This is a genomic window from Paraburkholderia haematera (assembly GCF_905220975.1).
GTDB lineage: Bacteria > Pseudomonadota > Gammaproteobacteria > Burkholderiales > Burkholderiaceae > Paraburkholderia > Paraburkholderia haematera.
The window spans coordinates 57672-115342 of the sequence record NZ_CAJNBK010000018.1; the positions used below are offsets into that span (position 1 = coordinate 57672).

Annotated in this window: 44 protein-coding genes and 1 pseudogene (2 of these 45 cut by a window edge); 25 read left to right on the forward strand and 20 right to left on the reverse strand. The window is 62.6% G+C overall.

Annotated elements, in window-relative coordinates; genetic code table 11:
• The 3 genes from KHO23_RS25135 to KHO23_RS25145 all read left to right on the forward strand — a co-directional run.
• A protein-coding gene (locus tag KHO23_RS25135) for an MFS transporter (RefSeq protein WP_211614139.1) crosses the window boundary here: on the forward strand, positions 1-106 show its 3' end. 1199 nt of this gene lie to the left of the window's left edge; only the last 106 of its 1305 coding nucleotides appear in the window; the start codon falls outside the window, past its left edge; its stop codon occupies positions 104-106.
• A 48-nt stretch (positions 107-154) separates the two neighbouring features.
• Positions 155-1150 (forward strand): AAA family ATPase, encoded by a 996-nt coding sequence (locus KHO23_RS25140; protein ID WP_211614141.1) that lies wholly within the window; start codon positions 155-157, stop codon positions 1148-1150.
• Between the two features lie 113 nt (positions 1151-1263).
• Entirely contained in the window at positions 1264-3042 is a 1779-nt protein-coding gene (locus KHO23_RS25145) for a cobaltochelatase CobT-related protein (RefSeq protein WP_211614236.1), read from the forward strand.
• A 249-nt stretch (positions 3043-3291) separates the two neighbouring features.
• Here KHO23_RS25145 and pta read toward each other — a convergent pair whose 3' ends face one another.
• From pta to tauA, 6 genes are all read right to left on the reverse strand, one after another.
• The gene (pta, locus tag KHO23_RS25150; protein ID WP_211614144.1) at positions 3292-4332 is read right to left on the reverse strand and encodes a phosphate acetyltransferase; all 1041 of its coding nucleotides are present in this window, start codon (positions 4330-4332) and stop codon (positions 3292-3294) included.
• A 243-nt stretch (positions 4333-4575) separates the two neighbouring features.
• Entirely contained in the window at positions 4576-6378 is a 1803-nt protein-coding gene (gene xsc, locus KHO23_RS25155; RefSeq protein WP_211614145.1) for a sulfoacetaldehyde acetyltransferase, read from the reverse strand.
• Positions 6379-6547: 169 nt separating this feature from the next.
• Positions 6548-8002, reverse strand: coding sequence for a phosphonoacetaldehyde dehydrogenase (gene phnY, locus KHO23_RS25160; RefSeq protein WP_211614146.1), 1455 nt, complete (start codon positions 8000-8002; stop codon positions 6548-6550).
• A gap of 232 nt (positions 8003-8234) precedes the next feature.
• Positions 8235-9155 carry an ABC transporter permease subunit gene (locus KHO23_RS25165; RefSeq protein WP_211614147.1) on the reverse strand — a complete coding sequence of 307 codons (921 nt, stop codon included), beginning with the start codon at positions 9153-9155 and terminating at the stop codon, positions 8235-8237.
• A complete protein-coding gene (locus KHO23_RS25170; protein WP_211614148.1) occupies positions 9148-9963 on the reverse strand; it encodes a taurine ABC transporter ATP-binding protein in 816 nt (271 codons plus the stop codon). The genes KHO23_RS25165 and KHO23_RS25170 overlap by 8 nt, the downstream gene beginning before the upstream one ends.
• 39 nt (positions 9964-10002) lie before the next feature.
• Positions 10003-11061, reverse strand: a complete 1059-nt coding sequence (gene tauA / locus KHO23_RS25175; RefSeq protein WP_211614149.1) for a taurine ABC transporter substrate-binding protein — start codon at positions 11059-11061, stop codon at positions 10003-10005.
• A 300-nt stretch (positions 11062-11361) separates the two neighbouring features.
• On the opposite strand from tauA, the gene pdxR reads away from it, so the two are divergent.
• Complete coding sequence (gene pdxR, locus KHO23_RS25180; RefSeq protein WP_211614150.1) at positions 11362-12888, forward strand: MocR-like pyridoxine biosynthesis transcription factor PdxR; 1527 nt, start codon at positions 11362-11364, stop codon at positions 12886-12888.
• Between the two features lie 89 nt (positions 12889-12977).
• Here pdxR and KHO23_RS25185 read toward each other — a convergent pair whose 3' ends face one another.
• Positions 12978-13730 carry an IclR family transcriptional regulator gene (locus tag KHO23_RS25185; protein WP_074288001.1) on the reverse strand — a complete coding sequence of 251 codons (753 nt, stop codon included), beginning with the start codon at positions 13728-13730 and terminating at the stop codon, positions 12978-12980.
• A gap of 238 nt (positions 13731-13968) precedes the next feature.
• Positions 13969-14730, reverse strand: coding sequence for an IclR family transcriptional regulator (locus tag KHO23_RS25190; protein WP_211614151.1), 762 nt, complete (start codon positions 14728-14730; stop codon positions 13969-13971).
• 200 nt (positions 14731-14930) lie between these two features.
• Here KHO23_RS25190 and sauS point away from each other — a divergent pair, with 200 nt between their 5' ends.
• The 3 genes from sauS (at position 14931) to KHO23_RS25205 (ending at position 19576) form a co-directional block, all read left to right on the forward strand.
• A complete protein-coding gene (sauS, locus tag KHO23_RS25195; protein WP_211614153.1) occupies positions 14931-16376 on the forward strand; it encodes an acylating sulfoacetaldehyde dehydrogenase in 1446 nt (481 codons plus the stop codon).
• On the forward strand, positions 16373-18049 hold the full coding sequence (locus KHO23_RS25200; RefSeq protein WP_211614154.1) for an AMP-binding protein: 1677 nt from the start codon (positions 16373-16375) through the stop codon (positions 18047-18049). The genes sauS and KHO23_RS25200 overlap by 4 nt, the downstream gene beginning before the upstream one ends.
• Before the next feature lie 144 nt (positions 18050-18193).
• Complete coding sequence (locus tag KHO23_RS25205; protein ID WP_211614156.1) at positions 18194-19576, forward strand: MFS transporter; 1383 nt, start codon at positions 18194-18196, stop codon at positions 19574-19576.
• Between the two features lie 74 nt (positions 19577-19650).
• Here the strand turns inward: KHO23_RS25205 and KHO23_RS25210 are convergent, their stop codons facing one another.
• Positions 19651-20568 carry an NAD(P)-dependent oxidoreductase gene (locus KHO23_RS25210; protein WP_211614158.1) on the reverse strand — a complete coding sequence of 306 codons (918 nt, stop codon included), beginning with the start codon at positions 20566-20568 and terminating at the stop codon, positions 19651-19653.
• Positions 20569-20643: 75 nt separating this feature from the next.
• Complete coding sequence (locus KHO23_RS25215; protein ID WP_211614160.1) at positions 20644-21591, reverse strand: LysR substrate-binding domain-containing protein; 948 nt, start codon at positions 21589-21591, stop codon at positions 20644-20646.
• Between the two features lie 187 nt (positions 21592-21778).
• On the opposite strand from KHO23_RS25215, the gene KHO23_RS25220 reads away from it, so the two are divergent.
• The 11 genes and pseudogenes from KHO23_RS25220 (at position 21779) to KHO23_RS25270 (ending at position 34969) form a co-directional block, all read left to right on the forward strand.
• Positions 21779-23272: an aldehyde dehydrogenase gene (locus KHO23_RS25220; protein WP_211614162.1), complete on the forward strand. Its 1494-nt coding sequence runs from the start codon at positions 21779-21781 to the stop codon at positions 23270-23272.
• A 635-nt stretch (positions 23273-23907) separates the two neighbouring features.
• The gene (locus tag KHO23_RS25225; protein ID WP_211614164.1) at positions 23908-25029 is read left to right on the forward strand and encodes a polyamine ABC transporter substrate-binding protein; all 1122 of its coding nucleotides are present in this window, start codon (positions 23908-23910) and stop codon (positions 25027-25029) included.
• A 262-nt stretch (positions 25030-25291) separates the two neighbouring features.
• Positions 25292-26383, forward strand: a pseudogene (locus KHO23_RS25230) (ABC transporter ATP-binding protein); the annotation flags it as partial.
• Positions 26380-27360, forward strand: a complete 981-nt coding sequence (locus KHO23_RS25235; RefSeq protein ID WP_211614168.1) for an ABC transporter permease subunit — start codon at positions 26380-26382, stop codon at positions 27358-27360. The pseudogene KHO23_RS25230 and the gene KHO23_RS25235, both read left to right, overlap by 4 nt.
• A complete protein-coding gene (locus KHO23_RS25240; RefSeq protein ID WP_211614170.1) occupies positions 27360-28274 on the forward strand; it encodes an ABC transporter permease subunit in 915 nt (304 codons plus the stop codon). The genes KHO23_RS25235 and KHO23_RS25240 overlap by 1 nt, the downstream gene beginning before the upstream one ends.
• A 53-nt stretch (positions 28275-28327) precedes the next feature.
• The gene (locus KHO23_RS25245; RefSeq protein ID WP_211614172.1) at positions 28328-29890 is read left to right on the forward strand and encodes a DUF3138 family protein; all 1563 of its coding nucleotides are present in this window, start codon (positions 28328-28330) and stop codon (positions 29888-29890) included.
• Positions 29891-29954: 64 nt separating this feature from the next.
• Positions 29955-31247, forward strand: coding sequence for an NAD(P)/FAD-dependent oxidoreductase (locus KHO23_RS25250; RefSeq protein WP_211614174.1), 1293 nt, complete (start codon positions 29955-29957; stop codon positions 31245-31247).
• Positions 31248-31326: 79 nt separating this feature from the next.
• Positions 31327-31734, forward strand: coding sequence for a cupin domain-containing protein (locus KHO23_RS25255; RefSeq protein ID WP_211614176.1), 408 nt, complete (start codon positions 31327-31329; stop codon positions 31732-31734).
• Positions 31735-31914: 180 nt separating this feature from the next.
• Entirely contained in the window at positions 31915-33345 is a 1431-nt protein-coding gene (locus tag KHO23_RS25260) for an amidase family protein (RefSeq protein WP_211614178.1), read from the forward strand.
• Positions 33346-33349: 4 nt separating this feature from the next.
• Complete coding sequence (locus KHO23_RS25265) at positions 33350-33559, forward strand: DUF3311 domain-containing protein (protein ID WP_211614180.1); 210 nt, start codon at positions 33350-33352, stop codon at positions 33557-33559.
• 18 nt (positions 33560-33577) lie between these two features.
• Entirely contained in the window at positions 33578-34969 is a 1392-nt protein-coding gene (locus tag KHO23_RS25270) for a sodium:solute symporter family protein (protein ID WP_211614182.1), read from the forward strand.
• A 45-nt stretch (positions 34970-35014) separates the two neighbouring features.
• Here the strand turns inward: KHO23_RS25270 and KHO23_RS25275 are convergent, their stop codons facing one another.
• Positions 35015-35854, reverse strand: coding sequence for a helix-turn-helix transcriptional regulator (locus KHO23_RS25275; RefSeq protein WP_211614184.1), 840 nt, complete (start codon positions 35852-35854; stop codon positions 35015-35017).
• Positions 35855-36041: 187 nt separating this feature from the next.
• On the opposite strand from KHO23_RS25275, the gene KHO23_RS25280 reads away from it, so the two are divergent.
• A complete protein-coding gene (locus tag KHO23_RS25280; protein ID WP_211614186.1) occupies positions 36042-37697 on the forward strand; it encodes an amidohydrolase in 1656 nt (551 codons plus the stop codon).
• Between the two features lie 103 nt (positions 37698-37800).
• Here the strand turns inward: KHO23_RS25280 and KHO23_RS25285 are convergent, their stop codons facing one another.
• Together KHO23_RS25285 and KHO23_RS25290 are read right to left on the reverse strand one after the other, a co-directional pair.
• Positions 37801-39096, reverse strand: a complete 1296-nt coding sequence (locus KHO23_RS25285) for an MFS transporter (RefSeq protein WP_211614187.1) — start codon at positions 39094-39096, stop codon at positions 37801-37803.
• 88 nt (positions 39097-39184) lie between these two features.
• A complete protein-coding gene (locus KHO23_RS25290) occupies positions 39185-40387 on the reverse strand; it encodes a M20 aminoacylase family protein (protein WP_211614190.1) in 1203 nt (400 codons plus the stop codon).
• Between the two features lie 24 nt (positions 40388-40411).
• Here KHO23_RS25290 and KHO23_RS25295 point away from each other — a divergent pair, with 24 nt between their 5' ends.
• Positions 40412-41440 (forward strand): LysR family transcriptional regulator, encoded by a 1029-nt coding sequence (locus KHO23_RS25295; RefSeq protein ID WP_236066990.1) that lies wholly within the window; start codon positions 40412-40414, stop codon positions 41438-41440.
• A gap of 87 nt (positions 41441-41527) precedes the next feature.
• Here the strand turns inward: KHO23_RS25295 and KHO23_RS25300 are convergent, their stop codons facing one another.
• Entirely contained in the window at positions 41528-42271 is a 744-nt protein-coding gene (locus tag KHO23_RS25300) for a FadR/GntR family transcriptional regulator (protein ID WP_211614192.1), read from the reverse strand.
• A 387-nt stretch (positions 42272-42658) separates the two neighbouring features.
• Here KHO23_RS25300 and lhpI point away from each other — a divergent pair, with 387 nt between their 5' ends.
• The 3 genes from lhpI to lhpH all read left to right on the forward strand — a co-directional run bounded on the left by lhpI (position 42659) and on the right by lhpH (position 45918).
• Positions 42659-43588 (forward strand): bifunctional Delta(1)-pyrroline-2-carboxylate/Delta(1)-piperideine-2-carboxylate reductase, encoded by a 930-nt coding sequence (lhpI, locus tag KHO23_RS25305; protein ID WP_211614240.1) that lies wholly within the window; start codon positions 42659-42661, stop codon positions 43586-43588.
• A 168-nt stretch (positions 43589-43756) separates the two neighbouring features.
• Positions 43757-44878 carry a branched-chain amino acid ABC transporter substrate-binding protein gene (locus tag KHO23_RS25310; protein ID WP_211614193.1) on the forward strand — a complete coding sequence of 374 codons (1122 nt, stop codon included), beginning with the start codon at positions 43757-43759 and terminating at the stop codon, positions 44876-44878.
• Positions 44879-44910: 32 nt separating this feature from the next.
• The gene (lhpH, locus tag KHO23_RS25315; protein WP_211614194.1) at positions 44911-45918 is read left to right on the forward strand and encodes a trans-3-hydroxy-L-proline dehydratase; all 1008 of its coding nucleotides are present in this window, start codon (positions 44911-44913) and stop codon (positions 45916-45918) included.
• Positions 45919-46032: 114 nt separating this feature from the next.
• On the opposite strand, the gene bktB is transcribed toward lhpH, so the two are convergent.
• The 6 genes from bktB to KHO23_RS25345 all read right to left on the reverse strand — a co-directional run bounded on the left by bktB (position 46033) and on the right by KHO23_RS25345 (position 53465).
• Positions 46033-47220 carry a beta-ketothiolase BktB gene (gene bktB / locus KHO23_RS25320; protein ID WP_211614195.1) on the reverse strand — a complete coding sequence of 396 codons (1188 nt, stop codon included), beginning with the start codon at positions 47218-47220 and terminating at the stop codon, positions 46033-46035.
• A 61-nt stretch (positions 47221-47281) separates the two neighbouring features.
• Complete coding sequence (locus tag KHO23_RS25325) at positions 47282-48955, reverse strand: electron transfer flavoprotein-ubiquinone oxidoreductase (RefSeq protein ID WP_211614196.1); 1674 nt, start codon at positions 48953-48955, stop codon at positions 47282-47284.
• A 17-nt stretch (positions 48956-48972) separates the two neighbouring features.
• Entirely contained in the window at positions 48973-50775 is a 1803-nt protein-coding gene (locus KHO23_RS25330; RefSeq protein ID WP_211614197.1) for an acyl-CoA dehydrogenase, read from the reverse strand.
• 249 nt (positions 50776-51024) lie between these two features.
• A complete protein-coding gene (locus KHO23_RS25335) occupies positions 51025-52026 on the reverse strand; it encodes an AraC family transcriptional regulator (protein ID WP_211614198.1) in 1002 nt (333 codons plus the stop codon).
• 64 nt (positions 52027-52090) lie between these two features.
• Positions 52091-52465, reverse strand: a complete 375-nt coding sequence (locus KHO23_RS25340) for a BON domain-containing protein (protein WP_211614199.1) — start codon at positions 52463-52465, stop codon at positions 52091-52093.
• Positions 52466-52502: 37 nt separating this feature from the next.
• Positions 52503-53465, reverse strand: coding sequence for a hemerythrin domain-containing protein (locus KHO23_RS25345; RefSeq protein ID WP_211614200.1), 963 nt, complete (start codon positions 53463-53465; stop codon positions 52503-52505).
• 244 nt (positions 53466-53709) lie between these two features.
• Here KHO23_RS25345 and KHO23_RS25350 point away from each other — a divergent pair, with 244 nt between their 5' ends.
• Positions 53710-56409, forward strand: a complete 2700-nt coding sequence (locus tag KHO23_RS25350; protein WP_211614201.1) for a LuxR C-terminal-related transcriptional regulator — start codon at positions 53710-53712, stop codon at positions 56407-56409.
• Positions 56410-56559: 150 nt separating this feature from the next.
• Positions 56560-57671, forward strand: partial view of a porin gene (locus KHO23_RS25355; protein ID WP_211614202.1) — the 5' portion only. Its footprint extends 13 nt past the window's final position; only the first 1112 of its 1125 coding nucleotides appear in the window; it begins with the start codon at positions 56560-56562; its stop codon lies beyond the right edge, outside the window.

A 57671-nucleotide genomic window follows, 5' to 3' on the forward strand; every position in this document is an offset into this window, starting at 1 on the left:
GTACGTGTGCGGTTACGTGATTCTGTCAGCGCTGCTCTCGGCATGGTCGGCGCGAGCGATGGAACGTCGTACAAAACCCTTCGACGAGATGGCGACCGTACGTTGACCGCGGGCGGCGCCGAACAACTATTCCCGTAGCGGGGAGGAGAATGAAGTGACTGATATCGTGACGGGCAAACCCGACAGAATGGTAGCGGTGCGAACCGTTTTCGGCATCGATTCCAGCCTGATGATGCCCGCTTTTAGCGAGCGCGACGACCACGTGCCGGAAATCGACGAGGTCTACCGCTTCAATCCGGAAGTGACGCTGGCGATACTGGCCGGCTTCAGCCGCGATCGCCGGGTGATGGTGCAGGGCTTGCACGGCACCGGGAAGTCGACGCACATCGAACAGGTTGCGGCCCGCCTCAACTGGCCGTGCGTGCGCGTCAATCTCGACGGCCATATCAGCCGCCTCGATCTGGTCGGCAAAGACGCGATCGTGGTGCGCGACGACCTGCAGGTCACGGAGTTTCAGGAGGGGATCGTGCCATGGGCATTGCAGCGCCCGGTTGCCCTGATCTTCGACGAATACGATGCGGGGCGTCCGGATGTGATGTTCGTGATCCAGCGCATTCTCGAACGCGACGGCAAATTCACGCTGCTCGACCAGAATCGCGTGATTCATCCGCATCCGTATTTCCGCATGTTCGCTACCACCAACACGGTGGGGCTCGGCAATCTGAACGGTTTGTATCACGGTACGCAGGTGCTGAATCATGCGCAGATGGACCGTTGGAACGTGGTGGCCACGCTCAACTATCTGCCGCGCGCGGAAGAGGCCGGCATCGTGCTTGCGCGCGTGCCGGAACTCGCCGACGCGGCGGGACGCGCGCTGATCGAGTCGATGGTGAGCGTGGCGGAACTCACGCGCAAGGGCTTCGCCAGCGGCGACCTGTCGACGCTGATGTCGCCGCGCACGGTGATCAACTGGGCGGAGAACTGCCAGATCTTCCGCGATCCCGCGATGGCGTTTCGTCTGACCTTCCTGAACAAGTGCGACGAAGCCGAGCGGCCGATCGTGGCTGAGTATTTTCAGCGTTGTTTTGGTGTTGAGCTTGAGGTTGGGGCGAACGCCAATGCTGAAGGCTACGCGGCGGGAATTCGCTGATGATGTCGGAGAGAGAGGCTATGCCGACTCCAGCGGCCTTGGAGCAAGCGGTCGAGGACCAGGCGGTCCAGCGGCAAGAAGCCTTGAGTCAGGCGACATTGCGGCAAGGGACGATGGGCGCAGCGACCTCGCAGCAAGCAACGCCAAGCCAGCCGACCTCACGGCAAGCAACCCTCCGCGCGGAACAGCGCGAGGCGCTGTGCGCGGCGGCCGTGCGTGCCCTCACCGGCGACGCCGCTTTGCATTACCGCGAAGGCCGGTTATGCCGCGATCTGCGGCCTGTAGCACTGCACGCGCCGCATCTGCGCACCGACCCGCAGCAGGACGACTTCGCGTCCCTGCGCGGTGCCGCCGATGGCGCGGCCCTTCGACTCATGCACTCCGATGCGGCGCTGCATGGCCGCCTATGCCCTACCGATCCCATCGAGCGCCTGGTGTTCGAACTGCTCGAACAGTTGCGCTGCGAAACGCAGACGCCACCAGGCATGCCGGGTCTGGTGCAGAACCTGCGCGATCGTTTCGAAGCCTGGTCGCGGGCCTTCTATCACGCCGGCCTTGCCGAAGACCACCTCGGCATTCTTCTGTACACGGTCGCGCAGATTGCGTGGTCACGTCTGACAGGCTGGCCCGTGCTCGAACAGACCGAAGACCTGATCGAAGCCACGCGCGCGGCGATCGTGCCGGTGCTGGGCGTGCCGCTGGCGGGCTTGCGCCGGCATCGCGCCGAGCAGGACGCGTTCGCTGTGCACGCGCGGGAACTTGCGCGACTGGTCGCCGCGATGATCCGTGCTGCCCGTGCGGATGCGTTGGACGATACGCAAGACGACCCGCAGGAGCGCGACGAAAAAACGCCGCGCACGGCGTTCTCGCTCTGGTTCGACGTCGAGGACGACGAGTACAAGGACATGGCCGTTGCGCTGACCGGCCAAAGCCGCGTGCTCGAAACGTCGGAGCAGGGCTATCGCGCCTTTACGACGCGCTATGACCGTCAGCTATCCGCGGGCACGTTGGTCCGCAAGTCGTTGCTCAGCGAGTTTCGCGAACGGCTCGACGAACGCGTCGCCGCCCAGGGCATCAACGTGGCGCGGCTTGCGCATGCGCTGAAGGCGGCGCTGGCGATACCGCAACGCGACGGATGGTCGTTCGGTGAAGAGCATGGCCGCATCGACGGGCGGCGCCTCGCGCAACTGGTCAGTTCTCCCGCTGAACGGCGCCTGTTCCGGCTTGAGCGGAACACGTTCATGGCGGACTGCGTGGTCGGCTTTCTGATCGATTGTTCGGGCTCGATGAAAGCGCATATCGAGCCGGTTGCGATCATGGTGGATATCCTCACGCGCGCGCTCGACCAGGCCGGCGTAACCACCGAGGTCCTGGGTTTCACCACCGGCGCCTGGAATGGCGGCCGAGCCCGGCTCGACTGGCTGGCGCAGGGGCGCCCTCGTCATCCGGGACGGCTCAATGAACTGTCTCATCTGGTGTTCAAGGACGCCGAGCGGAACTGGCGACGCGCTCGCGCCGACATAGCCGCGCTTTTTAAGGCGGACCTGTTTCGCGAGGGGGTGGATGGCGAGGCGGTCGACTGGGCCTGTGCGCGTCTTGTTGCGCGTCCTGAGGCGCGGCGCATCCTGATCGTGATTTCGGACGGCAGCCCCATGGACAGCGCGACAGGCCAGGCCAACGACGCCTTCTATCTCGACAACCATCTCAAGGCCGTTGTGGCGCGTCACGAGGCTGCGCGCGATGTGGAGGTGCTGGGTCTGGGCGTCGGACTGGATCTCAGCCCGTATTACCGCCGCTGCCTGGCGGTGGACCTTTCTGCGCCGCCCGACATGAAGTTGTTCGCGGAGATAGTGGGTTGGATCGGCGCTCGCGGGCAGGGCGGCAGGCGGTAGTCGTTCCCGCGGCCTGACAGGCATAACTGGCGCAGAGAACACAGGTCAACTGCGCAACCGATCACAACCCGCACGCCGAACGCGCCGCGTAGTCACAATTGGGGCTGGAAGATGCCTCGCACCGCTATTGTGGTCAGAACGACCGCCGGTACAGCGAGCATGACCTGAATCCATACGTCGGCGCCAAGTCGTGCGTTGTACGTGCTGAATAGGGAACGCGTGGTCGAGACCGCAGTGAATACGAGTCGGTCACGACGTGAGTGGAGTGGTGCTTGCGTCCTGCGTTGTCGTCGCGCTGCTTTGCGCCTGCACGGCGGTCACCGCGATCACGAAGTAGATATCGTCGGCGCAGCAACCACGCGACAGATCGTTGGCGGGCTTTTTCAGGCCTTGCAGCAAGGGGCCAATAGCCTTCGCGTCGCCGATCCGCTCGGCGAGCTTGTAGCCGATATTGCCGGCCTCCAGGCTGGGGAAAATCAGCACATTGGCGTGTCCTTGCACCTGCGAGTGCTCGATCTTGCGCATGGCGATCTCGGAGACGAGCGCCGCGTCCAGTTGCACGTCGCCGTCGATCGCCAGATGCGGGCGCTGCGCTCTCACCTGGCGCGTTGCTTCCACAACCTTGTCGACAGCCGCGTGCCGGGCGCTACCGCTGGTCGAGAACGACAGCATGGCGACGCGCGGCTCCTCCATCAGCAGGCTTTGCGCGCTGTCGGCCGCCGCCATCGCAATCTGGGCCAATTCACCGGCGTCCGGGTCCACCACCAGCCCGCAGTCGGAGAAGATCAGCCCGCCTTTGAGCGTGTGGAAGGGCTCGCACAGCATCATCAGAAAGAAACTCGACACCAGCTTGAATGACGGATGAATACCGATGATCTGGATCGCCGTGCGGACCACGTCGGCGGTTGTGTGGACCGCGCCGGCCACTGAGCCTTCGGCGTGACCGAGCCGAACCATCAGATTGGCGAAGCAGAGGGGCTTGAGGATTTCCTGTTTCGCTTCATCGAGCGTCATGCCTTTTTTGCTGCGCAGTGCGAAGAGTTCATCGCTGAATGACCCGGCGAGTGGCGAGGTCGCAGGATCCACCAACTCCATGCCGGACAGTTCAATGCCCTGGCTGGCGGCTGCCGCGCGGATGCTCGCACTCGGACCCACCAGCACGATGCGGGCGATGCCCTCACGCGTCGCGCGTTGCGCGGCCTCCAGCATGCGGGGATCTTCCGCTTCGCAAAGTACGATCCGTCTCGGCGAAGTGCGGGCACGCTCGATGATGCGATTGATGGCTTTCATGGCACTGGGCGGCGATCATGGTTAAGAATGGGAGCCGCAAACGAAGGCGGCCAGAGACGAAACAGGCAGCCAAAGAACGCGGCGCGAAAATAAAGCAGCCGAAAACAAAGCGGCCGAAAACCAGGCAGCCGAAAACCAGGCCGGAAACAAAAAGACCGGAAACGGCAGGGGAAATCCCGTTTCCGGCCTGCCGGGCGCGAGGAAATGTGCCTCCAGCGCCCGGACCGTCAGACAACGGCTGAATCAAACATAGTCCTTGTACTTGTCGAGCAGACGTACCGGCTTGGCCAGCGCATCGCGGCGGAACGGATCGCCGAGTTCGCGGGTGCACATGATCTCGATGATGGTGGTCTTGCCGTGGTTCATCTGTGCATCGATCGCACGCTTGAGCGCCGGGCCGACGTCCTCGAGCCGGTCCACCGTGACCCCCTCGGCGCCCATCGCGCGAGCGATACCGGCAAAGCTCTGGTTGTCGAGTTCACCGGCGACGAAGCGGCGGTTGTAGAAGTCCACCTGGTTCTTCTTCTCGGCGCCCCATTGCCGGTTGTGAAAAACCACCGCGGTGACCGGAATGTTGTGACGCACGCAGGTCATGGTTTCCATCAGGCTCATGCCCCACGCACCGTCGCCGGCGTAGGAGACAGCGGGGCGATGGGGCGCCGCCACCTTGGCGCCGACGATGGTGGGGAACGCGTAGCCGCAATTGCCCCAGCTCATCGCGGCGAAGAAGCTGCGCGGCTTGTTGAAACGCAGGTAGCTGTTGGCCACGGAGTTGATGTTGCCGATGTCGGTGGAGACCATCACGTCTTCCGGCATGGCCTTTTCGAGCTCGCGCAATACCTGGCGCGGGTGCAGATAGGTGCCGCCGCCAGGCGTGCGCTCGTTCTTCTGCTCCTCGATCATGTCCAGGCTGTAGGGGTCGCGCTCATGCGTCCATTCATCCAGTTCCTTCTCCCATGCAGCCTTCTCAGCGGCGATCTGGCCCGCGCGTTCTTCACGCGTGGCGTCGCAGGCGAGGGTGCGGCCTTCGAGGCGCTGCGTGAGCGCAACCGCGGCGGCCTTGGCGTCGCCGCAGATGCCTACGGAGATCTTCTTCACGAGGCCGAGCATCTTGTGGTCGGCATCGATCTGGATGATTTTGGCGTTCTGCGGCCAGTAGTCCATGCCGTGCTGGGGCAGCGTGCCGAACGGTCCAAGACGCGAACCAAGCGCGATCACCACGTCGGCGCGCTGCATCAGCTTCATCGCTGCCTTGGAGCCCTGATAGCCGAGCGGGCCGCACCACAGCGGGTGGCTGGCGGGGAAGGAGTCGTTATGCAGGTAGCTGTTGACGACCGGCGCGCCCAGGCGCTCGGCCAGCGCCTTGCATTCCTCGATCGCATCCGCCATGACCACGCCGCCGCCGGAGATGATGACGGGGAATTTCGCCTCGGCGAGTAGTTCGGCCGCTTCGTTCAGGCGTTGGTCGCCGCCGGGGCCGCGATCGAGACGCTGCGGCTGCGGAATCTCGGCCTTGATCTGGCCATAGAAGTAGTCGCGCGGAATGTTGAGCTGGGTCGGGCCCATCTCGGCCAGCGCGCGGTCGAAGCAGCGGCCGGTGAATTCAGCCATGCGCGCGGGATGGGTCACGTGGCCCTGATACTTGGTGAACTCCTGGAACATCGGGAGTTGCTTCGCTTCCTGGAAGCCGCCCAGACCGATGCCCATAGTGCCGGCCTCGGGCGTGATCATGACCACGGGGCTGTGAGCCCAATACGCCGCGGCGATGGCGGTCACGCAATTGCTGATGCCCGGGCCGTTCTGGCCGATCACCACGCCATGTCGGCCCGACACGCGGGCATAGCCGTCGGCCATGTGGCCGGCGCCCTGCTCGTGCACCACGGGAATGAGACGGATGCCGGCGGGCGCGAAGATGTCCATGGCGTCCATGAAGGCCGAGCCCATGATGCCGAACATGTCGGTCACGCCGTTCGCGGCCAGGGTTTCGACGAATGCTTCCGACGGGGTCATGGCCTGCGGGCCGCTGATGGGGGTGTGATCGCTCATGAGGCTTGTCTCCGCTGTTTAATGAAACCGGAACATTTTGTTCCGAAAAATGGTTATCTAAAATGTAGAGCATGCACCCACGATGGTCAATAGGTGATGCTAGATAAACGGTACAAATTGTCTCGAAAATTAATGAATGCGATGCTGCGAAGGATGCGCGGGACGCGGCTCAATCCCACGGCAGCGAATAGGTCTTCACGTTGGTGAAGCTTTTCATCGCTTCCTGCACGCCTTCCTTGTAGCCAAGACCCGAATCCTTGATGCCGCCGAACGGCGTCAACTCGAGCCGGTAACCCGGTACTTCACGCACGTTCACGCTGCCCACCTGCAGTTCGGCGATAAAGCGCGTGATGTAATCGAGGCGGTTCGTGCAGACCGATGACGAGAGCCCGTAGTCAGTCGAATTGGAGAGGCGGATCGCGTCGTCGATATCGTGAAAGCGGATCACCGGCGACACGGGCCCGAAGGTTTCGTATTTGACGAACGGCATGTCGGGGGTCACATGATCGAGCACCGTTGGCGAATACAGCGCGCCGTCGCGGAGATTGCCGAGCAGCAGGGTCGCGCCGCGGCTGATCGCATCGTTCACCTGAGCTTCGAAGAAGGTCGCCGCGGCTTCGTCGATAACCGTGCCCATGTCGGTCGCCGGATCGGTGGGGTCGCCATAGCGTATGGCCCGGGTCTTCTCCACGAGCAACTCGACGAACCTGTCGGCCACGGCTTCGTGCACGAGAATCCGCTTGACCGCGGTACACCGCTGGCCCGAGTTTTTGTAGGAGCCCGCGACGGCGAGCGTGCTCGCTTCTTCCAGGTCGGCGTCTTCCATCACGATGATCGGATCGTTACCGCCGAGTTCGAGCACCGCGCGCCGATATCCCATCTTGCTGGCGATGGATTTGCCGATCTGCACGCCGCCCGTGAAGGTGATCAGATCGACGTGTTCGTTCGTGATCAGTTCGTCGGCGATCTCTTTCGGGTCGCCGGTGACGACCTGAAGCATTTCTTGCGGCAGGCCGGCTTCGTAAAGGATGTCCGCGAGCAGGTAGGTGGACAGCGGCACCTTCTCGGAGGGTTTGACGACGATGCGATTGTTGGTCGCGATGGAGGGCACGATTTTGTGCGCAACCTGATTCATCGGATGATTGAACGGGGTGATCGCGGAGATCACGCCGAGCAACGGATCACGCTGGGTGTAGACGCGGCGCTTCTTGCCGTGCGGCGTGAGATCGCAGGAGAACACCTGGCCGTCGTCCTTCAGCGCTTCATTGGCGCCGAACGTCATGACGTCGGCAACGCGGCCAGCTTCGTATAGCGAGTCTTTCATGCACAGGCCGGACTCGGCGGTGATCAGAGCGGCAATTTCTTCAGTACGCCGACGGACCATGTCCGCTGCGCGGAGCAGGATCTGCGAGCGCTCGTAGCGTGTGAGCCGCGCCCGATATGGGTGTGCCCAGGCAAAGGCGCGTTGCACGTCGGCCAGCGTCGCCTTGGGCACCGTGCCAACCAGTTCACCGTTATAGGGGTTGAAGACTTCGATGATCTCCGCGCGCCGGATCTTTTCTCCGCCGATGCGCAGCGCTTCATGACGGACCTGCCACTGCCGTACTTCCGCGATCGAATTCATACTGCCTCCAGCGATAACCGATAGCTGAAGTATTGCGGAGGGCGCGGCAAGCCGAGTAGTGCCAGCCGCCGCCAATCGCTGAGTCCAAGCCGGCGTGGGACGCTGTACGGCGCCGACGCTAATTCCCCCTCGCCGCGGTGTGCGCCTCGAACGCAATCAGCTGGGAGACGCCCCGCGCCATAAGACAAACGCGGCCGCTATCGGGCCGCGCTAAATCAATCAAACTTGCCGGTCAAACCCGGCCTTTCCACGGCACCAGCACACGCTCCAGGTGGCGCATCAGCAAATCGAAGCACAAAGCAAAGAAGCCGATGACGACAATGCCCATGATCACCACGTCGCTCGCGAGAAACTCCGCGGCGTTGAGCACCATGAAGCCGAGGCCGCTGGTCGACGCCACCATTTCCGCGGCAACCAGTGTCGTCCAGCCCACGCCGATGCCGATCCGCATCCCCGTGAAAATCTCCGGCAGCGCGGATTTCAGGATCACATACAGCACCACCTGCGTGCGCGAGGCGCCCATCGAATAGGCCGCATGAATTTGCTCGATCGACACAGAACGCACACCGGATCGTGCTGCGATGGCGAGCGGCGCGAAGATGGCCAGATAGATGAGAAAGACCTTGGAGAATTCACCAATGCCGAACCAGATGATGATGAGCGGCAAATAGGCGAGCGGCGGAAGCGGCCGGTAGAACTCGATGGGCGGATCGAACATTCCGCGTGCAAAGCGCGAGACCCCCATCATGACGCCGATTGGAATGGCGGTCACGCAGGCGAGCGCGAAGGCGCCGAACACGCGCAGCAAGCTGATGGCCGTGTGCTGGGCGAGCGTGGAACCGGCGAAACCCTCGGTGGCGACATAGACGAACTTCGCGTACACCGCTTGCGGCGACGGAAGAAAGAGCGGCTTGATCCAGTGCAGGTTCGTTGCGACAAACCACAGCCCGACGAATAGGGCGACCGTCACGAGGCTCGTCAGGATGCTGCTGCCCTGGCCGGGTACGCCGAACGTGTCGCCTGGCTTCGCGGGTTTCTTGGCGAGAAGCCGTGGACGTCGACCGGGTGTGCGCGGCGGCTCCATCGGCGTGTCGGCGCCGAGCGAGGCCTGCTGGCCGTGCGCCAATGCATGAGCCCGTTTTGAACTAAACATGTGTCACCTCGGCTTCGGCAGCGTGCATTTTCTCGTCGCCGTAAATGATGCTGAGCACGCGCTCGCGCATGTCGATGAAATCGGGGCTCGACTTGATGGCGCGCGCGTCGCGTGTTTCGAGAAAGCGCCGGTTGAAATCCAGCTCGTAGGTGTGCGTGATGCGCCCGGGACGCGGCGACATCACGATCAGGTGGCTGGCCAGAAAGAGCGCTTCCTCAACACTGTGCGTGATGAAGAAGAACATCTTGCTGGTCTTCGTCCAGACGTCGAGCAGCAGTTCCTGAATGGTTTCGCGGGTCAGCGCGTCGAGCGCGGCCATCGGCTCGTCCATCAGCAGCATGGCGGGGTCGCAGGTTAGCGCGCGGGCGATGCCGACGCGCTGCTGCATCCCGCCCGAGAGCTGATAGATCATGTGCTTGTGAAAATCCTGCAAGCCGACCAGCGCCAGATTGCGCGCGGCGATCTCGCGCCGCTGCGCTTTCGGCACGCCCTGAAGCTTCAGGCCGAACTCGGCGTTATCGATCACGTTGAGCCAGGGCAACAGGGCGTGCTTCTGGAACACGACGCCGCGGTCGGCGCCCGGACCTGCGATCGGCGAACCGCCGAGCAGCAACTCGCCGCTGGTCGGCGCGATGAAACCCGCCATGAGCGAGAGCAGGGTGGTCTTGCCACAACCCGATGCACCGAGCGCGACCACGAAGTCGCCCGAGTTGATGGTCAGATTGATGTTGTCGAGCGCATGCACCGTCTGACCCGCCTTGCGCCCCGGAAAGACCACGCTCACATCCTTGACTCTCATGCTTTCCATGTTGCCTCCTGATTCAACGGAAACCGCCTACCTCTTACATCATTTGAGTTTCATGGCCGCTTCGGCATAAGCGGGGGTCACGAACTTCGAGTAATCGGGCAACACCGCGCTGATCTGCTTCTGATCCTTCAGGAAGTTGGCCGTGTCTTTCAGCGCGAATGTCGCGCGGCCCGCACTGCCGCCACCCAGCCATTGCGAGGAGGCCTGCTCCTGGAGCGTCGGGAAGGCATAGAGCGAGAGCGACTCCGGCACGTCGGCCGGCGAACCGCCGATCATCTTCGCGATGGCGGCGGCCTGCGGCGAGGTGGCATTCCATTGTGCGGCGTTTTTGCGGTATTGATCGTCAGCATTGGCGATGGCTCTCACGAGTTTTGCCATGAAGTCCTTATGCGCCTCACCCCATTGACGATCGACCGCAATGCCGTCGAAGGTCGGTTTGCCGAGCTTGGACAGGTCGCCGGACGTAATCAGGACCTTGCCGCTCTTCTTCAATTGGGCGAGCGCCGGGTCCCATACGTAGGCGGCGTCGATATCGCCGCGCTCCCACGCCGCGACCAGCTGGTTCGGCTGCATGTTGAGGATCTTCACCTCGGACGGATTGATGCCCCAATGCTGCAGCGCGAACATGGTGTGATAGTGCGTCGTCGAGACGAACGGCACGCCGATTGTTTTGCCCTTCAGGTCAGACGGTTTCGTGATGCCCGAGCCGTTGCGGACGACCATCGCTTCGGCCTGGTTGATGTTGTCCAGAATCCAGAAGAGCTGCAGATCGAGTCCCTGGCTCACCGCCGCCGCGAGCGGGCTCGAGCCGATCACGCCGACCTTCACGTCGCCCGAGGCCATGGCGGTCGCGACCTTCGCGCCGGATTCGAACTGTCGCCAGTTGATCTTGTAGCCCGTCTCTTTTTCGATGGAGCCGCTCGCGATCGCGACGACCCATGGGTCGACGATCTGCTGATAGGCTATCGTGACCTCCTTGTCCTGCGCGTAGCTGGCTGGCGCCACCGCACAGGCCAGCGCGGCCAAGGCCGCCACAGTCACGCGGCGCGTCAGATCGCCAAACCAGCGGGACAACTTCGGGTGTGTGTCGCTTTTCATCGTAGGTCTCCAGAATGGCCGTGTAGGTACGCGAATACACGTGAATTCAACGCACGCCGACGGGGGCTTGTCCCAATCGTCGACAATGGGTTGATGCGAGTATCGTCAGTAAAAAATGTTGCAGGTTAGGGCCAGACGTGGCTGATCGTTGAGTCCACAGCGCTGCACCAGGATGGGCCGTAGCGCTGGGCGGGCCGGCAGCCGCCCGGGGGCGGCTGGCAGGCGTTTTTTTGCGCGTCCACAATGCCGGTGTCCGCCTTCGTGCGGGTGGGCCCCGCCTACAAAAAAACAGGAGAAAGCATGGCAAGTCGCACCTCGGTGGCCCTATGGACCCAGCGGTTCCAGCGCTCACCCGAGTCTAATATGAGCCTCCAGGGCCAAATTCGCCAGATGCTGGTGGCCGCGATTCTGGACGGGCAACTGCTGCCGGATCACGCGTTGCCGTCCAGCCGGGAGCTGGCCGACCAGCTGAGCGTCGCTCGCAATACGGTTGTGCTCGCGTATCAGCAACTGGTTGAGGAGGGCTATCTGATTTCGCGCGAGCGCAGCGGGCATTTCGTCAACCCGGCGATCCTCGAAGGGCGGCACGAATTTGCGCCGCTGCAAACCGTCCCGGGGCAGGCGGCCAATGAGTCGCTAGCAAGGCCGGACTGGAACCAGCGCGTCAAAAAACGGCCCTCATCGCAACGCAACATCGTCAAGCCGGGGAACTGGCTGACTTACGAATATCCCTTTATTTACGGGCAGTTTGACCAGTCGCTGTTTCCGACCAACGACTGGCGCGAATGCTGCATGAAGGCGCTGTCGGTCATGGAGATCCGCAACTGGGCGCCGGACCTGATTGAGCGCGACGACGATACGCTAATCCAGCAGATCCGCACGCGCGTGTTGCCGCGGCGCGGCGTGTTTGCCATGCCGGACGAAATCGTCGTAACGATCGGCTGCCAGCAGGCGCTCTATCTGATCGCGGATCTGCTGGCGAGCGAGCGGACCACGATCGGCTTTGAAAACCCGGGCTATCCGGATGCGCGCAATATCTTCGAGAACCGCAATGCGCGGCTGCAGCCGTTGCCTGTCGATAGCGGCGGCGTGCGCCCGGTCGAGGATGCCGATCTGCTCGCAAAATGCGACTACGTCTATGTCACGCCAAGCCACCAGTGCCCGACCACGGCCACCATGCCGATCGAGCGGCGCCATGCGCTGCTGGAACAGGCGCAGGCCCATGATTTCGTGCTGATCGAAGACGACTACGAGAGCGAAAACAACTTCTCCGGCATGCCGCACCCGGCGTTGAAGAGCCTGGATACGGCGGACCGGGTGATCTATATCGGCAGTCTGTCGAAGACTTTTGCGCCAGGGCTGCGGCTGGGTTACATCGTCGGACCGCGTGAGCTGGTCCGCGAACTTCGTGCGTTGCGGCGCCTGATGGTGCGGCACCCGGCGGCCTATATTCAGCGCGCCTTTGCCACCTTTCTGGCGCTCGGCCACCACGATGCGCTGCTGCGGCGGCTCGCTCACGCCTATCGGGAGCGCGCCCAGGCGCTGATGACGGCGCTCGACACGCACCTTCCCGAAGCGCGCTATCTGCCGGTGGGGGGCGGCGCGTCGTGCTGGGTCGAGGGGCCGCCATGGCTCGATGCGACACGCCTCGCCGCGGATGCGCAGGAACACGGCATTCTGATCGAACTGGGGCGCGTCTTTTTCATGACCGGACTGGAGCAGAATCACTGCTTCCGGATGGGCTTTTCGGCCATCAAGCTCGAAAAGATCGACGAGGGCGTGCGCCTGCTCGCGGAGCTCGTGCGTGCGCAGGAGCCCGAAGCTTAAGCGGTGGAATAAGCGGTGGAATAAGCGGTGGAATAAGCCGCGGAATAAGCCGTGGATCGAGCGGCTGGATAAGCCGCTCGATAGGCGGGCTAGAACGTTTTAGCGAGTTGTTGAGCCGCTTCCTGCAGACGCGGCACGAACTCCAGGGCGCGCGAGAGCGGCGCCCGCGAGACCGGCGCATGAACGGCGATCGCCGCGATGCAGGTGTTGTTCTCATCCATTACCGGCGCGGCCACGCACGCGATACCGGCGACAAATTCCTCATTGTCGATGGCGATGCGCTTGTGCGCGGTGCGGTCGAGTTCTGCTTCAAGCAGTTCGGGATCGGTGATGGTATTTGGCGTAAAGCGTTCGAGCTTCAGCGTGCGGACGAGGGCGCTGCGTTGTTCGCGCGGCAGCATGGCCAGCAGCAGCTTGCCGCTCGCGCTGCAATGCGCCGGCACGTGCGAGCCAGGCTTGAGATCGAGCCGCAACGGCCAGGGTGCTTCGAGCCTGTCGAGATAAAGCACCTCGGTTTCGTGCAGCATCGTGAGGTTGCAGGTCTCGCCGAGATCGGCGACCAGGTTCGACAGGATTGCATGCCGCAGCCGGCGGGCGCCCGAATGCATCATGACGCCCAGACCGAGTTGCGCGAGACGCGGCCCGATCACGTAGGCATTTTTCTGACCCGGTTCGCGGATCACGAGCCCGCCGGCCTCGAGCGAAGCCAGCATGCGATGCAGTGAAGCCTTCGGCAGGTCGACGTCCTGGGCAATATCGGCCAGCGACACCGGGCCTTCGGCGCGCACGAGATGCTCAAGCAGCGCGAAGGCGCGCAGGGTGGGGGTATCCGCTTTAGTCATGTCGGCCGTTCCGGAAAATGGATCGGCGTCATTGTACCGCGTGGCCTTGTCGGCAGTGGTTTTCGAGAGGAAGAGGCGATTGGCGGAGGGCTATTTCAGCGACAGTCATCCCGTTTTCCGGAATGCGTGGCGGCGCGACTGCGCGGGGCATGATTGCACGGTTGACGCGGTGGCAGGCTCGTTTTTGGCCCGGCGTGCCGGGCCCGCTGCGTCTATTTCGCCCGCAAGATCGCTCGTGCTACTGCCGGAACGTCTTGGCGGTTTCCTCTGCGGCAAGCCGCAGATCGGGCAGAAAGGCCAGCAGATCGTCGAGCACGACCCGCCCGACCGGCGCCTGGACGGCGATTGCCGCGCACGCGCGATTGCGGTCCAGCATGACCGGCACCGCGATCGCGATGAGCCCTTGCAAGTGCTCCTGGTTGTTGATCGCGAGCTGGCGCCGCCGTGTCACGGTCAATTCCTTGCGCAATTCGCCGCGATCCGTAATCGTCCGCTCCGAATAGGCGCGTAGCGGCAAGGTTTCGATGACCCGTTCGCGCCGGTCCTTGGGCAGAAAACTGAGCAGCAGCTTGCCGCTCGCCGAGCAGTGCAGCGGCACATGCGAGCCCGGTTGAAGATGCATACGCAGCGGCCACTCCGTTTCCACCCGGTCGACATAGACCACATCGTTGCCGGCCAGCATCGTCAGATTGCAGGTCTCGCCGATTTTGGCCACCAGTTGCTCGAGCAGCACATGGCGGGCAGCGGCCGGCCCCGCATGCATCAGCACATTGACCGCCAGCATCCGCACGCGCGGCGAACACTCATACAGCCGGTCGGCGCTGCGCGTGACAAGCCACGCATCCATCAACTGCACCAGAATGCGATGCACGGTCTGCTTGGGCAGTTCGAGAGCATTCACGAGATCGGTCATGGAAAGCGGGCTGCTTGCCTCAGCCAACGTCTCGAGTACGCGAAATGCACGCACGGCCGCTGCATTCGATTGATTCGAAGTCGACACACCGTCTCCTCAACGTCGTATTTATAAGTTGGATTGTGCATCGGTCTGTTTAGTTTTCGGGACTACGGAAAGTCCCGAAAATTGCACTTTCCGATTCTCGCCGGCACGGCGCAAGGGATAGTTCAAAAAACGGGACTCCGAAGCAGATACGGCTCACTAGATTGGTAACAACACCATCGTTTCCGTCTGGAGTGAACCGTATGAACGTTAGGGCCACAGAAGCCGAAGCTGCGCACGAGAGCGCACAGCGTGAAGTCGAGCGCGTCGTCGCCGCACTGGTCGCGCGTGCGCGCGCCGCGCAGCGAGAATTCGAGTCCACGGGACAGGCGATGCTCGATGCCGCCGCCGACGCCGCCGCGTGGGCGATCATGGAGCCCGCCCGCAACCGGCAACTGGCCGAGCTGGCGGTGCGCGACACCGGTCTCGGCAACGCGGACGACAAGTTCCGCAAAAACTTTCGCAAGACGCTCGGACTATTGCGCGATCTGCGCGGGCAGAAAACCACGGGGGTGATCGAGCGCGATGATGCCACCGGTATCGTCGAGATTGCACGGGCGGTCGGCGTGGTGGCGGCGATCACGCCGTCCACCAATCCGGCAGCCACGCCGATCAACAAGATCGTCAACGCGCTCAAATGCGGCAATGCCGTGATCGTGGCGCCTTCGCCCAAGGGCTATTCGTCGTGCGTGCTGCTGATCGAATTCATTCACGCGCAATTCGCCAAAGTAGGGCTCGCGCCCGAGCTCGTCCAGATGCTGCCCGCGCCGATCAGCAAGGCGGCCACCGCCGAATTGATGCGGCAGTGCGATCTGGTCGTGGCGACCGGGTCGCAGGCGAACGTGCGGATGGCTTACGCAAGCGGAACGCCCGCGTTCGGGGTGGGCGCGGGCAACGTTGCTTCGATCGTCACCGCGTCGGCCGATTTGCACGATGCAGCGCACAAGATTGCACGCTCGAAAACGTTCGACAACGCGACCAGTTGTTCGTCGGAAAACAGCGTGGTTATCGACTCCGCGGTGTACGCGACCATGCTGGCCGAACTGACCGCCTGCGGCGGCGTCATGCTCGACGCCGCGCAAAAGGCGCAACTGCAGGGCGCCCTGTGGTCGAACGGCAAGCTGTCGGCACACTGCACCGCGCATTCGGCCACATTTATTGCGCGGGCGGCAGGCCTCGACGACATTGCGGCACGCGAGCCCGCATTCCTGATGGTGGAGGAAACCGGCTTCGGCGCTGATTACCCCTTCTCGGGCGAGAAGCTCGCGCCGGTACTGACCGTTTATCGCGCGGAGAGCTTCGCCGCCGCCGCCGGGATCGTGCGTGGCATATACGCGTACATGGGGGCAGGGCACTCGGTCGGCCTGCATTCCGTTGACCCCGGGCAGGCGGTGCAGCTCGGCTCGACGCTGCCGGTGGCACGCGTGATCGTGAATCAGGCGCATTGCCTCGCGACCGGCGGCAACTTCGATAACGGCTTGCCGTTTTCCCTTTCAATGGGATGCGGCACGTGGGGCCGCAACAATTTTTCCAGCAATCTCAACTTTCATCATTACCTGAATATCACGCGCGTGGCCTATCCGATCGAGGAGCGTGTCCCGGAACTGGACGACGTACTCGGCGATTTCTTCGTGAGGTATGGCAAATGAAGACGCCTCACACCATCCGCGCACTGATCGACGCGCGCGCCGCGCAGTTTCCCGACAAGCCGTTCCTGCTGGCGGCCCCTGAATCTCCCGACGAGGGCGGCGCAGCCGCGCATGCCGACGTGTTGAGCTTCGCGCAACTGCGCGACGACTGCCGCGCGCTCGAGACGGTTTTTCACGAAGCGGGCTTGCAGGCCGGCGATGTCGTTTCGGTCTTCATGGGCAACGGTATCCATACGGCAAGGCTGCTGCTCGCGGCGATGTATAGCGGCCTCGTTGCCAATCCGCTCAATCTGCTGTGCCAGCCGTCGCAGTTGCGCTACATCGTGGAGCATTCGGACACGCGTATGGTGTTTGTTTCCAGCGATACGCACGCGGCGATGTCGAGCGCGATCGACGGCTTGCGCGAGCAGGGCATCACCCGCACCGTTGCGCTGATTCGCACCGAGCCCGATGGTGCCGTGGCTCTAGTGCCTGTGCCGGCTTGCGTCGAAGCCGGGCTGGAGGAAACGTCAAGTGTTGCCGTCACGCAAAGGGTATCGGCAGCGCATGCGCGTTCGGCGCCGGCTATAAGCGCCCTGGATTCCGAAGCGTCGCCAGGCGGTGAGCCAAACGGTGAGCCAGGTGCGAGCGATGTGGCGCTGCTGATGTACACGTCCGGCACCACGGGCGCACCGAAGGGCGTCCTGCTGGACCATCGGAACCTGCTGGCCAACGCCCGCAATATCTCGCGCGAGCACCGGCTCGGCGCCGGCGACCGGGTCTTCGCCGCCTTGCCGCTTTATCACGTCAATGGGCTCGTCGTGACGCTGCTTGCACCGCTCTTTCATGGCGGCTCGGTGGTCATGGCGCCGCGGTTTTCCGCGCGCACCTACTGGCGCGATGTCGCGCGCTACGGCTGCACATGGATCAACGTGGTACCGACGATCGTCGCCTATCTGCTCAATAACGACGAATCCTGCCTGTTCGACCTGTCGGCGCTGAGGTTCTGCCGCAGTGCGTCGGCGGCGCTGCCCGTGGATCATCACCGTGCGTTCGAGGCGCGCTTCGGGATCGGCATCATCGAAACGATGGGCATGACCGAAACGGCTGCGCCTGTGTTCAGTAATCCATACGATCAAGAAAGCCGAAAAATCGGCAGTATCGGACTGCCTTCGGGCGGCGAAGCGAAGGTGATCGATCGTCATGGCCGCGAATGCGCGCCCAACGAGTGCGGCGAACTCGTGCTGCGTGGCGAACAGGTCATGCGTGGCTATTACAAGCGCCCTCTGGAAACGCGTGAAGCCTTTACCGCGGACGGCTGGCTGCGCACCGGCGATCTCGGCTATCGCGACAGCGACGGTTACTTCTACATCAACGGCCGGGCGAAGGAATTGATCATCAAGGGCGGCGAAAACATCGCCCCGCGCGAGATCGATGAAGCCTTGCTCAAACACCCCGGCGTGCTGGATGCGGCGGTGGTGGGTGTGCCGGATACCGCTTACGGGCAGGAGATCGTCGCCTTCATCGTGCCGCGCGTCGCCAACGGTCACGGCGCGCTCGATATCGCGGATCTGCACGAACACTGTCTGCGCGAACTCGGCCGCTACAAAACGCCAAAGGAGTTTCGCTTCGTGACGGAACTGCCTCGGGGCCCCTCGGGCAAAGTGCAGCGCCTGAAGCTGGTGCCCACCTGAAGGCGCACGCATCGGCACGCACGGATCGCGCCGGCCAGCCCAGCAAGAGGACGCACCGAGACGCACGAGACGCACCGCAGCACGACGTACGGATCGAACGACCACAGACGCCACCGGCGTCACACAAGAAACACAGGAGACAGCATGCAAACGCACAAGCGGCGTGTGAAGACGCGCCACATCATCCTGGCCGTCATGTGCCTGATGTATTTCATCTCGTACATCGACCGCGTGAACATTGCCGTGGCCGGCCCTATCATCCGGCACGAAATGGGGCTCTCGACCGTTCAACTCGGCCTCGTGTTTTCCGCTTTCGCTTATCCGTATGCGTTCATGCAGGTCATTGGCGGCTGGCTGTCCGACAAGTACGGGCCGAAGCTGGTGCTGACGGTGTTATCGCTGATCTGGGGGGCGGCGACGCTCGCCACCGGCTTCGCCGGCAGCGTCGCGATGCTCGTTGCGTTGCGCTTCGCGCTGGGAATCGGCGAGGGCGGCGCGTTCCCGACGGCGACGCGTGCCTTTACCTACTGGATGCCGGTGGCGGAGCGCGGTTTCGCTCAGGGGATCACCCATAGCTTCGCCCGCCTCGGCGGCGCAGTCACGCCGCCGCTCGTGCTCGCGGTAGTAGTGGCGGGCGGCTGGCGCGACGCATTCATCCTGCTCGGGGTGGCGAGTCTCGCGTGGACGGTGCTCTATCTGTGCGTCTTTACGAACTCGCCGGAGCAGAACCGGCGCGTGACGCCCGAGGAAACGGCTGAGATCGGCTATCGCGCCGGCGACTGCGAGCGCGCCAAGCGGGCGGCCACGCCGTGGCGCAAACTGATCCGCCGCATGTGGCTCGTCACGTTCGTCGACTTCTGCTACGGCTGGCTGCTGTGGGTCTATCTGACCTGGCTGCCTTCGTACCTGAAGGAAGCCCGCGGCTTCGATCTCAAGCAACTGGCGCTGTTCACGGCGCTGCCGCTGCTGGCGGGCGTGATCGGCGATACCCTCGGCGGTGTTGTCTCGGACCGGCTCTACAAGCGCACCGGCCGGCTGCGCTTTGCACGCTGCGCCGTGCTCGTGACAGGCATGGGCGGTTCGCTCGTCTTCCTGTTGCCAATGGTGTCCGCGACCAATCCGCTGATGGCGGTGCTGTTCCTGTCGGCGTCGTTCTTCTTTCTCGAGATCACGAATCCTGTGTTGTGGACCTTGCCGCTCGACATCGGCGGCAGATACGCGGGTACGGCGGGCGGCATGATGAACACGGGCTTCGGCGTGGCCGGCATGATATCGCCTGTCGTGTTCGGCTATCTGATCGAGACAACCGGCAGTTATAACGTGCCGTTCACGATCTCCGCCTGTTTGCTGGGGGTGGGGATTGTGGCCGCGCTGTTCATCGATCCCACGAGGACGGTCGAGGCCGACGAGGAGCGCGAGCGGCTCGACGGCAGAGCGCTAGACGGCATGCCCGCGTTTCTACCGGCGAGCGCCGTGGCGCGGCTGGAGCGGCACCATCTGCGCCGTCCGCTGCGCTGGCGCAGATAAGGCGTCCTTAGGCGAGCGGGCCGATGGAGACAACGTCAGGTGTCCACTCGCTGGCTCGCCGGCGCCGTTCGCTTCTAGCTGGCTGGCGTGAGCTTGCGCAAACGCCAGATGAGACTCGAAGTGTCATAGCGGTAGCCGCCCAGCGCCTGAACGTCGCCGTAGAACTGATCGACCAGCGCGGTGACCGGCAGCGACACGCCAATGCGCTTCGCTTCGTCGAGACAGAAACCGAGGTCCTTGCGCATCCAGTCGACGGCGAAGCCGTAATCGAACTTACCCTCGATCATGGTCTTGCCGCGGTTTTCCATCTGCCAGCTAGCCGCCGCTCCCTTGCCGATCACCTCCAGGACGCGGGTCATGTCGAGGCCTGCGTTCTCGCCGAAATGAATCGCTTCGGACAGGCCCTGCACGATGCCGGCGACGCAGATCTGATTGACCATTTTGGCTAGCTGCCCGGCGCCGGTCGGGCCGATCAGCGTGACGGCGGCTGCGTAGTGATGCAGCGTCGCCGCGCAACGCTCGAACGCAGCCGCGTCGCCGCCGCACATGATCGTCAGCTTGCCGTTTTGCGCCCCCGACTGGCCGCCGGAGACGGGTGCGTCGATGAAGTGCAAACCCTGCGTGTGCGCCATGCCCGCAAGGTCGCGGGCGACGTTAGCCGAGGTGGTGGTGTGATCGACGAAGGGCGTGCCACGCGCCATGCCCGCAAACGCACCCTGGTCGCCGAGGGTGATATCGCGCAGATCGTCGTCGTTACCCACGCACGCCAGCACCAGCTCGGCGCCGTCCACGGCTTCGCGCGGCGTGCGCGCGGCGCGGCCGCCGTACTCGGAGACCCATTGCTCCGCTTTTTGCGCGGTCCGGTTGTAGACCGTCACGTCGAGGCCGGCCTTCGCCAGATGTCCGGCCATCGGAAAGCCCATGACGCCGAGGCCGAGAAAAGCGACGCGGCGCACGGCATCGCTCGAAGAGGGGGTGGATGGAGCGTTCATTGGCGTTCCTCAGGGGAGGGGAGAGAGTGGGGAATCAATTATCTCAGCAAGGCAGTTGAGCGACGCGGCGCGCGATCAGCGGCCCGGTGCGGGCTTGGTACGTTTGCCGCCGGCTGGGGCGAGCCCATATTTGTTCGACGGGATTTCCTGCCTGAAGAGTTCAGCGAGCTTTTCCGCCGCTAGCGAAAGTGGCGCATCACGTAGTTTAAGGATGCCGAGCTTGAGCGGCGGCAATGCCATCTGTAAGGGCACGCGGCTCGCTTGTTGCCCATAGGGCTCCGTGCTGAGCATCCCGGCCGGGCACGCGAGCAGCGCGTCGGTGCGCGCCATCAGACTCCAGCTGACGCCGAACGTGTTGGTCTGGATGATGCGCGTGGGCAGCACCTGCCGCGATCGGCGCAAATAGTCGAGCAGATTACTGTGCTGGCTGCCGGGCGAGAGGTTCATGATCCATTTGCAATCGAGCAATTGCCGCCATTCGGTTGCCTTTTCCAGTGGGTGCCCCCGCCGGCATGCCACGATCGTTTCGAGCGTTTGCAGCGGTTCGAAGTCGAACTCGCCGCTGACCTCCTCTTCGGCGGGCGCGGCGACCGCGAAATCGATCGAGCCGTCGCGAAGTGCGTGGAGCACGTGGGGCATCAGGCCTTCCTCGAAGGTGAGCTCCGCAAGAGGCATGCTTTTGCGAAAGCGTTCGATCACGTCGGGCAGCACCCCCAGGAACACCATGGGCGTGACGGCGGTCGATACGCGGCTGCGCTTGCCGCCCAGAATCTGCTGGATGTCCTGGCGTGCCAGCGCCAGTTGAGATTGTGCGAGGCGCGCGCGCACGGTGAGTTGATGACCGCACTCGGTCAGCGTCACGCCGCGCGAACTGCGCATGATCAGCGGTGCATCGAGGTCCTGTTCGAGTTCCCGCACGGCCTTGGTGACCGCAGCCTGACTCAGATGCAGATGGCGTGCCGCGCCGCGGATACTGCCCGTTTCCACGAGCGCAAGCCAGGCTTTCAGGTAATGGTCTTTCATGTCTCGTTCGCCTTATTTCAACGCCTTGCGCGTGACAACGCAGGGTTGTCTCCGTCAATAATTTATCGTCTTCTGGTTCGAATTTTATCTGAGTACGCTGTCACGGCTTCCGCACCGGCCGTGCCGCTGCGTCACGCGCATGCGTGGCGCGCTGCCACGGCTCACGTCATTCTATAGAGGTATCCTAATGAACAAGAAGACCTTCGCTGACTGGCAGGACAGAGCCGCTACCCTCAAAATCGAGGGGCGCGCATTCATTAACGGCGCGCTGAGCCATTCGCGCGACGGCAAGACTTTCCTATGCGCGAGCCCGATCGACGGCCGTGAACTTGCGCGGGTAGCCGACTGCGGCGAAGCCGATGTCGACGCGGCCGTGGCCGCCGCTCGCCGTGCGTTCGACGAAGGGGTGTGGGCGGGCTTGAATCCGCGCGAGCGCAAAGCGGTGCTGCTTCGCTGGGCAGCGTTGATGCACGAGCACCTCGACGAGCTCGCATTGCTGGAGACGCTCGACTCAGGCAAGCCGATCGGCGACACGACCGCGATCGACGTGCCGGCCGCGGCACATTGTGTGGCGTGGTATGCGGAGGCGATCGACAAGGCTGGCGGCGAGGTCGTGCCCGCCGACCAGCACCTCGTCGGTCTCGTGACGCGCGAACCGATGGGCGTCGTGGCGGCTGTCGTGCCGTGGAATTTCCCGCTGTTGATGGCGGCATGGAAGTTCGGCCCCGCGCTCGCCGCGGGTAACAGCGTGGTGCTCAAGCCCTCGGAGAAATCGCCGCTCACCGCGATCCGCGTCGCGCAGCTCGCGCATGAGGCGGGGGTGCCGGCGGGGGTATTCAACGTCGTGCCGGGGGGCGCCGAACCGGGCAGGCTGCTGGCGGCGCATGGCGATGTCGACTGTATTGCGTTCACCGGCTCGACACGGACCGGCAAGCTGATCATGCAGTGCGCCGCGCAATCCAACCTGAAGCGCGTCTGGCTCGAACTGGGCGGCAAGTCGCCCAATATCGTGCTGCCCGATTGCCCCGATCTCGATCGCGCGGCCAAAGCGGCTGCCGATGCCATCTTCTTCAACATGGGCGAGATGTGCACAGCCGGTTCACGGCTGCTCGTGCATCGGGACATCAAGGACGCGTTCATGGAGAAGCTGCTCGCGGCGGCACGCTCTTATGCGCCGGGACACCCGCTCGACCCTACCGTGACGATGGGTGCGATTGTCGACCGGATCCAGCTGGACCGGGTCATGGAGTACATCGAAACAGGCCGGAAAGAGGGCAAGCTCATCACGGGCGGGTCGCGGGTCAAGGAGGAGACGGGCGGCTTCTACATCGAGCCGACCGTGTTCGAAGTGAGTCCGGACGCGAAAATCGCACGTGAGGAAATATTTGGGCCGGTGCTCTCGGTGATTGTGTTCGACACGGTCGACGAGGCCGTGCGCATCGCCAACGATACCGAGTACGGGCTCGCCGCCGCCGTCTGGTCGGCTGACCTGACGACCGCGCATGAGGTGGCAAGGCGTCTGCGCGCGGGCACCGTCTGGGTGAACTGCTACAACGAAGGTGGCGGCGATATGAACTTCCCCTTTGGCGGTTATGGGCAGTCCGGCAATGGTCGCGACAAGTCGCTGCACGCGCTGGAGAAATACACGGAACTGAAGTCGACGCTTATCCGTCTGCGCTAGCCACGGATGATGTGCGCGAATGCGGGCGTTCGCCCGTATTCGCGTTTGCCTCTGCGCGTTGGTTCGAGTGGCCACGGGTGGCACGCGCGGGCGCGATCATGAAAACGGGCGGCGACTTCGGCCGCCCCGTGCCGCAACCTTACCTGGCGAACCCACGCTTCGCGCAGGTTTCCTCTTTCCAAGTTTTCAGGCTCACCGGTATCGGTGCGCATGCCGTTTGCGCGCTTCGCTTGCGTGCTAGCGCGCGCTCCACCTATCACGACAAATTATTCACGCCTACAGAGAACTCACGAGAGAGTTTGCCGGGCACGAATGCGGCTGTCCCGTCTTCCAGGGACAGACATCGTATTTTGCGGGGGCTAGAGTGCGTCATGCAGTGGGAGCGGCGCAAGCGCCTGTCGATGACGGCGAATGCGCAACCGGCACGAAACGCGAGCAGCCATCCGCACGGCGTGCGCGGGTCCTTGCGTGCGGTTTGACCAACCGGGTTCGCCGAACCGTCCTCGACGGATATCGGGTTTGCCGCCTTAACTGGCCCAACCGCGGACCCGTAGCGAGATTTCACACCAGCTTTGCCTGTCGGCGGCGACCGCGCGATAGGGCAGCGCTGAAACACACCATCAGGAGACTTCGTTATGCGTACCAGTTTTCGTCGTCGTGCCATCGCCATTGCCGCGCTTAGTGTTGCCGCCGGTCTCACGCCCATCGCGAACCCGTCGGCGTATGCCGCGGATACCGAGTTGAACATCTATAACTGGTCGGAGTACATCGCGAAGGACACCGTGCCGAACTTCGAGAAGCTGACCGGCATCAAGGTTCACTACGACAGCTACGACAGCGACGACACCCTGCAGACCAAGTTGCTCGCCGGCAGTTCGGGCTATGACATCGTCGTGCCGACGTCGAATTTCATGGCGAGGCAGATCCAGGCAGGCGTGTATCAGAAGCTCGACAAGTCGAAGATTCCGAACCTCGTGAACCTTGATCCCGCGCTCATGAGCAAGGTCGCCGACGGCGATCCGGGCAACCAGTATGGTGTGCCATGGGCCTGGGGTACGGATGGTCTGGGCTACAACGTCCAGGCGGTCAAAAAGCGTCTTGGCGAGAATGCGCCGCTCGACAGTTGGGCGTTGTTGTTCGATCCGGCGAACGTGTCGAAACTGAAGGGATGCGGCGTGTCGATGCTCGACGCCCCGGACGACGCGTTTGGCGCCGCGATGCAGTACCTGGGCCGCGACCAGAACAGCAAGAATCCGGCCGACTATCAGGCCGCCTACGAGGTGCTGAAGAAAATCCGCCCGTACATCACGCAATTCAACTCGACCGCTTACGCAGACGACCTCGCGAACAACGACATATGCCTCGCGCTCGGCTGGTCGGGCGATGTGGGCCTGGCGCGCCGGCGCACACTGGATGCGAAGCGCTCGTATGAAATCCGGTTCTCGAACCCGAAGGAAGGCGGCGCGGTGTGGTTCGACGTCATGGTTGTGCCGAAGGACGCGCCGCATCCGGAGGCTGCGATGAAGTGGATCAACTACATCCAGGATCCGAAGGTGAACGCCGCGATCACGAACGAGATTTACTATCCGACCGCGAACAAGCCCGCGCGCGCGCTCGTGAACCCGGCGATCGAGCAGGACCCCAACGTCTATCTCCCCGACGACGTGTTGCGCAAGATGACGTTGGCGAAGGCCCATACGCCCGAAATCTCGCGCCTTTTGAACCGCTTGTGGCTGCAACTCAAGTCGGGCGGCTAAAGCGAGGCAACTCGCGACATCTGATGCAGGCGCGCCTCGCATGGCGGCACCTGCCTGACATCCGGCTCTGGTTGCGTTGACACGAGGTCGTTCATGAGGTGAGCAGGCGCTGTAGTTGAAACGCCTGCCTGAGCCCGAAAAGAACGGCAAGCGTAAATGCAATAAAGATAGGGTAACTAAATAAGTTGCATATTTTACGAACATGGAAAAACCAGTCATTGGCACCCGCGAGATGGGCGGCGCTTCGCGAAGTGGTTACGGCAATCCGGATGAGTTCGTCCGTATTGAGAACGTCGTCAAGAAGTTCGGCGACAGCGTCGCTGTCGATGGCGTCAGCCTGACCATCGCTAAAAACGAGCTGTTCGCGCTGCTCGGCAGTTCCGGATGCGGCAAGTCCACCTTGCTGCGCATGCTGGCCGGCCTCGAGACGGTCACGTCCGGGCGCATCTTCGTGGACGGCGAAGACCTTGCGACGCTGCCGCCCTACCGCCGCCCTGTCAACATGATGTTTCAGTCGTATGCGCTTTTTCCGCATATGACTGTCGAGGCGAACATTGCCTTCGGGCTGAAGCAGGAGGGAACGCCTGGCAATGAAATTCGCGAGCGCGTGACCGACGCACTCGAACTCGTGCAAATGCGCGGGTACGCGCAGCGCAAACCACATCAGCTTTCCGGCGGGCAGCAGCAGCGCGTGGCGCTGGCCCGCTCGCTTGTCAAGCGTCCGAAGCTGCTGTTGCTCGATGAGCCGATGTCCGCGCTCGACAAGAAAATCCGCCGGCAGACCCAGTTGGAGCTTGCCAACATCATCGACAGAGTCGGCGTGACCTGCGTAATGGTGACGCATGACCAGGAAGAAGCGATGACGATGGCAGGCCGACTTGCCGTGATGAGCGAAGGCCGCATCGTGCAGATCGGTTCGCCCAGCGAAGTCTACGAGTACCCCAACAGCCGCTTCAGTGCCGGGTTCATCGGGTCGACCAATCTTTTCGAAGGGACCGTGGTCGAGGACGAACCGGATCACATCGTGGTGGAAAGCGAGGAGCTCGAAAATCGCCTTTACATCAGTCACGGCGTGACAGGGCCGATCGGCATGGCGGTTGGCATCTCCGTGCGGCCGGAGCGGGTGAGCGTCTCGCACGCAAGGCCGGAAGTGCCGTATAACTGGGCGCGCGGCGTGGTGACCGACATCGCCTACATGGGCAGCTATTCGCTCTATCACGTGCGCCTTCCGGGCGGAAAGACCGTGGTGTCGAATCTCGACAGCGCCAGCCTGATGAAAGAGGACGCCCCGGCCTGGAACGACGACGTGTTCGTTTCGTGGTCGCCCGCAAGCAGCGTGGTGGTGACGCAATGAACACGCCCGCCAACCGCGCCATTGCCGCTAACGAAACTTCGCGCCGCGTGGGCCGCGCCGGCCTCGCTGCCACGTTAAGACGCTTCGCCGCCCGGATGCTGCCTTCGGGCCGCCATGCGGTCATCGGCATCCCGTTCCTGTGGCTCATCGTGTTCTTCGCGCTGCCGTTCGTACTGGTGCTGAAGATCAGCTTTGCCGATCTGCGCCTGGGCATTCCGCCGTACACCGATCTCGTGACGCTCAGGGACGGCATGGTGCACTTCGCCATGCAACTAAGCCATTACGCGTTCCTGCTGCAGGACGACCTGTACATCGCCACGTACATCAGCTCGCTCAAGATGGCGGTCATTTCAACGCTCCTGTGCCTGGTGATCGGCTATCCGATTAGCTATTACATTGCGCGCTCGGCGCCCGCCACACGCAACCTGCTGATGATGGCCGTGATGCTGCCGTTCTGGACGTCGTTCCTGATTCGCGTCTACGCGTGGATCGGCATTCTCAAGGACGACGGCCTGCTCAACCACGCGCTCATGCTCATCGGCCTGATTCATACGCCACTGCGGCTTTATCACAGCAATGCGGGCGTGTATATCGGCATGGTCTATTCGTATCTCCCGTTCATGGTGATGCCGCTCTACGCGCATCTCGTCAAGATGGATCTCACGCTGCTCGAAGCCGCGTACGACCTCGGCGCAAAACCGTGGGTGGCGTTCAGGCGTATCACGCTGCCGCTTTCGAAGAACGGAATCATCGCGGGCAGCCTGCTGGTGTTCATCCCCGCGGTGGGCGAGTACGTGATTCCCGAACTGTTAGGCGGCTCCGACACGTTGATGCTCGGGCGCGTGATGTGGGATGAATTCTTCAACAACATGGATTGGCCGATGGCTTCGGCCGTCACCGTGGCGATGGTAGTGCTGCTTCTTCTGCCGATGGCCGTATTCCAGTATTACCAGGTCAAGGAAATGGAGGAAGCGTAATGATCAAGCCAAATCGAATTCTCTCAACCAGCGTCCTGACGGCCGGTTTTCTGTTTCTCTATATTCCGATCGTCAGCCTCGTTGTCTATTCGTTCAACGAGTCGAAGCTCGTCACGGTGTGGACGGGATTCTCGCTGAAATGGTACGGCGTCCTGATGCACGACGACGAGATGATCACGGCGGCCTGGCTGTCGCTGAAGATCGCGTTGATGACCGCAAGCGCATCGGTCGTGCTCGGCACGTGGGCGGGGTTCGTGCTCGCGCGCATGGGCCGGTTTCGCGGTTTCACGTTCTTCACCGCCATGATCAATGCGCCGCTCGTGATTCCCGAGGTCATTCAGGGTATCTCGCTGCTGCTGCTCTTTGTGACCATGCAGCAGATGTTCGGATGGCCCGCCGGGCGCGGCCTGCTGACGATCTGGATTGGTCACGTGATGTTGTGCGTGTCCTTCGTCGCCATCATCGTGCAATCGCGTGTGAAGGAGATGGATCGCTCCATTGAGGAGGCGGCGCTCGATCTCGGGGCGACACCCGTCAAGGTGTTCTTCGCGATCACGCTGCCGCTGATCGCGCAGGCGCTGGTATCCGGCTGGTTGCTTTCGTTCACTGTTTCGATCGACGACGTGATTCTCTCCGCGTTCCTCTCGGGGCCTGGCTGGACCACTCTGCCGCTCGTCGTGTTCTCGCGCGTGCGAATGGGACTGAATCCAGAAATGAATGCGATCGCCACGACGTTCATCACCGTCGTGACGATCGGCGTGGTCGCCGCCAATCGCATGATGCTGGCGCGCGAACGCCGGCTTGCGCGCGACGTGAACATGGCCGGGAAGCAAGCCGATCCTGCGAGGCAGGACGTCAGCCGGTCTACGTCAGCACCCCAGGGCGGTGAGGCTGCCCGTCGCGGCACGATCTGATTTTTACCGTCTCGCCGACATACCCGCAATAACAAATGACACGGAGAACTTTGATGACGAAGAAGCTGATTTGCCTGCTGGTGGCGGGGACTCTGCCAGCGTTTGCCGCGGCGAACTCGACCAGCGACCAGATCAAGGCGATGCAGGCCCAACTGGATGCGATGCAGAAGGAAGTGAAGGCACTCAAGTCCGAACTTGCGGCGAAACCGGCCGGCAAGAGCCAACCTGTCGCCAAGGCGGCCGCCGCAGCGCCGGTGGTCGACGTTTCGTCGCCCGACTATGGCAGCGCGCAGGCGCAACTGACGAACGACGATGTGACGCAGATGAAGCAGCAGATGGCGAATCAGCAACTGAAGGTGGACTCGCTCACCGACGCGGCCAACACCGGACCGATAGCGGGCCTGTCGATCACGGGCTACATCGATCCGACCTACATCTACAACCGCGCGGCAGGCACGTCGTCGTTCCTCTTCGCGAACCACGATAACGCCTACAACTATTTCAACAGCACGTTCGGCGACGTGTATCTCGACATCAAGAAGACGTTTGGCGTGGGGCCGATGGCGCCGTCCGCGGAAATCACGCTCATGCCCAATCGCGGCGCTGGCATGTACTTGATGAACGAGCATAGCAACAGCGGGTTCAATATTCTGAACACGGCGATCGCGACCGTGCCGCTGACCAACACAACCTCGGTCGTTGCAGGTCTCATGCCGGCGCTTGGCGGCTATGAGGGCCAGCCTTCGAACCTGATGTTGACCCTCACGCACAACATGCTCTACGACTTCTCGGATCCGGGCAGCTATATCGGCGCGGGCGTCAACTACCTGGGTGATCACTGGGCGTGGAAGTTCCTGCTTGGCAATGAGCAGCTCCGCTCGAACGGCGCCGTGACGCAGACCGGCGTGAATGCGCTGGGCGATCCGATCACGACGAGCAACAGGATGCCAACCTTCAGTGCGCGGGTCGACTACCTGCATGGAAGCCAGCTCGATATTGGCGGCTCGTTCAACATCGGGCGGCAAACGTTGCCTAGCGGTCTGAATCCCGCGACGGGCACCGTGGCCTACGGCTCCGGCGGTCAGGCGCCGAGCGCCTACGGCACCTTCTTCTTCACGGAGATGGATGCCACCTATCAGGTGGCCGACGTGCAGTACAACGCCGAACTGGACTACGGCCAGCAGCAGCACGCGGCGTTCAACGGCGGCCTTGCGCAGTGGTATGGGTTGTCGCTGCTCGCGCACCACAAGTTCAATATGCCGGTGGTCGGGCATATGGGCGTGACGGCCCGCTATGACCTGCTCGTCGACAGCAAGAATGGCGGGGGCGGGGGCGGCATCGGCCTGAACGGCAACGGCATGGATCCGTATAACGGCTTTGGCATCGATTCGAACTGTCTCACCAACTCGAAGGCTAATGGTGGATCCGGCTTCGAGTGTAAGGGCGCGACGCGCCAGGACCTCGCGCTCGACCTGCTGTTCTTTCCGACCCAGCAAATCACTGTGAAACTCGAATACCGGCACGACTGGGCCAACAACAGGGTATTCCTGCGCGACGACGGATCGTACTCGAAGTCGAACGACCTGCTCGCCGCGCAATTCATCTACTCGTTCTAACGAATGGCCGGCGGCGCCCGCTCAAACGGCGCCGCCGCCGTTGTTCAATTCACGTATTCCGCACATGCTCAAATTCGCGTATCAGCCGCACGTTCCTTCGTATTACGCAGCTACGGCCAACGATTCCATAGGTCATCCGTCGCTTCAAGGGGCGATCTCCGCCGACGTCTGCGTCATCGGCGGCGGGCTCACCGGCATCTCAACGGCGCTGAACCTCGCCGAACGCGGCTATTCGGTCGTCGTGCTCGAAGCGTCGAAGATCGGCTGGGGCGCCAGCGGACGCAATGGCGGCCAGCTGATCGGCGGTTATTCGTGCGGGATCGACACGTTCGCGCAATACATGCCGCGCGAGGATGTCCAGCGGATCTGGAAGATGGGCCTCGAATCGGCCGGGATCGTCCGGGAGCGGGTCGAGAAGCATGACATCGATTGCGACCTGACTCGCGGTTTCCTGACCGTCGCGAACAAGCCGCGCCACGCCGACCAGTTGCGTGCGTGGCGAGACGAAGCGGCATCGCGCTTCGACTATCACGGGTACGGCTATATCGAGCCCGCCGAGCTGTCCGGCTTCGTCGATTCAGACCGGTATGTCGGCGGCCTCCATGACGCTGACAGCGGCCACCTGCATCCGCTCAACTACACGCTGGGGCTCGCCCGCGCGGCGCACGAAGCGGGCGCTTCCCTCTACGAGGCCACCTGCGCGTCGTCCGTGGAAAAAACGGCCAACGGTCACCGGGTGACGTGCGAGCGCGGGCATGTCGATGCACGCTATGTCGTGCTCGCGTGCAACGCCTATCTTGGCAGTCTCGCGCCCGCGCTCGCCCGCAAGATCATGCCGGCGGGGACCTTTGTGATCGCCACCGAGCCGCTCGCCGAGGCGAGGGCGCAGGCGCTTCTGCCGACGAACGCGGCCGTCTGCGACACCAAGTTTCCGCTCGACTATTTTCGTTTCTCGAAAGACCGCCGCCTGCTCTGGGGCGGCAAGGCGAGCGCTTCAACGCGCATGCCGGCCACGCTCGTCGCGGCCATGCGCGCTGACATGCTGAAGACGTTTCCGCAGCTCGCCGACACGAAGATCGACTACGCGTGGGGCGGCTTTGTCGATATCACCATGAACCGCGCACCGCATTTCGGCCGGCTCGAACCGACTGTGTATTTCGCGCAGGGTTTTTCAGGGCACGGGGTGAACGTCACGGGGCTCGCGGGCCTGTTGATCGCGGAGGCAATCGATGCCCAGGCCGCGCGCTTCGACCTGTTCACCAGGATCCGGCATCGCGACTTCCCGGGCGGAAACCTGTTGCGCGCGCCGCTGCTCGCGTTGGCGATGGCCTGGAACACGATGCGCGACGCACATTGAGCGCACAAGACACGTAACCGTAGGCGCGCACGCAGGCGCGCCGGAACATTCTCGAACACACCTTTGACGGAGGCCGATCGTGGCAGACATCTCGAACATCGTTGAATTCAGCAAGGAAGAAGGCGAACTGATCCAGTATCGCGTGCCGCGCGGGAAGTTGTTGTCGGGCAATCCCATGCAGACATTGACGCATCGCTTCATCAGCCCGTGCGGACGATTTAGCTGCGGTACGTGGGAAAGCACCGCAGGACATTGGGAAGTGGAATACGACGAAGAGGAATACTGCGAAATATTGAGCGGCACGTCCGTGGTGCGCGACCGGGCAGGGCGGGAAAAGGTGTTTCGTGCGGGCGACCGTTTTGTCATTCCGTGCGGTTTCTCCGGCACATGGGAAGTGGTGGAGTCGTGCCGCAAGATCTACGTATCGCATGCGCCGCGCGCGGACGTTTCACTCGAGTCGATTGCGAGCGACGACAACGCCCAGTAACGAGGTACGCCTCGACCCATGAGTGAGTGGCGGTGCCGGCCGGGGTGACAACCTCTGGTGGGCTCCGTGAAAAAAAGATCGTCTTCTGTCATCACGCTGGTCCGGTTAGCCTCTTTCCAGCGGGGAGGCGATCAAGCATCCCATAGATTCAAATGACATAGAAAGCATGGAGGAGCACAAGTGAACCAGGAATTGTGGCGCCTGAGCGCAACTGAAATGGCGGCCCTCGTCGCCCGTCGCGACGTATCGTCGAAAGAGCTTGTTCAGAGCAACCTGAAACGCATGGAGGAGGTCAATCCGCGCATCAACGCGATTGTCGACGTGCTCGCCGACAGCGCCCTCGAGGCCGCCGCAGCGGCCGACGCCGCCATGGGTCGCGGCGAATCGCCGGGCCCGCTGCACGGCGTTCCCGTCACGGTCAAGGTGAACGTCGACATGGCGGGCTTTGCGACGACCAATGGTGTCACCGCATTCAAGGATCTCGTCGCGCAAGACGACAGCCCGGTTGTGGCGAACCTGCGCAAGGCCGGTGCCATCATCATCGGGCGCAGCAATGCGCCGGCGTTTTCGTACCGGTGGTTTACCGACAACGATCTCTATGGCAGAACGCTCAACCCCTGGGACGCCGGCCTGACCCCGGGCGGGTCGAGCGGCGGCGCCGCCGCGGCGGTGGCAGCGGGCATCGGCGCGATCGCGCACGGCAACGACCTCGGCGGATCGATTCGCTATCCGGCTTATGCGTGCGGCGTGGCGGGCCTGCGCCCCACTACGGGCCGTGTCCCTGCGTACAACGCGACCCAAAGCCGAGACCGGACGCTCGCGGTCCAGCTCGCCTCGGTTCAGGGTCCGCTGGCGCGCACGGTCGGCGACCTGCGGCTGGCGCTGACGGCCATGGAGGCGCCGGATCGGCGCGATGTCTGGTGGATGCCGGTGGCGCCGACAGGCAAGGAGGCGTCGTTTCCCACGCGCGTTGCGGTCTGCGCGCGGCTGCCGGGCATCCCCACGGACGACGTCGTCGTGAAAGCCGTCCTTCAGGCTGCGCGCTGGCTGGAAGACGCCGGCTGCGTGGTCGAGGAGGTGGTGCCGCCGCGTTTCGACGAAGCGTGCGACTTGTGGCTGAAGCTCGTCACCAATGAATCGATGAGCGGGCTCGAGGAGACGATCCAGGCCTACGGCGACAATGCGCTGCGCACCGCGTTCGGCAGCCAGCGCCGCCTCGCGCCGCCGCTCGATCTGACCGGCTACATGAACGGCCTCTCGCAACGCACCGGCTTGCTGCGCGAATGGCAGGCTTTCTTCGAGCGATATCCGCTTCTGTTGATGCCGGTCTCGTGTCAGCGCCCGTTCGCGATCGATGCGGATCAGAACGGCGACGACGCGGTGCGCCGCATCCTCGACGTGCAGGGTCCGCTGCTGGCAACGGCCGTCCTTGGGTTGCCGGGGCTCTCCGTGCCGATGCCGGTGCGCGACGGGGTGCCGGCGGGCGTGCAAATCGTGGCCGGCCGCTTTGAAGAGGCACTCTGCCTCGCGGCAGGCGAGGCTATCGAGGCGCGAGCCGGCGTATTTACGCCTATCGATCCGGCAAACGATACGGCACATCGCGCGGGGTGACCCGATGATCAAGGTTCTGATCGGCCTTGGCTTGCCCTATATCGGCGTTCTGGGGCTGTTGCCCTGGATCGCCTCCACGGATGTCGACGTGTTGGGCGTGCCCCTCATCTATGCCTGGATGTTCCTCTGGTTCGTACTGACATCCGCCTGCCTGTTCATCTGCTGGCATTGTTTCGACAAGCATGCCGGCGACCCTGCTTCACACGATGCCTGATTAAACCGGAGCCCCCGCATGTCAACCGCCGTATTCGCCGGCTTCATCCTTCTGTCATTCGTCCTCGCGCTGCGCGCGCGGCAGGGCGGGGGCGCGCAGAGCGTCCACGACTTCTTCGTCGCGTCGCGCCAGTTCGGCACGTTTCTGGTATTTTTCCTGGCCGCAGGGGAGATCTACAGCGTGGCGACAATGGTGGGGTTTGCGGGAGGCATCTATGCCAAGGGACCGACCTATGGCATCTGGTTCCTTGGCTATATCCTGCTCGCCTATCCGCTGGGTTATTTCCTCGGGCCGAAAATCTGGGAAGCGGGCAAGCGCTTCAATGCGATCACGCTGCCGGATCTGTTCAAGGGGTATTTTCAGAGCCGCACGATAGAGGTTGTCGTCGCGCTGACCTCCATCCTGTTCCTGCTGCCGATGGCGCAACTGCAGTTCACCGGACTGGTGGCGGCGTTCCGTGGACTCGGCTGGCAATTCGAGCCGCTCCATCTGGTTACGATCGCCGCCGTGCTCGCGTTCGCCTACATCATGATCGCGGGGATACGATCGTCCGCCTATGTCGCAGTGCTGAAGGATATCCTGATGGTTGTGGCTATCGTGGTCACCGGCGTGGCAGTCGCGCAACGGGTCGGGGTGACAACGGTTTTCCACGAGGCGAGCGTGCAGGTCGGCAACCGGATGAATGCCGAACAGTTGCGATTTGCAATGAGCACGATCCTGTTCCAGTCGCTTGGCTTCATGGTCATGCCCTTCGGTGTGCAGATCTTCTTCACGGCGAAGACTGGCAACACGATCCGGCGTACCCAGATCGCCATGCCGCTGTACATGCTGATGTATCCGTTTCTGGTCGTCGCCTCGTACTACGCGATCAGCCAGCACTATCACCTGAACTCGGCGAATGAAGCGTTCTTCGTAGCAGCGAACGATCTGCTGCCTTCGTGGCTCCTCGGACTCGTCGCAGCCGCAGCGGCGCTCTCGGGGTTGCTGGTCCTGACCGGCATGTGTCTCGCAATCGGGCCGATTGTGAGCCGCAACCTGTTGCCGACGCTATCTGGACAACGGCAAAAAACGGCTGCGAAGGTGGTGATCGTTCTCTATCTCGCCGCGTCGATCGTCATGACCTCGGCGACGCCGACCCTGATGCTCACGCTGATCAATACGACGTATTACGGCGTGGGCCAGTTCTTCCCGGGCCTGATCGTGGTGCTATTCTCGTTGCGCGTCAAACCAGCGGCGGTGACAGCCGGCATTCTCGTCGGTCAATGCCTCGCCGTCACTTTGTATCTCGGCAAGTTCACCCTGGGTGGCATCAATCCCGGTTTGCCTTGCCTCATCGCCAATGTCATGACCGCGGCGGCAATCAACTATGCGCTGCGAACGGCAGGAACGCGCACGACGTTACAGAGTTAAAGGCGCCGGCGGTGTGCCGCCGGGTCGTGCCGCCGGGTCGTGACATCAACCCACGTGCAGGCTCTGGTCGCGAAACGGAACACTCCTGACAAAAGACGCCAGCAGTTGCCTGCGTGAGCCGATTTCCAGTTTCGCGAACGCGCGCTTCGCGTAGGTTTCAACCGATGAAGGCTTGACGCCCATCGACTGCGCGACGGCCTGGGTTGTCATGCCCTGGATGAACGCGGCGCACACGGCCGCCTCGCGTGAGGTCAATTTTGCACGCGATTGCCCGAGCCATTGGGTCAGCAGGCTGTCCGGAATCCCGGCAGTTCCCGAGTCTGCCGGCAGGGCGCCGGCCAGCCGCTTATGCATTGCAGCGAGCGGCAAGACAAGGGTGGCAAGGTGCTTCACGACGCTCAATTCCTTGAGCGAAAACGGTGGCAGCCGCCGGGTGCGGCACACCGACATTCCGTACCCCACGTTCTGCACGACACTGCCGACGACGCATTCGTCGTGAATGTCACCGATGTCGTAGAACGCACGCCGGAGTTCCGCGTCGACCCGTTGCGCGGAAACCTGCAGCAACTGCACTTCCTTTCCCTCTGCGCCCTCTCCGTAGGTCGGATCGTCGTTCGCGTAGCTGCGGTAATAGAGCTCCATGGTTTGTTGGATCAACTCCGGATTTTTGCCGAAGCTGCCTATCCAGCCAACGCGCCGGCCAGTTGGCGAGTTCTGGTCGTAATCCAGATGCAGTGCGTCGAAATCGACGAATCGCACGAGGCCCTCGTACAGCGCGGGCAAAAATTGGGCGGAGCCGACGGCCTCGACGGCGGGACTCAGGGCCCCTGTCGTGAGAGCGAGCTGGCTGAGTTGGATGTCGGCGGAGGATTGGGCTGTCTTCATGGAGTCGATTCGTTTCGGGGCACGGCTAACACTAGGTGTATCACGACAAAAACGCGGCACCTATGCTGGAATGCCCTGTTCCGAGCGAGACGCGTCGGCGTTTTTGTCCCGTCTTTCGGGGACAGACATCGCATGCCTCGGTCGCTAAAGTCGGAGTGCGATGGATGACTGAATAATGGAGAACGAGATGCTTTCGCCAGGGACCTACCCGCAGCAGTCTGATGAGGCACAGCGTTACCTGAATTGCACGTTGCGCAACGGTGTGGTGTACACGGGTGGCGCGACGCCGCGCTGCGTCGACTGCGTCGTCGTCCGGGGCGGCCGCGTTGCATGGGTTGGCGCTTATTCGGATTGTCCTGATGCGTTCAGGGATCATGAGACGATCGATTTACGTGGGCGTATGGTCGTACCGTCGTTCACCGATTCTCACGCGCACCCCGTGGAAGGTTTTCAGTTGACCTGCGACGCGGATCTGGGCGCGGCGGATTCGTTCGAGGCCATCGCGCAGGCGGTGCGCCGCTGCGCGAGCGAGCGTCCTGAGCGGAGCTGGGTCATGGCCGGCAATGTGTCGCTCGAAGCGATGGGATCGAAGCTGCACCGCGAGGCGCTCGATACGCTCGTCGCCGACCGTCCGCTGATGCTGATCGGCCACGACGTCCACTCGGGTTGTGTGAATAGCGCCGCACTGCGTGCGCTGGGCGTCGATGCCGCGACGCCCGACCCCGAGGGCGGCATCTACGAACGCGATGCGCACGGGCAGCCCACCGGCGTCATCCACGAGGCGGCGCTGTATTCGATGTTTCGCCATCTGCCGCAAATGAACCCGGCAGAATCGGTACAGGCGCTCAGAAAAGCGCAACAGCAGGCGCATCGGTTTGGCATTACGGGGTGGTTCGAGGCCATGGCCGGGCAACGGCTCGTGGATGTCTATGCGAGCGCGCGTGATGCCGGAGAATTGAAAGCCAACGTGAGCCTCGGCTTGCTGGTGTCGCCGAACCTGCCGCTCGGCTCGCAGATCGACAAGCTCTGCGAATGGCGAGCGGCATACCATGGCGGGCGACTGCGGTTGCATACCGCGAAATTCTTTATCGACGGGGTGATCGAAAGCCATACCGGCGCGCTGCTCGAACCCTACGCGGACGTCGTGCACAGCGGCAACGCACACTGGACTCCTCGGCAGTTGCGCGAGGCCGTTTTCACCGCCGACGCCGAGGGCTTCGACCTGCACTTTCACACGATTGGCGATCGCGCCGTGCGGATGGCGCTCGACGTGCTCGCCGCGCTGAAGAGCGAGCGCCCCGGCCGCGAGCGTCGCCCGCAACTCGCGCACGTGCAGATGATCGACGAGGCCGATGTTGCGCGATTCGCGCAGGTCGGCGCAATCGCATCGGTTCAGGGCGTCTGGGCCGATGTTTCGCCGGACCTGCAGGCGCTTTACAGGCAACGTGTCGGCAACGCGCGCATCGCGCGGCATTATGTGTTCGGCGATCTGGTTCGGGCGGGTACGCGGCTCTCGGGCGGCTCGGACTGGCCCGTCTCGACGCAAAATCCGCTGGTCGCGATGGAGCACGCGGTGCGCCGCGCGTGTGCCGGCCAGCCGGACGCGCCCGTGTTCCTCCCGGAGCAGCGCGTCAATCTCGATGTGATGATGCAGGCCTACACCCATCACGCCGCATTCAGTCTGCGTTTTGACGATCAGGCGGGATACATTGCACCTGGCCGCCCTGCGTCGCTCGCGGTGTTGTCGCAAGACCTGCGTGCGGTGGAATCGCATCGGCTGGCGCAGGCGGAGGTGGAGCTGACGCTGTTCGAAGGCGAGGCCGTGTATGGCGGTCTCGATTGAGCATCCGGCGCTTGCCGCGTGTGGAGGACCACGTCGGATGCAAACGGCAGCAGTCCGAGAGACCAAAGCTCGGTTCTGCATTTGCCGGGTCGATGCCACGCCGCTACTGCGGCAAGTTGGCGTTGCCGGTCTCGGTGAGCATGCATGCTGCGAGCAGCGAAATCGCGAGGCAGGCAATCATGTACCAGGCGGGTGCCATCACGTTCCCTGTCACTTTGATCAACCAGGCCGCCACGAGTTGAGCCGTGCCGCCAAAAGCCGCCACGGCCACGGCGTAGGCGCTGCCCAGATAGCCGGCACGCGCTTGCCGGGGGAAATTCTCGGGCATGAGCGCATAGGCGGGCGCGGAGCCCATGGTGTAGAAGAACATCATGATGACGACCATGCCGACGACAACCGGCAGTATCGGGAACACGTTCATCAACCAGAATGCCGGATAGAGGAGAACGATAAGCGCAAGACGTCCATACACGATCAGCGGTTTGCGGCGCTGCAGCTTATCGGATAGCGCGCCCCATATCGGACACAATGCCAACGAGCAGATTGCGGCGCCGATCGAGGTCAGCATCGAAAGCTTATGCGGCAACTTGAGATATTGGGTTGAGTAAACCGGAATGTAGTAGGTCAGCACGTACGTGGCGACCGTGGTGCCCATGATGGTAAATACGGCAAGAAACCATTTGCGCACCAGTGCCGGTTCAAGAACGGCCGTCTTTTGTCCGGGTGCCTCTAGCGGCTCGTCGGCCACATGTCTGCGCAGATAGATACCGACTGGCATGATCAGCGTACCGATCAGGAACGGCACGCGCCATCCCCACTCCAGCAGTTGGCTGTCCGTCAGCGAATAGGTGAGCAGTGCGGCGGTGCCGGAGCCCAGCAGCGCAGCGGCGCCCTGGCTGGCGAGCTGCCAGCTTGCGCGAAAGCCGCGGGCGCTATCCGACCCGGTCTCCAGCAATGTCGCGGTAGCCGCACCAAATTCGCCGCCTTGGGCAAAGCCCTGCAACAGCCGGGCAACGATAACCAGCACAGGCGCGGCCAATCCGATCGATGCATAGCTGGGCGCCAGTGCAATGACCGCCGAGCCAATTGCCATCAGGAAGATGGTCAACGTCAGCGCCGCGCGACGTCCCCGCTTATCGGCATAGTGACCGAGCACGAAGCCACCGAGCGGGCGGGCCAGAAATCCGATGGCAAATGCAGAAAGCGCGAGTAGCGTCGAGACAACCGGATCGCTCGCCGGGAAAAACACTTTGGCGATGGTCAAAGTGAAGAAACTGTAGACCGTAAAGTCGTAAAACTCGAGCAGGTTGCCGACGGTGGCGGCAATGACGACTCGGGTTGCGGAGGTGGATCCGGACGTGGATGAGGACGCGGCAGTCGAAGTGGATGTGGCTGACATGGGTTGGGCTCCTGATTCGGGTGTTTCCGATGCGCCGGCCCGGCGTGGCACCACGAGGGACGGTTCTCTTTTGTGTTATTGGCAATGCTTATTGACCCGGCAGACCCGGCGCGAGAAAACGCTCGACGAGCCGAGTCCAGTAGGCCGCGCCTACGGTCAGGTTCTGGTCGTTGAAGTCGTAGGACGCGTTGTGCAGCATCGGCGCGCCTTCGCCGTTGCCGAGACGCAAGAAGCATCCGGGTTTGTGTTGCAGGTAGAACGCGAAGTCTTCACTGCCGGCGATCCGTTCGAATGGATCGATGACGCAGGCGTCGCCAACCAGCTCTCGCGCCACTTGCGCCGCCAGTTCAGTCTCCGCTGCGCTGTTGATGACGGTCGGGTAACCGGCTACATAGTCGATATCGACCTCCGCACCGTGACCTTCCGCAATGGATTGCGCCAGCGCGCGGATGCGTATTTCAAGTTGCTTGCGCACCTGCGCATCGAACGATCGCACGCTCAGGCGCAAGTGTGCTTTTTCAGGAATCGCGTTAGCGGCGTGCCCCGCGTTGAATGCCCCCACGGTCACCACCGCCGTCTGCATGGGATCGACATTGCGCGCTACGATGGACTGGAGCGCGACGACCAGCATGGCGCCTGTCATCACGGGATCGATCGCCAGGTGGGGGCGCGCCGCATGGCCACTGCGTCCGCGTATGACGATATCGACGATGTCGGAAGCCGACATGAACGAGCCGCTTCGGAACATGAAGGTGCCGGCGGGGTATCCCGGATGATTGTGCAATCCGAAAATCGCATCGCATGGAAACCGCTCGAACAGGCCATCCGCAATCATCCGTTTTGCGCCGCTGTTCGAACCGCCGATCTCCTCGGCGGGTTGGAACACCAGGTGAACGGTGCCGTCGAACCGGCGTGTGCGCGCAAGATGACGGGCCGCGCCCAGGGCCATGGTCGTGTGGCCGTCGTGGCCGCATGCGTGCATGTGCCCCGGCATGACACTGGCATAGGGCAGGCCGGTTTGCTCGGTAATTTTCAGCGCGTCCATATCCGCGCGGACGGCGACCGCGCGGCTTGACGACCCGGCTTTCAGCGACGCCACCATGCCTGTTCCCGCGAGACCGCGTGTCACTTCGTAACCCCAGCGCTCAAGCGTTTGCGCGACGAAATCCGAGGTCTGAAACTCCTCGTAGGCCAGTTCGGGATGCCGGTGCAAACGATGACGGATGTCTTTCAACTCCTCCGCGAGGTCCCTGGTTTCATCGAGGGTGCACAAGGTATGGGTTGATCGCATGGTCGCCGGGTGAAGGTGAGTGGATTGGACCCGGCGAGTATCCCAACCCGAAAAATCACGATCAATGACGTTCGCAGGCGGATAATGTTGACTTGGGTGTCAACAAACGTTCCTATGAAAAATGCTACTGAACAGCCTCGCGAGACGGGCCCCAGCACGCTGAGCGCCCGAAGTTTGCGATATCTGCATGAGATTGAGATTCACGGCGGCGTACGTGCCGCGGCAGACGCGCTGGGCATCAACGCGTCCGTCATCAGCCGCCAGGTGTCGCAGCTTGAGCGTGAGTACGGGGTCATACTGCTTGAGCGGCGTGGGCGGCGCGTGGCGCTGACCGAGGTCGGTCTGGGCCTTGTTGAGCATTACCGCGAGAGTTGCCGGCGCGACGCCCAGATGCTCGCCCAACTGGAAGACTATCGTGGACTGCGGCGCGGCCGGCTGGGCGTCGGCGTGGGCGACGGCCGCATGGAGACATTGATTGCGACTGTGCTTGAACCATTCAGTGTTCAATTTCCCGACATCACGATAGAACTGCGCAGCGGCACCATTACGGAAATCGTCACCATGGTGCGCAACGGCGAGGTGGACCTGGGGCTCTGCACCGGTGGAGGCAACGACCCTGCGATACGGGCTCGCACGTTCCGTGGGGCGCCGTACCGCGCGCTCGTGAGTCCGCATCATCCGCTGGCGGCAAAACGGACTATCCGCTTCAAGCAGTTGCAGGGTGAACGCCTGATTTTCATGCCCACCCACTACAACGTTCAGCAATACATCGACTCGATCCTCCGTGCCGAACGGCTCAATCTGACGCCGTCTTATCGCTGCGATCAATTCTCGGCCGCGCAGGCGATCGCGGCGGCCGGGCTAGGGGTGGCTTTCATGTCGACGGACGCGGCCAGGCTTTATCTGGAAGCGGGAAAGCTCGTGTCACTGGAAATCGACCACCCCGTCGCGCGTGAATTCAATAGCCAGGTGATCAGGCGCGTAGGCGGGCGCCTGTCACCGGCGGCCGAGGCGCTTTGGAAGCAACTCATTCAGGCCATGAAAGGTCGCTAGGTTTGCGCGCCGCTTGACAGGCTGCGGCGTGACGGAGGACTCCGCGCTACGCGGCGAGAGGTTTAAATCGATGGCTGCAGTACGAGTCTAATTAGGCGTGATATCGCGCTGTACCCGGTGGATGTGTTGTTCAACGTAGAAGGCTGCCGCATCCCCGTCGCCCGTCACGATCGCTTCGTAGATCAGCCGATGCTCCGCGACATACAGACGAATCCGTGCCGGGTCGTAGATGCCGTCGTCTTTCAGCCGTTTCCATAGCGACTGGTCCATGGTCTCGGCGATTTCTTCCGCCAATTTAGCCAGCAGGGCGTCGCCGGTCATGACCGCGAGTTGCCGGTGGAAGAGCCTGTCGCTGTTATTCCACAAGGCGCGCTGTTCGGCGTCAGCCACATCGGTTAGCGTTTCCATCTGGTCCAGATAGTGCTCGGCAAGCAGGTCGCGCTTCTTGAGCATCGCTGCGCGCCGTGCTATCGCGGGCTCCAGGATCAGGCGCACATCTAGCGTAGCCGAAGGACTGTAGTCGGATTGCAGGTCGCCGGCTGGTGTTTCCTGCGATGCGGCCGCAATCAGTAGCTGCGGCGCGGTCGAAACGACATACGTACCCGAATTGCGCCGGGTGATGACCAGCCCCTCGTTCTGAAGCGCGCCAATCGCTTCGCGAACCGCCGGCCGGCCGACGCCGAACAGCGAAGCGAGTTCGCGCTCGGAAGGAAGCCGTGTGTCGGGCAAAAATCGGCCCGAACGAATCTCCGCGCGGATTTTCTCCGAGACTTGTTCATAAATCTGGAGCGGGCGGAAGTTGCCCTCGAATTCGAGTCGAGCAGAAGCCATTCAGGTAGGGGCGCAAGTGGCGATGTGGTTTCAAATATACCACTTTGGCGGATAAGGAGAACCAATCCATCGCGAAATTTGCTGTGGTTCGGGCTTGGGTACGCCCGTTCTGGTGACGGGGCAGCAGCGGCGATTCTCTGAGGTGGTATAACTGAGTGGTTTGTTTGGTACCAAAAAAAGCAAAAATATTCTAAAGTGGCTTGAAAGAGATCCATTATTGGTATAAATTCAGGCCAGATTTAGTTGAGGGAAAGTCGCGGCGATCGTTGCGGGTCTGCGACCAGCTGGGTCGGTTTGCATCCAATAGAGGCATCCGAGACAACCCTACTTCAACCTCGGCTTGGTACGACTATGAATCCTGCTTTGAACCCTGCTTTGAACCCTGTTATGAACCCTGCTTTGAACCCTATTAACGAACAGAATTTCGATGCGCAGGCGACCGCTGCGTTGCTGGACTACCAGGCACTCGTGCGAGTCTTGCGCCAGACGGTTGTCGAGTACGGTGCCGGCCACATTGTGAGTCCTGAGCGGATGGCGATTCCCCTTCAGGACGGGGGGCTGATGCTTTCAATGCCATCGAGCGCGAAAGACCTCGCGATCCACAAATTGGTCAACGTCTGTCCAGGCAACGCCAAACGTCAATTGCCGACCATTCATGGCCAGGTGCTCGCCTGCGATCCGCATACCGGCCAGACGCTGTTTGTCCTGGATGGCCCGACTGTTACTGGCCGCCGGACTGCAGCCGTAACGGCGCTTGGCATCGAGACGCTTCACATTAGCTCTCCGAATGAAATCCTCATCGTTGGTACCGGAAAGCAGGCTGCAAATCATGCGGAAGCGCTCGCCGTTCTATTCCCGCAAGCCCGGCTGCAGGTGAAAGGCACCTCGATGACAGGCGCGGTTGACTTCGTAGAGCGTAACAAGGCGGTTGCGCCCAATCTCACCGCGTTCGACGGAAACGACATTCCCGACTCGGTGGACGTGGTTATCACACTCACGACCAGCAAATCACCCGTCTATACGCAGGCCGCGCGTCCCGGCCGCCTCGTCGTCGGTGTCGGCGCGTTCACTCCCGATGCAGCAGAAGTCTCGAAGGCGACAGTGCACGGCAGTGACGTGGTTGTCGACGACCCGATTGGCGCGCGGCACGAGGCGGGTGACCTTATCCAGGCTGAGGTGAACTGGAATAGGGTTTCCTCGCTGGCGCAGGCGATCAACCGCGAAATCAGGCCTGACGCGCCAGTTTTCTTCAAGAGCGTCGGTTGCGCGGCCTGGGATCTGGCCGCATGCCGGGTCGCTCGTCTGGCACTCGGCTAAAACGGTCGATGCCGGAGCCGCGTGCAGCCCTCGCTGTGACGTGCACGGCGCAGAGCACGAGACTGGTATAAGAGAAAACCATTAGCGCGCTAATTTTTTGAAATCAGATTGATCCAAGACCAAATTGCAGATACATTGGTTTTTATAAACCCAATATAGGAGACTGAAATGCGCCTTCATGCCATCGCTTTGGCCGCAATCATGGCCGCCACCGTCGTTACGTCCGCAGGTGCAGAGGAGGTGGTGACCATCGGTCACTCGGCGCCGCTCACCGGCCCTCAGGCACCCAATGGCAAGGACAACGAAAATGGCGCGCGCCTCGCGATCGACGAGTTGAACAAGACGGGTGTGATGGTTGCCGGGAAGAAGGTGACATTCAAACTGGACTCTGAGGACGACCAGGCAGATCCCAAGGTCGGCGTACAGATTGCCCAGAAACTGGTGGACAGCGGCGTGGTCGCGGTAGTCGGCCCCTATAACTCGGGTGTTGCGATCCCCGCATCTCGCGTTTACAACGCGGGCAATGTGCCTATTCTGCCGGTGGCGTCCAATCCGGATCTGACGAAGCAAGGCTTCAAGAACATCTTCCGTATCGGCGCGAGCGATCTGCAACTGGGCGGCACCATGGGTCAGTTTGCCGCCAGGACGCTGAAGGCGAAGACCGCTGCGGTTATCGACGACCGGACTGCATATGGTCAAGGCGTCGCGGAGCAGTTCATCAAGATGGCGAAGGAAAACGGCATCCAGATCGTCGACCAGGAATTCACGAATTCCGCTGCAACCGACTTCCTCGGGATTCTGACGACCATCAAGGCGAAGAATCCGGACGTCATCTTCTTCGGCGGCTACGCGGCGCAGGGTGCTCCGATGGCCAAGCAGATGCGGCAGCGTGGAATTCGCGCGAAGCTGCTCGGCGGCGACGGCATCTGCTCGGCCGACATGGGGAAGGTCGCCGGCGATGCCGCGTCGATCGTCTATTGCGCTCAAGGCGGTATCTCACTGGACAAAACGCCGGCCGGCCGTGAGTTCCTGCAGAAATACAAGGCGGCGTACAAGACCGATACGCAGGTCTACGGCGTGAACTACTACGACGGCATCAAGATGCTTGCCGACGTGATGGTGAAGGCCGGCACGACGACCGACAAGGCGAAGCTCATCGCCCAACTGGCCAAAGAAAGCTACAAGGGTGTCGCGGGAACCTACTCGTTCGATGCCAATGGCGACCTCCAGGGCGCACCGACCACCGTGTACGAAATCCGCAACGGCTTGCCGGTTCCCTACGCCCAGTAACGTGACTGCGTGACCACGCGCGAATTGCACTTATGAAACTAACCCGTTCCATTTCGACAGTCGAAGTACATACCGGCGGTGAGGCTTTCCGCATTGTCACCAGCGGATTGCCGCGCATGCCTGGCCGCACCATCGTCGAGCGGCGCGCGTGGCTGAAGGAAAACGTTGACGATATCCGGCGCGCGCTGATGTTCGAGCCGCGCGGGCACGCCGACATGTATGGGGGCTACCTCACCGAGCCGGTGAGCGCGGGCGCCGATTTCGGCATTATCTTCGTGCACAACGAGGGGTACAGCGACCATTGCGGTCACGGCATCATCGCGCTTTCGACCGCAGCCGTCGAACTTGGGTGGGTCGAGCGCAAGTCTCCCGAAACGCGTGTGGGAATCGACGCGCCGTGCGGTTTCATCGAGGCTTTCGTGAAGTGGGACGGAGACCACGCGGGCGACGTCCGGTTTGTCAACGTGCCATCCTTTATCTGGAAGAAGGATGTCACGGTTCACACGCCTTCATTCGGCGCGGTAACCGGCGACATCGCGTTTGGCGGCGCGTTCTACTTCTATGCGGACGGCGCACCGCATGGCCTTGCGATTCGCGAGTCATCGGTCGAAGAACTGATCAGGTTCGGCGCCGAAGTGAAATTGGCCGCGAACGCGGCCTTTCCGGTCATGCATCCGGACATTCCGGAGATCAATCACATCTACGGGACAATCATCGCCGGCGCGCCCCGTCATCCTGAATCGACGCAGGCGAATTGCTGCGTGTTCGCCGACCGGGAGGTCGACCGTTCGCCGACGGGCTCCGGAACAGCAGGACGCGTCGCGCAACTTTATCTGCGTGGTCAATTGGCCAAAGGCGAGACGCTCGTCAACGAGTCAATCATCGGCACGGTCTTCAAAGGCCGTGCCCTTAGCGACACGTCAGTCGGTGATATGCCAGCCGTGATCCCTGAGGTCGAAGGCAATGCCTTCATCTGCGGGTTCGCGAACTGGATCATTGACGACCGGGACCCGCTAACTTATGGCTTCCTCGTGAGGTAGGCTGCCTGGTCGTACCAGTTGGCGCGTGCTGCTTCGGCAGACGCGCCTTTTTTTTATCTGGCGTGATCGCGAGGGGGCGAATGCGATCTCAGGCAGTCCAACGGTTCATTGCGACTATTGAAGATTTTCAAATATAGCCGCGATACCCTGACCGCCGCCGATGCACATGGTCACTAGCGCGTAGCGGCCGTCAACGCGTTTCAGTTCATGGAGCGCCTTGACGGTGATCAGTGCGCCTGTTGCGCCGATCGGATGACCCAGTGAGATACCGGACCCATTGGGATTCACCTTGTTGGCGTCGAGCTTGAGTTCCTGCGCGACGGCGCAGGCTTGCGCCGCGAATGCCTCATTGGCCTCGATCACGTCGATGTCCTGAATATCCAGACCCGCGCGTTCAAGCGCGATGCGCGTGGCCGGCACAGGACCGATGCCCATGTAGAGCGGATCGACGCCGGCATGAGCGTAGGACACCAGGCGGGCGAGAGGCTTGATCCCGCGTTGTTCTGCTGCACCGCGTTCCATCAACAGGACTGCGGCGGCAGCGTCATTGATACCGGATGCGTTGCCTGCCGTTACGGTGCCGCCGGTCTTCTGGAAGGCGGGCCGCAAACCGGACAGGTCATCAAGGGCGAGATCGGAACGTACATGTTCGTCCGTGTCGAACGACACTTCTTTGCCCTTGACTCGACGCGTCACAGGAACAATCTGCTCCTTGAAGCGCCCTTCGGCGATCGCGTGCGCCGCGCGGCGGTGCGATTCCACAGCCAATGCGTCCTGCTGTTCGCGCGTGATGCCATATTTCTGGGCAACATTTTCCGCCGTGATTCCCATCGGAACAGTATGGAAGGGGTCGTTTAGCGCACCCAGCATCATGTCGACGAGATGTGCATCACCCATCCGTACGCCAAAGCGCGTGTCGGGCGTGATGTAAGGCGCACGGCTCATGTTTTCTGCGCCGCCACCAATCGCAACGTCGGCGTCACCCAGCAGAATGGCTTGCGCGGCGGAGATAATGGCCTGCAATCCGGAGCCGCACAGACGGTTCACGGTCAGTGCGGGCGCAGCCTCGGAGACACCGCCGTTAATGGCGGCCACACGCGCCATGTACATGTCTTTGGGTTCTGTCGCAATGACATTGCCGAAAACCACGTGTCCCACCTGATCGCCGGCAAGCTTGGCCCGTGCCAGAACCTCTCGTACTACCAGGGCTGCAAGCTCCGTTGGCGGCGCGTCTTTCAGGCTTCCACCGAACTTCCCAATGGCGGTGCGCACACCACTCACAATAACGACTTCTCGTTGCACGTTGCACTCCTTGATTTAGATGGCGCGTGCGGGCATCGCTTTCGATGCCACGCTTGTCGAATCACATATTCGGATAGTTAGGCCCACCGCCGCCTTCAGGTGTCACCCACACGATGTTCTGCGTCGGGTCCTTGATATCGCAGGTCTTGCAGTGCACGCAGTTCTGCGCGTTGATCACCAGCCGCTCGCTGCCGTCGTCGTTCTTCACGAACTCGTACACCGCGGCCGGGCAATAACGCGATTCCGGCCCGGCATAGGTCTGCCAGTTCACATTCACCGGCACCGACGGATCTTTCAGCGTCAGGTGGGCCGGCTGATTCTCTTCATGGTTGGTGTTCGAGATGAACACCGAAGACAGCCGGTCAAACGTCAGCTTTCCATCCGGCTTCGGATAGACAATCTGCTTGCATTGCGACGCGGGCTTCAGCATCTCGTGATCGGAATGCTGGTGATGCAGCGTCCAGGGCACGTTGCCGCCCAGCAGCTTCTGCTCGATGCCCACCATCAGCGTGCCAAGGTACAGGCCCTTGCTCATCCACTGCTTGAAGTTGCGCGCACGATGCAGTTCCGTGTGCAGCCACGAAGTCCTGAACGACTCCGGATACGCCGTGAGTTCATCGCTGGTGCGTCCCGCCTGCACCGCCTCAAACGCAGCATCGGCGGCCAGCATCCCGGTCTTGATCGCCGCATGCGAGCCCTTGATCCGCGATGCGTTCAGGAAGCCCGCATCGTCGCCCACCAGCGCGCCGCCCGGGAACACCAGCTTCGGCAGCGACAGCAGGCCGCCGGCCGTAATCGCCCGTGCACCGTACGAGACCCGCTTGCCGCCTTCCAGAATCGCGCGGATCGCCGGATGCGTCTTGTAGCGCTGGAATTCCTCGAACGGCGACAGGTACGGATTGGTGTAGCCGAGGCCCACCACGAAGCCCACCACCACCTGGTTGTTGTCCATGTGATAGAGGAACGAGCCACCGTAGGTGTCGTTCTCCAGCGGCCAGCCGGCCGTGTGCATCACCAGACCCGGTTTGTGCTTCGACGGATCGATTTCCCACAGTTCCTTGATACCGATGCCGTACACCTGCGGATCGGCGCCGTCGCGCAGCTTGAACTTCTCGTTCAGCTGACGGCCGAGGTGCCCGCGTGCGCCTTCGCAGAAGAGCGTGTACTTCGCGTGCAACTCCATGCCGAGCTGGAAGTTTTCAGTCGGCTCGCCGTCCTTGCCAATGCCCAGATTGCCGGTCGCGACACCTTTGACCGAACCATCGTCGTTGTAGAGGATCTCGGCTGCCGGAAAGCCCGGGAAGATCTCGACGCCGAGCGCCTCGGCCTGCTGACCAAGCCAGCGCGTCACATTCGCGAGGCTGATCACGTAGTTGCCGTGGTTCTTGAAGTTGTCCGGCAGCGCCCAGGTCGGCACGCTCTTCGAGCCGGTTTCGGTGAGGAAGAGGAACCGGTCTTCGGTCACGTCCACGGTCAGTGGCGCGCCTTTTTCCTTCCAGTCGGGGATCAGTTCGGTGATCGCGCGCGGATCCATCACCGCGCCCGACAGGATATGCGCCCCGATCTCCGAGCCTTTTTCCAGTACGCACACGCTTATTTCAGCGCCTTGTTCAGCCGCCAGCTGCTTCAGGCGGATCGCTGCGGACAGGCCTGCCGGGCCGCCGCCGACGATCACGACGTCGTATTCCATCGACTCGCGTGGACCGTATTGCTCAATGAGACTTGCGTCTGTCACGATGCGATGCCTTTTCGTTAGAACTGGTCTTCGCTCAGCGCCAACATGCCTTCATTGTTTTTCGCGCTGACGATGGAGGCCTCAAGCGCGGCGGCCTGGGGCAGAACGTGATCGGCAAAGAAGTGAGCGGTTGCGATCTTCGCGTCGTAGAACGATGTGTCCTCGGCACGTTTCTCGGCAGCAACCAGCAGGGCACGTGCAAATTGCCAGCCCGCCAGTACGATGCCAGCAAGCTTCAGGTACGGCACGCCGCCGGCAAATACCGCATTCGGATCGCTTTTGGCATTGGCGAGCATGAATTCCACTACGCTCGCGAGGGCGTCGCGGCCTTGCGTGAGCCGCTTGTGCAGCGACTGGAACGCAGGGCTTGTGGAGAACGACGCGCTGGCTTGCAAGTCTCCCAACGTTCGATCGATCTGGGCGAGGATTGCCTTTGCCACCGCGCCGCCGTCGCGCAAGGTCTTGCGCCCGATCAGGTCGTTTGCCTGAATGGCCGTGGTGCCTTCGTAGATCGTCAGGATGCGGGCGTCGCGATAGTACTGGGCAGCGCCCGTCTCTTCAATGAAGCCCATGCCGCCGTGAACCTGCACGCCCAGGCTCGCCACTTCGATCGAGAGTTCCGTGCTCCAGCCTTTCACCACCGGCACGAGATATTCGTAGATGGCCTGGTGTTCCGCCTGCACGGCTTCGTCCGCGTGGCGATGCGCGATGTCGCTGTGTGCGGCTGCGACGTAGGCGAGCGCACGGGCACCCTCGGTTAGCGCGCGCATGGTCGACAGCATGCGACGCACGTCCGGGTGCTGGATGATCGCGACCGATTGCTTTGCCGAGCCGTCCACCGGCCGGCTTTGCACGCGATCCTTCGCATACGCGACGGCCTTCTGATACGCGCTGTCAGCAACGGCGATACCCTGCACGCCCACGCCAAAGCGGGCCGCGTTCATCATGATGAACATGTATTCGAGGCCGCGATTTTCTTCGCCAATCAGATGACCGATTGCGCCACCGTGGTCGCCGAATTGCAACACCGCGGTCGGGCTCGCCTTGATGCCGAGCTTGTGTTCGATCGAGACGCAATGCACGTCGTTGCGCTCGCCGACCGAGCCGTCTTCATTGATGAGAAACTTCGGCACGATGAAGAGCGAGATGCCCTTCACGCCTTCCGGTGCATTCGGCGTGCGCGCCAGCACGAGATGGGCGATGTTCTTCGCCATGTCATGCTCGCCCCACGTGATAAAGATCTTGGTGCCGAACACCTTGAACGAACCGTCGCCTTGCGGTTCGGCGCGCGTGCGCACCAGCGCGAGATCGGAGCCGGCTTGCGGCTCGGTCAGGTTCATCGTACCGGTCCACTCGCCGGAGATCAGCTTGGGCACGTAGGCCTGCTTCTGCGCTTCAGTGCCGGCCGTCAGGAGCGCTTCGATCGCGCCGTCGGTCAACAGCGGGCACAGGGCAAGCGAGAGGTTGGCGGCGTTCAGCATTTCGATGCACGGCGTCGCCAGCAGTTTGGGCAAGCCCTGACCACCGTATTCGATGGGATGCACGACACCTTGCCAGCCGCCTTCGGCGAACTGGCGGAAGGCGTCCTTGAAGCCCGGCGTTGCGGTAACCACGCCATCTTTCCAGCTGCTCGGGTTGCGGTCGCCTTCCACATTCAACGGCGCCATCACATCCGCGTTGAACTTCGCCGCTTCGTCGAGCACCGCCTGCGCGGTGTCGGCAGTGGCATCCTCGAAGCCTGCGAGTGCTGACACGCGATCGAGATGGGCAAGTTCATTGATGACAAACAGCATGTCCTTGACGGGCGCCGTATAGCTCATGATGGATTTCCGAAAAAAGGCGATCTGGGAGGGGCCGCGGGCAGGGCAGACTGGATGGCCCGGCGCGGTAACAGTTGAACCGATCGTAGTCCCGATTGGACGCAAATCGACTACCTAAATCGGCCCATCTATTGACAAATTCGGCCACGACTTGCGAAGCGGGCGGGTTGCCGATGCGCGTTTACCCCATTGCACGGGCAGCGGGTCGGGTTGCCGTTCGATCGCCATGCGAGGCGGGCAGGCTCGCGCTCAGGGTTGCCGGCGGTACTCGCCAGGCGTGCTGCCAGTCCAGTGCCGGAAGGCCCGATGAAACGCAGTGGGGTCGTCAAAACCGACATCGCCCGCGATCGCGGCGATCGGGTCGTGGGTGCCGGTGAGACGCTGGATCGCGATGTCACGCCGCAGTTCGTCCTTCAGCGTCTGAAATGCGGTTTCCTCGGCGGCGAGGCGCCGGCACAGCGTGCGGACCGAGCAGTGAAGACTCCGCGCGGCGTCTTCAACGGTCGGCACGTCCGGCAGACAGGACGCGAGGTACTGCCGGATGCGGTGGCTCGTGAGCTGCTCGCTAAAGGAAACAAAAATCCAGTCCTCGGGAGCCCGGGCGAGAAACTTGCGCAAATTCGTTTTGCGCTGGCGGATAGGCATGTCGAAATACACGGCGCTAAAGCGCATCTGTGTTTGCTGGCAGTCGAAATGGACCGGGCCGGGGAACAGGTACAGATGATCCACCGTGTGCGGTGGGCAGGAAAACGCGAACTCGACTTGCAGCAAGGGGATCTTCTGGCCGATCAGCCACGATGCCACGCCGTGAGCGAGCTTCAGCACGAGCTGCTGCCCAAGCATGCTGACGGTTGACGATGGATCCGGATGAAGGGCAACGCAGGCGATCAAGCCGTCCCGGCGCGATTCGAACCTGAAGTCATCGAGAACAATGTGAAAGAACTGCCCGAAACGATGCATGGCAATTTCGAGGTTGGGCGCATCGAGCAGGCTCAGGCAAAGGAATTTCAGGGTGCCGCTGCGCAACGGACGCTCGAAGATGCCCGGCATTTCATCGTCGAATTCAAGCGCGAGGGCGCGGTATAAAGTGGAGAACTGTTCCTCTGTGACGCGAGCGCCCGGTTCGGCCAGGAGCGCGGGCGAAATGCAGGCCTCGTCCAGGTATTTGCCGACCACACCCGGCCGTGCGCCCGCGGCGGCAAGGAAGCCGTTGACGAGTGAGATCGGGACGGTGGCGCTGGGCGAATGCATGGGCGTTGACGAGGCTCGCTGCTGTCGGTTGCGCCCGTCATTGTACGGCACCGTCCGGACTCGATTACTGGTCGAAGGTCTTCTGAATCACGATCTGATTCTTGACCGACGTTACACCCGGAACTGCTTTTGCCACTGAGGCCGCTGCGTCGATCTGAGACGCAGCCGGCACGGTTCCGTATAGGGTGACCGCGCCGCTCTTCGCTCGCACACTGATGTTTGCCGCGCTGATGCTTTTCTCTTTGACAATGGCCGTGCGAACCTGCTTGGCTAGTTCGCGATTAGCCCGTTTAGCAGCTTTGGCATCGTCTCCGGCCGATGCCGCTTTGGCGGATCCCATTGAAGCCGCGCTTGTCTGGCCAGACTGAGACCATGCGCTAATAGACACCAGGGCGATCATTGCGCTCGCCGCCAATTTGAGTACATCTGATTTCTTCATCGTTTCATCTCCAGTTTTTTATCGACAGCACAGCCCATCACTTTTTCGCCGCGGCCCAATCCGCGGCCGTTGCGTCGAATGCCGTCGCGATATCGCTCCAGTCATCGTTTCGCAAATAGCGCCGCGCAGCCGGTAGCACCACACCTTCTTCCCGTCCCAGATGCTCCCATGTGAATTGCGCGTAAACGCTGAGAGCCTGTTCGAGCCGCCCAATTGGGGCAGCCGGTTCCGCATCACGCCCGACGAGTGCGGCCAGTTCATCGAGGAGTTGTTCGTCGCGTTGATGCTGGCATTCGAGTTCATCAAGTTCGGCATCCGCAACGGACGTGCACTCGCGCAGCCGCTGAAAGAACCGGGCATTTTCCTTAAGACGGCGCCGGCGCAACTGAAGATCGCGCAGGTGCTTGACCGTCTCGCGCATGGATATCGGCTCGGGTTGCCGGCCGGCGGCGTGTGCGGCGCGGACGCTGTCCAGCAGCGTGTGAATGGCGTCGGCGACGGCGCGGTGTTGGTCGAGCAGGACGCGGATCGCGCGCGAGGTTGCCGGTCGCCGGTCGGCGGCGCATATCAGAACGGCCACGTTTGCCGCACCAGCGCCATCGGACCGCGCAACCACGACGTCGTCCGCTTCGGCCAGCCACTGACCCGGGGCGATGCAAATCAGATCGGATTCAAATTGGACCGCCGCCGCGACGATGCTGTCGAACGACGTTTCGTCGCTGGCGGCAACGGACGAATACGGTACGCCCTGCGCGCGCGCCGCAGCCTCGGCCCGCGCCAGCAGTTCCAATGCGCGCTCCCTGGCGTCGCATGCGTTCTGGGCGGCGCCGGCCTCACCCTGTACGGGCGAAACTCGATGGGGCAGCGTGGCGGCATGTTGATACAGTATGGGCAGAAAGGTGATGCGTGCACCCATCGACTGAGCAAATGCGATTGCGTGGCCGGTTGCTTCGATGCATGAATCAATGTCGCCCACAGGGACGAGAAAGTGTCGATACATGGTATCCCTTGTGCTGCATTTGCTGCATTCGACGTTTGCAGATCCTTCCGGCCGGCTTCGAACTCATCAGCTGGCAGCGCGCTGGAGCTCTGTTCGAACGCATCTTAGTCCGCGGTCGATTCGCCTACCCCCCCCACGAAGGGAGGGGGCGCGACGCGCTCGGGTGGTACGCTTCAACCTTCCCCTAATTCGCTCCCTGCGGCAGCCTGCAATGGCCGGCAGGAGTCTCGACAGGCCTCGCAAGATGGCATCAACTCCTCCAGGCGCCGGTAGCGTAGCCACCGAGCTTGTCCTGAAGACCATCGCGCCACGCGCGCCGGCCCATTTGCTGGTTCGCGACCGGCTGGCTGCGCACGCGCTGCACTTCGGCGAGCAATCGGTCGCCCTCGTGCAAGCGCCGGCGGGATACGGGAAGACTTCTTTGCTCGCCCAATGGCGCCGGGAATACCTCGCGCGTGGTGCGGCGGTCGCCTTCCTTTCGGTGGATGAGCGGGACGACCCACAGCGGCTCCTTCAGGGGCTTGTCCATGCCATGCGTGCAGGCTGTGCCCGCCCAGCTTTCGGAAGAGTGCTGCTCGACGGCGCCATGGGATCGGTCGGTGAACTGGACGGCGTGACCGCCTGGCTCGCGGAAGTCGCACAGTTTTCGCTCGATGTCCTGTTGATCGTCGACGAGGCCGACCGTCTGCCCGACGCCGGCCTGAGCGCACTGATTTATGTCTTGCATAATGCGCCGCAGAATCTTCGGGTGGCTGTCGCGGCACGCCGCAGAGTCGATGCGGCAGTGGCCGATCTGCTCGCCTACGGGCAATGCGTGCTCGTCGATCCCGAGATGCTGCGTTTTCGTCTCGAAGAGACGATTGGACTGATCGCCAACCGGTTCGGGTCGCGTTTCGACGCCGACGCGTGCGCGCGGCTGTTCGAGTTGACGGATGGCTGGCCGCTTGGGTTGCAGCTTGCGATGGCGGCCATGGCACGCGCCCCGGATCCCCGGAAAGTCGTGGAGACGATGGCGGCCAATCAGGGCGGACTGCGTGAGCACCTCGTCGGGACGCTGATCGCGGAGCTTTCGGCGGAAGACACCGATTTCCTTACCCACACCAGTCTGCTGGATTCGCTGCATCCTGACCTCTGCCAGGCGTTGACCGGCGACCCGCAGGCGCCGGAGCGGCTGGCGCGCCTCGTACGCGAGACGCCCGTGTTCGTTACCGCCGAGGACGGCGCATGGTGCTGGCTTCATACGCTCGTGCGCGACGTGCTGCAAGGACGCCTCGCGAATGTGCCCGCCGCCGAGCGGGCAGCGCTGCATGGCCGCGCTGCCGCCTGGCTGAACGGGCAGGGCATGATCGAACAGGCCGCACGGCATGCTCACGCCGCGGGTCAGCACCAGACTGCCTACGAGCTGGCGGCGCGTTGCCTGCATGACGCGGTCAAGGAGGGACGCCTGAGCGCGGTTCTCGAATGGCTCGATCTGCTCCCCGCGGATGAATTCGAGCGGCGCCCGCGTTTGTTGCTGGCAGCGGCCTGGGCCTTGGCGCTTGGCGAACGGCACAAGGAGGCGGAACTTCAGGTGCAGCGCGTGCTTGCCAGTCCCAATGCCGACGCGCAACTGCGCTACGAATGCGCGCTCATCCTGTCCGCTGCCGCCTATTACGCCGATGAGATCGACCGGTTCGTGGACCTGTTCACGCCGTGGGTCGAGTTTGTTCCCGCCGGCGATTCCTGGCTCGCCCAGATTCACGCCAACCGCCTCGCGGCGCGCGCGATTCTTGTCGGGCAGCCCGCGCAGGCACGCCGGGTCGAGCTGGCGGTCAAGCGGGCTGAAGTCGGCAAAGGGATCGGCTACGTGGTGCGCTGGGGCGATCACTTTGTCGGCTTCAGCTACGTATGGGAAGGACAATTCGTGCTTGCCGAGGAGGTGCTTCGTCCGGCACTGGCGAGCGCGGAAGCGGACCTCGGCCGCCGCCATCCGCTCTCGTGCATGTTTGCCGCGACCTGCGCGGCGCTGAGCTACGAAGCCGATCGTGTCGACGAGGCCGCCGCGTTGCTGGCCAACCGGCTGGACATTCTGGAACGAGGCGGCACGCCAGACACCGTGCTGCTCGCATACCGCACCGCGGCGCGCATCGCCGCGGCCAGAGGCAGCGAACACCGGGCCCTCGATCTCCTCGAGGCCATGCACGCGATGGGGGTGAGCCGGCGCCTGCCGCGCCTGTGCATTGCCAGCATGGCTGAACAGGTGCGTATTCATGCCGGCCGATATCGCACGCAGATGTGCGACGCCCTGGTGCACCGTATCGACGACCTGGTGACCGAGGAGGCGCCGAACAGGGGGGCGCTGTGGAGACAGTCAGTCGACCTGCTGGTCGGCCTGGCGCATGCAGGCGCCGCCATTGCGGCGCGACGCTGGCAGCAGGCGCTCGACGACCTCGTGAAGGCAGGCGTTGCCGCTGAAGCGATGAAGCTCGGCCGATATCAGATTGAAATCATGGCGATGCGCGCGTTCGCGCTGGAGCAGTCCGGCGCGAACGGGCTTGCCTTGCTTCGCGAGGCGATGAACCTCGCGCAGACGTTCCGTTTGACCCGTACTCTGGCGGACGCGCATCCTGCTCTCGCGGACTGGGCGCGGCGAGTCAGCGACGAGCAGCCTGAATCCGGCGAAGCCACCCGCGCGATTGCGGCAGCGCGTATCGCCGTGCCGCCGCTGGGCCGTCAGGCTAGCGTGCCACGGGCTGTGCCGAGCGTGCTGCTAACGCCCAAAGAGCGCGAAATCCTGGAGCTGCTGGCGAGAAATATGTCGAACAAGGAGATCGCGGTCGCGGCCGCGGTGGGAGAGGGCACCGTGAAATGGCACCTCAAGAATCTCTTCGGCAAGCTCGACGCCAGTTCGCGCAAGCATGCCGTTCGACGAGCATTGGTGCTGGGTTTGCTCGAAGGCGCATGATCCGGCACGCCGCGCCGTTCACTTTAATCTTCGGCCCCTCCCGCTTTGGGAGGGGCTTGTCCGCGCTGCTTTACGTATTCTCACCTGCACGACGCGCCACTATGCCGCTAATTCCTGGCCGCAGTCGAAACAAAACTATCAGGAGACAAAATGCAGGTGAAACTGATTGGAGCGGCAGCGCTCATTGCATTCGCGAGCGCCGCTCATGCGCAATCTTCCGTGACGCTTTACGGCATCCTCGATTCGGGTTTCTTGTACCAGAGCAGCTCGGCGGCGTCGTTTAGCCCGAAGGCGCCCAATACGGGAAAGGTGTACCGCCTGAAGGACGGTGGCATCTATTCGAGCCTGTGGGGAATGAAGGGCAGTGAAGACATCGGCGGCGGCTACCATGTCAATTTCAAGCTCCAGGGTTCGTTCGACAGCAGCACCGGCAAATCCGGCCTGAGCGATACACCCGGCGCCGCGGCCCAGTTCAACCAGTTTGCGACGATCGGCGTATCGGGACCGTTCGGCACGTTCAACGCGGGCCGGCAGATCGTCCCGATGATCTATGCCATGGCCGAGACGGACGTACGGTCTTCCCAATACTTCGGCAGTATCCTGACCGCGTGGCTGGGGATGAATCAGGCCGCCGGTTGGCCGGGCACCAGCACCAATGCGCCTATCGGCGCGCTGTATGACAGCAACGCGCTGGTGTACCAGTCGCCATCTTTTGGCGGCGCTTCGGTCGGACTGGAATACGCGCCCGGTGGTGTGGCCGGCCAGTTTCAGGGGGGCACGCGCGAGTCGGCGGTGCTCAAGTATTCGAATTACGGTCTGAGCCTGTCCGCTGTGTATTACAACGGGCACGATACGAATCCGGCGCCGGGCGCACCGTTGACCGGACTCGACAATAACCGGTTCGTTTATCTCGGCGCGCTTTATACGACCCACGGCTTCTCGGTGTCGGCGTCGTACAGCAACGGCAAGAATCCCGCGCATTCCAAGCAGGTCAATATCGATCTCTATTCCGCGGGATTGGGTTATCGCTTCTCCCCCGCGTTTCAGGTGACCTCGGGTCTCTACTACCTGAAGGACAAGAATAATTCGGCGAATCGCTCGACTGAAATTGCGCTCGGAGCCGAATACAAGCTCTCCGTCAGAACCATGGTTTACGCGCAGGTCGGCCACGTGAATAACAAGGGGACGATGAACCAGACGATCGTCTACGGTCAGCCGGTGGCGCCTGGCGTCACGACGACCGCGGCCATGATCGGGCTGCG

Coding starts and splice junctions, on each gene's coding strand:
- KHO23_RS25350 (WP_211614201.1), top strand. CDS start 53,710: ATGGCATCAACTCCTCCAGGCGCCGGTAGCGTAGCCACCGAGCTTGTC.
- KHO23_RS25165 (WP_211614147.1), bottom strand. CDS start 9,155: ATGTTTAGTTCAAAACGGGCTCATGCATTGGCGCACGGCCAGCAGGCC.
- xsc (WP_211614145.1), bottom strand. CDS start 6,378: ATGAGCGATCACACCCCCATCAGCGGCCCGCAGGCCATGACCCCGTCG.
- phnY (WP_211614146.1), bottom strand. CDS start 8,002: ATGAATTCGATCGCGGAAGTACGGCAGTGGCAGGTCCGTCATGAAGCG.
- KHO23_RS25225 (WP_211614164.1), top strand. CDS start 23,908: ATGCGTACCAGTTTTCGTCGTCGTGCCATCGCCATTGCCGCGCTTAGT.
- KHO23_RS25310 (WP_211614193.1), top strand. CDS start 43,757: ATGCGCCTTCATGCCATCGCTTTGGCCGCAATCATGGCCGCCACCGTC.
- KHO23_RS25245 (WP_211614172.1), top strand. CDS start 28,328: ATGACGAAGAAGCTGATTTGCCTGCTGGTGGCGGGGACTCTGCCAGCG.
- KHO23_RS25285 (WP_211614187.1), bottom strand. CDS start 39,096: ATGTCAGCCACATCCACTTCGACTGCCGCGTCCTCATCCACGTCCGGA.
- pta (WP_211614144.1), bottom strand. CDS start 4,332: ATGAAAGCCATCAATCGCATCATCGAGCGTGCCCGCACTTCGCCGAGA.
- KHO23_RS25185 (WP_074288001.1), bottom strand. CDS start 13,730: ATGACTAAAGCGGATACCCCCACCCTGCGCGCCTTCGCGCTGCTTGAG.
- lhpI (WP_211614240.1), top strand. CDS start 42,659: ATGAACCCTGCTTTGAACCCTATTAACGAACAGAATTTCGATGCGCAG.
- pdxR (WP_211614150.1), top strand. CDS start 11,362: ATGGCAAGTCGCACCTCGGTGGCCCTATGGACCCAGCGGTTCCAGCGC.
- KHO23_RS25170 (WP_211614148.1), bottom strand. CDS start 9,963: ATGGAAAGCATGAGAGTCAAGGATGTGAGCGTGGTCTTTCCGGGGCGC.
- KHO23_RS25220 (WP_211614162.1), top strand. CDS start 21,779: ATGAACAAGAAGACCTTCGCTGACTGGCAGGACAGAGCCGCTACCCTC.
- KHO23_RS25290 (WP_211614190.1), bottom strand. CDS start 40,387: ATGCGATCAACCCATACCTTGTGCACCCTCGATGAAACCAGGGACCTC.
- sauS (WP_211614153.1), top strand. CDS start 14,931: ATGAACGTTAGGGCCACAGAAGCCGAAGCTGCGCACGAGAGCGCACAG.
- KHO23_RS25240 (WP_211614170.1), top strand. CDS start 27,360: ATGATCAAGCCAAATCGAATTCTCTCAACCAGCGTCCTGACGGCCGGT.
- KHO23_RS25145 (WP_211614236.1), top strand. CDS start 1,264: ATGGGCGCAGCGACCTCGCAGCAAGCAACGCCAAGCCAGCCGACCTCA.
- KHO23_RS25210 (WP_211614158.1), bottom strand. CDS start 20,568: ATGAACGCTCCATCCACCCCCTCTTCGAGCGATGCCGTGCGCCGCGTC.
- KHO23_RS25270 (WP_211614182.1), top strand. CDS start 33,578: ATGTCAACCGCCGTATTCGCCGGCTTCATCCTTCTGTCATTCGTCCTC.
- KHO23_RS25205 (WP_211614156.1), top strand. CDS start 18,194: ATGCAAACGCACAAGCGGCGTGTGAAGACGCGCCACATCATCCTGGCC.
- KHO23_RS25345 (WP_211614200.1), bottom strand. CDS start 53,465: ATGTATCGACACTTTCTCGTCCCTGTGGGCGACATTGATTCATGCATC.
- KHO23_RS25200 (WP_211614154.1), top strand. CDS start 16,373: ATGAAGACGCCTCACACCATCCGCGCACTGATCGACGCGCGCGCCGCG.
- lhpH (WP_211614194.1), top strand. CDS start 44,911: ATGAAACTAACCCGTTCCATTTCGACAGTCGAAGTACATACCGGCGGT.
- KHO23_RS25300 (WP_211614192.1), bottom strand. CDS start 42,271: ATGGCTTCTGCTCGACTCGAATTCGAGGGCAACTTCCGCCCGCTCCAG.
- KHO23_RS25280 (WP_211614186.1), top strand. CDS start 36,042: ATGCTTTCGCCAGGGACCTACCCGCAGCAGTCTGATGAGGCACAGCGT.
- KHO23_RS25335 (WP_211614198.1), bottom strand. CDS start 52,026: ATGCATTCGCCCAGCGCCACCGTCCCGATCTCACTCGTCAACGGCTTC.
- KHO23_RS25275 (WP_211614184.1), bottom strand. CDS start 35,854: ATGAAGACAGCCCAATCCTCCGCCGACATCCAACTCAGCCAGCTCGCT.
- tauA (WP_211614149.1), bottom strand. CDS start 11,061: ATGAAAAGCGACACACACCCGAAGTTGTCCCGCTGGTTTGGCGATCTG.
- KHO23_RS25330 (WP_211614197.1), bottom strand. CDS start 50,775: ATGAGCTATACGGCGCCCGTCAAGGACATGCTGTTTGTCATCAATGAA.
- KHO23_RS25340 (WP_211614199.1), bottom strand. CDS start 52,465: ATGAAGAAATCAGATGTACTCAAATTGGCGGCGAGCGCAATGATCGCC.
- KHO23_RS25265 (WP_211614180.1), top strand. CDS start 33,350: ATGATCAAGGTTCTGATCGGCCTTGGCTTGCCCTATATCGGCGTTCTG.
- KHO23_RS25215 (WP_211614160.1), bottom strand. CDS start 21,591: ATGAAAGACCATTACCTGAAAGCCTGGCTTGCGCTCGTGGAAACGGGC.
- KHO23_RS25235 (WP_211614168.1), top strand. CDS start 26,380: ATGAACACGCCCGCCAACCGCGCCATTGCCGCTAACGAAACTTCGCGC.
- KHO23_RS25250 (WP_211614174.1), top strand. CDS start 29,955: ATGCTCAAATTCGCGTATCAGCCGCACGTTCCTTCGTATTACGCAGCT.